56 protein-coding genes, 1 tRNA gene and 4 pseudogenes (2 of these 61 running past the window's edge) are annotated in these 56,065 nt (G+C 60.3%); 33 read left to right on the top strand and 28 right to left on the bottom strand.

Translation table 11 applies throughout. From position 1 onward, the window contains the following. Positions 1-18, top strand: partial view of a hypothetical protein gene (locus CP556_RS25345; protein ID WP_141551677.1) — the 3' portion only. Its footprint begins 1,401 nt before the window's first position; only the last 18 of its 1,419 coding nucleotides appear in the window; its start codon lies off the left edge, out of view; it ends in the stop codon at positions 16-18. A gap of 52 nt (positions 19-70) precedes the next feature. Here the strand turns inward: CP556_RS25345 and CP556_RS26675 are convergent. Beyond that, positions 71-314: pseudogene (locus tag CP556_RS26675) on the bottom strand (hypothetical protein); the annotation flags it as partial. Positions 315-362: 48 nt separating this feature from the next. Here CP556_RS26675 and CP556_RS14225 point away from each other — a divergent pair. From CP556_RS14225 to CP556_RS14215, 3 genes and pseudogenes are all read left to right on the top strand, one after another. After that, positions 363-1,328 (top strand): glycosyltransferase, encoded by a 966-nt coding sequence (locus tag CP556_RS14225; RefSeq protein WP_176548197.1) that lies wholly within the window; start codon positions 363-365, stop codon positions 1,326-1,328. Position 1,329: 1 nt separating this feature from the next. Continuing rightward, a pseudogene (locus tag CP556_RS14220) lies at positions 1,330-1,578 on the top strand (transposase); the annotation flags it as partial. Beyond that, positions 1,503-2,285 (top strand): GDP-mannose 4,6-dehydratase, encoded by a 783-nt coding sequence (locus tag CP556_RS14215; RefSeq protein WP_255291463.1) that lies wholly within the window; start codon positions 1,503-1,505, stop codon positions 2,283-2,285. The pseudogene CP556_RS14220 and the gene CP556_RS14215, both read left to right, overlap by 76 nt. Here the strand turns inward: CP556_RS14215 and CP556_RS14210 are convergent. Together CP556_RS14210 and CP556_RS26670 are read right to left on the bottom strand one after the other, a co-directional pair. Continuing rightward, the gene (locus CP556_RS14210) at positions 2,186-2,791 is read right to left on the bottom strand and encodes a sugar phosphate nucleotidyltransferase (RefSeq protein WP_255291462.1); all 606 of its coding nucleotides are present in this window, start codon (positions 2,789-2,791) and stop codon (positions 2,186-2,188) included. The two genes, CP556_RS14215 and CP556_RS14210, sit on opposite strands and share 100 nt — an antisense overlap. Beyond that, the gene (locus tag CP556_RS26670; RefSeq protein ID WP_255291528.1) at positions 2,695-2,928 is read right to left on the bottom strand and encodes a glycosyltransferase family protein; all 234 of its coding nucleotides are present in this window, start codon (positions 2,926-2,928) and stop codon (positions 2,695-2,697) included. Before CP556_RS26670 ends, CP556_RS14210 begins: the two co-directional genes overlap by 97 nt. 536 nt (positions 2,929-3,464) lie before the next feature. On the opposite strand from CP556_RS26670, the gene CP556_RS14205 reads away from it, so the two are divergent. Continuing rightward, entirely contained in the window at positions 3,465-4,142 is a 678-nt protein-coding gene (locus tag CP556_RS14205) for an IS6 family transposase (protein WP_098726223.1), read from the top strand. 131 nt (positions 4,143-4,273) lie between these two features. Here the strand turns inward: CP556_RS14205 and CP556_RS14200 are convergent, their stop codons facing one another. Further along, positions 4,274-7,405, bottom strand: a complete 3,132-nt coding sequence (locus tag CP556_RS14200) for a LamG-like jellyroll fold domain-containing protein (protein ID WP_098726222.1) — start codon at positions 7,403-7,405, stop codon at positions 4,274-4,276. Positions 7,406-7,627: 222 nt separating this feature from the next. On the opposite strand from CP556_RS14200, the gene CP556_RS14195 reads away from it, so the two are divergent. From CP556_RS14195 to CP556_RS14190, 3 genes are all read left to right on the top strand, one after another. Further along, a protein-coding gene (locus CP556_RS14195; protein ID WP_098726221.1) for an IS630 family transposase occupies positions 7,628-8,628 on the top strand; the annotation gives its coding sequence in 2 pieces (ribosomal slippage) (positions 7,628-8,120 and positions 8,120-8,628; 1,002 coding nt in all). A gap of 772 nt (positions 8,629-9,400) precedes the next feature. Next, entirely contained in the window at positions 9,401-9,559 is a 159-nt protein-coding gene (locus CP556_RS27245; RefSeq protein ID WP_394340735.1) for a hypothetical protein, read from the top strand. Beyond that, positions 9,556-9,957, top strand: coding sequence for a glycosyltransferase (locus CP556_RS14190; RefSeq protein ID WP_176548195.1), 402 nt, complete (start codon positions 9,556-9,558; stop codon positions 9,955-9,957). The genes CP556_RS27245 and CP556_RS14190 overlap by 4 nt, the downstream gene beginning before the upstream one ends. A 451-nt stretch (positions 9,958-10,408) precedes the next feature. Here the strand turns inward: CP556_RS14190 and CP556_RS14185 are convergent, their stop codons facing one another. After that, on the bottom strand, positions 10,409-11,236 hold the full coding sequence (locus tag CP556_RS14185) for an IS5 family transposase (RefSeq protein WP_098726219.1): 828 nt from the start codon (positions 11,234-11,236) through the stop codon (positions 10,409-10,411). A 101-nt stretch (positions 11,237-11,337) separates the two neighbouring features. Here CP556_RS14185 and CP556_RS14180 point away from each other — a divergent pair. The 4 genes and pseudogenes from CP556_RS14180 to tnpC form a co-directional block, all read left to right on the top strand. Beyond that, a pseudogene (locus CP556_RS14180) lies at positions 11,338-11,849 on the top strand (transposase domain-containing protein); the annotation flags it as partial. Between the two features lie 276 nt (positions 11,850-12,125). Beyond that, positions 12,126-13,583, top strand: coding sequence for a glycosyltransferase domain-containing protein (locus tag CP556_RS14175; protein WP_176548194.1), 1,458 nt, complete (start codon positions 12,126-12,128; stop codon positions 13,581-13,583). A gap of 12 nt (positions 13,584-13,595) precedes the next feature. After that, positions 13,596-15,077: a lipopolysaccharide biosynthesis protein gene (locus CP556_RS14170; RefSeq protein WP_098726217.1), complete on the top strand. Its 1,482-nt coding sequence runs from the start codon at positions 13,596-13,598 to the stop codon at positions 15,075-15,077. Positions 15,078-15,326: 249 nt separating this feature from the next. Next, entirely contained in the window at positions 15,327-16,742 is a 1,416-nt protein-coding gene (gene tnpC / locus CP556_RS14165; protein WP_098727245.1) for an IS66 family transposase, read from the top strand. Positions 16,743-16,788: 46 nt separating this feature from the next. On the opposite strand, the gene CP556_RS14160 is transcribed toward tnpC, so the two are convergent. Together CP556_RS14160 and CP556_RS14155 are read right to left on the bottom strand one after the other, a co-directional pair. After that, complete coding sequence (locus CP556_RS14160) at positions 16,789-17,775, bottom strand: NAD-dependent epimerase/dehydratase family protein (RefSeq protein WP_098726216.1); 987 nt, start codon at positions 17,773-17,775, stop codon at positions 16,789-16,791. A 73-nt stretch (positions 17,776-17,848) separates the two neighbouring features. Beyond that, positions 17,849-18,295, bottom strand: a pseudogene (locus CP556_RS14155) (transposase domain-containing protein); the annotation flags it as partial. An 84-nt stretch (positions 18,296-18,379) separates the two neighbouring features. Here CP556_RS14155 and CP556_RS14150 point away from each other — a divergent pair. Genes CP556_RS14150 through CP556_RS14140 form a run of 3 tightly spaced genes read left to right on the top strand, consistent with a single transcriptional unit; the run spans position 18,380 to position 20,103 of the window. Beyond that, on the top strand, positions 18,380-18,844 hold the full coding sequence (locus CP556_RS14150; protein ID WP_098726215.1) for a dTDP-4-dehydrorhamnose 3,5-epimerase family protein: 465 nt from the start codon (positions 18,380-18,382) through the stop codon (positions 18,842-18,844). A 3-nt stretch (positions 18,845-18,847) separates the two neighbouring features. Then, a complete protein-coding gene (locus CP556_RS14145; RefSeq protein WP_098726214.1) occupies positions 18,848-19,921 on the top strand; it encodes a glucose-1-phosphate thymidylyltransferase in 1,074 nt (357 codons plus the stop codon). Between the two features lie 2 nt (positions 19,922-19,923). After that, positions 19,924-20,103, top strand: a complete 180-nt coding sequence (locus CP556_RS14140) for a hypothetical protein (protein ID WP_098726213.1) — start codon at positions 19,924-19,926, stop codon at positions 20,101-20,103. Here the strand turns inward: CP556_RS14140 and rfbD are convergent. Next, positions 20,100-20,993, bottom strand: a complete 894-nt coding sequence (gene rfbD / locus CP556_RS14135) for a dTDP-4-dehydrorhamnose reductase (protein WP_098726212.1) — start codon at positions 20,991-20,993, stop codon at positions 20,100-20,102. The genes CP556_RS14140 and rfbD overlap by 4 nt on opposite strands. 53 nt (positions 20,994-21,046) lie before the next feature. Here rfbD and rfbB point away from each other — a divergent pair, with 53 nt between their 5' ends. After that, the gene (gene rfbB, locus CP556_RS14130; RefSeq protein ID WP_098726211.1) at positions 21,047-21,970 is read left to right on the top strand and encodes a dTDP-glucose 4,6-dehydratase; all 924 of its coding nucleotides are present in this window, start codon (positions 21,047-21,049) and stop codon (positions 21,968-21,970) included. 128 nt (positions 21,971-22,098) lie between these two features. Here the strand turns inward: rfbB and aglF are convergent, their stop codons facing one another. Beyond that, positions 22,099-22,842, bottom strand: coding sequence for a UTP--glucose-1-phosphate uridylyltransferase AglF (gene aglF, locus CP556_RS14125; protein WP_098726210.1), 744 nt, complete (start codon positions 22,840-22,842; stop codon positions 22,099-22,101). Positions 22,843-23,198: 356 nt separating this feature from the next. On the opposite strand from aglF, the gene CP556_RS26010 reads away from it, so the two are divergent. The 4 genes from CP556_RS26010 (at position 23,199) to CP556_RS14110 (ending at position 25,536) form a co-directional block, all read left to right on the top strand. Then, the gene (locus CP556_RS26010; RefSeq protein ID WP_176548070.1) at positions 23,199-23,366 is read left to right on the top strand and encodes a hypothetical protein; all 168 of its coding nucleotides are present in this window, start codon (positions 23,199-23,201) and stop codon (positions 23,364-23,366) included. A gap of 333 nt (positions 23,367-23,699) precedes the next feature. Beyond that, the gene (locus CP556_RS14120; protein ID WP_098726209.1) at positions 23,700-23,993 is read left to right on the top strand and encodes a hypothetical protein; all 294 of its coding nucleotides are present in this window, start codon (positions 23,700-23,702) and stop codon (positions 23,991-23,993) included. 3 nt (positions 23,994-23,996) lie between these two features. Next, positions 23,997-25,124, top strand: a complete 1,128-nt coding sequence (locus CP556_RS14115; protein ID WP_098726208.1) for a hypothetical protein — start codon at positions 23,997-23,999, stop codon at positions 25,122-25,124. Between the two features lie 232 nt (positions 25,125-25,356). Further along, positions 25,357-25,536: a hypothetical protein gene (locus CP556_RS14110; RefSeq protein ID WP_098726207.1), complete on the top strand. Its 180-nt coding sequence runs from the start codon at positions 25,357-25,359 to the stop codon at positions 25,534-25,536. Positions 25,537-25,625: 89 nt separating this feature from the next. Here the strand turns inward: CP556_RS14110 and CP556_RS25340 are convergent, their stop codons facing one another. From CP556_RS25340 to CP556_RS14095, 3 genes are all read right to left on the bottom strand, one after another. Then, complete coding sequence (locus CP556_RS25340) at positions 25,626-26,300, bottom strand: class I SAM-dependent methyltransferase (RefSeq protein WP_141551676.1); 675 nt, start codon at positions 26,298-26,300, stop codon at positions 25,626-25,628. Between the two features lie 1,036 nt (positions 26,301-27,336). Next, complete coding sequence (locus tag CP556_RS14100; protein WP_394340743.1) at positions 27,337-28,431, bottom strand: glycosyltransferase family 2 protein; 1,095 nt, start codon at positions 28,429-28,431, stop codon at positions 27,337-27,339. Positions 28,432-28,907: 476 nt separating this feature from the next. Next, on the bottom strand, positions 28,908-30,029 hold the full coding sequence (locus CP556_RS14095; RefSeq protein ID WP_098726204.1) for a DUF1616 domain-containing protein: 1,122 nt from the start codon (positions 30,027-30,029) through the stop codon (positions 28,908-28,910). Between the two features lie 167 nt (positions 30,030-30,196). Between CP556_RS14095 and CP556_RS14090 the strand changes: the two genes are divergently transcribed. Continuing rightward, a complete protein-coding gene (locus CP556_RS14090) occupies positions 30,197-30,445 on the top strand; it encodes an antitoxin VapB family protein (RefSeq protein ID WP_098726203.1) in 249 nt (82 codons plus the stop codon). 45 nt (positions 30,446-30,490) lie between these two features. Here CP556_RS14090 and CP556_RS14085 read toward each other — a convergent pair whose 3' ends face one another. Then, the gene (locus tag CP556_RS14085; protein WP_098726202.1) at positions 30,491-31,786 is read right to left on the bottom strand and encodes a winged helix-turn-helix transcriptional regulator; all 1,296 of its coding nucleotides are present in this window, start codon (positions 31,784-31,786) and stop codon (positions 30,491-30,493) included. 198 nt (positions 31,787-31,984) lie between these two features. Next, positions 31,985-34,081, bottom strand: a complete 2,097-nt coding sequence (locus tag CP556_RS14080; protein WP_343124875.1) for a DUF4129 domain-containing protein — start codon at positions 34,079-34,081, stop codon at positions 31,985-31,987. Positions 34,082-34,246: 165 nt separating this feature from the next. Here CP556_RS14080 and CP556_RS14075 point away from each other — a divergent pair, with 165 nt between their 5' ends. From CP556_RS14075 to CP556_RS14065, 3 genes are read left to right on the top strand one after another with little or no spacing between them, the layout of a single operon-like run. Continuing rightward, positions 34,247-35,833: a DUF58 domain-containing protein gene (locus tag CP556_RS14075; RefSeq protein WP_098726201.1), complete on the top strand. Its 1,587-nt coding sequence runs from the start codon at positions 34,247-34,249 to the stop codon at positions 35,831-35,833. Next, entirely contained in the window at positions 35,830-36,411 is a 582-nt protein-coding gene (locus CP556_RS14070; protein WP_098726200.1) for a DUF8163 family membrane protein, read from the top strand. Before CP556_RS14075 ends, CP556_RS14070 begins: the two co-directional genes overlap by 4 nt. Continuing rightward, a complete protein-coding gene (locus CP556_RS14065; protein WP_098726199.1) occupies positions 36,408-37,358 on the top strand; it encodes a DUF7982 domain-containing protein in 951 nt (316 codons plus the stop codon). Before CP556_RS14070 ends, CP556_RS14065 begins: the two co-directional genes overlap by 4 nt. 490 nt (positions 37,359-37,848) lie before the next feature. On the opposite strand, the gene CP556_RS14060 is transcribed toward CP556_RS14065, so the two are convergent. The 3 genes from CP556_RS14060 to CP556_RS14050 are packed head-to-tail and all read right to left on the bottom strand — an operon-like array spanning position 37,849 to position 40,347. Then, on the bottom strand, positions 37,849-38,886 hold the full coding sequence (locus CP556_RS14060) for an AAA family ATPase (RefSeq protein ID WP_098726198.1): 1,038 nt from the start codon (positions 38,884-38,886) through the stop codon (positions 37,849-37,851). Then, positions 38,883-40,007 carry a DUF4350 domain-containing protein gene (locus tag CP556_RS14055; RefSeq protein WP_098726197.1) on the bottom strand — a complete coding sequence of 375 codons (1,125 nt, stop codon included), beginning with the start codon at positions 40,005-40,007 and terminating at the stop codon, positions 38,883-38,885. Before CP556_RS14055 ends, CP556_RS14060 begins: the two co-directional genes overlap by 4 nt. Positions 40,008-40,065: 58 nt before the next feature. After that, positions 40,066-40,347, bottom strand: coding sequence for a DUF8044 family membrane protein (locus CP556_RS14050; protein WP_098726196.1), 282 nt, complete (start codon positions 40,345-40,347; stop codon positions 40,066-40,068). Positions 40,348-40,615: 268 nt separating this feature from the next. Here CP556_RS14050 and CP556_RS14045 point away from each other — a divergent pair, with 268 nt between their 5' ends. The 3 genes from CP556_RS14045 (at position 40,616) to CP556_RS14035 (ending at position 43,949) form a co-directional block, all read left to right on the top strand. Next, positions 40,616-41,401: an ABC transporter ATP-binding protein gene (locus CP556_RS14045; RefSeq protein WP_098726195.1), complete on the top strand. Its 786-nt coding sequence runs from the start codon at positions 40,616-40,618 to the stop codon at positions 41,399-41,401. A gap of 146 nt (positions 41,402-41,547) precedes the next feature. Continuing rightward, positions 41,548-42,720, top strand: coding sequence for an FtsX-like permease family protein (locus tag CP556_RS14040; protein WP_098726194.1), 1,173 nt, complete (start codon positions 41,548-41,550; stop codon positions 42,718-42,720). Further along, entirely contained in the window at positions 42,717-43,949 is a 1,233-nt protein-coding gene (locus CP556_RS14035; protein WP_098726193.1) for an ABC transporter permease, read from the top strand. The genes CP556_RS14040 and CP556_RS14035 overlap by 4 nt, the downstream gene beginning before the upstream one ends. A 58-nt stretch (positions 43,950-44,007) precedes the next feature. Here CP556_RS14035 and CP556_RS14030 read toward each other — a convergent pair whose 3' ends face one another. The 5 genes from CP556_RS14030 to CP556_RS14010 all read right to left on the bottom strand — a co-directional run bounded on the left by CP556_RS14030 (position 44,008) and on the right by CP556_RS14010 (position 47,944). Next, positions 44,008-44,751, bottom strand: coding sequence for a beta-ketoacyl-ACP reductase (locus CP556_RS14030; protein WP_098726192.1), 744 nt, complete (start codon positions 44,749-44,751; stop codon positions 44,008-44,010). Between the two features lie 305 nt (positions 44,752-45,056). Further along, entirely contained in the window at positions 45,057-46,544 is a 1,488-nt protein-coding gene (gene phaC / locus CP556_RS14025) for a class III poly(R)-hydroxyalkanoic acid synthase subunit PhaC (RefSeq protein WP_098726191.1), read from the bottom strand. After that, positions 46,541-47,089 carry a poly(R)-hydroxyalkanoic acid synthase subunit gene (locus CP556_RS14020; RefSeq protein WP_098726190.1) on the bottom strand — a complete coding sequence of 183 codons (549 nt, stop codon included), beginning with the start codon at positions 47,087-47,089 and terminating at the stop codon, positions 46,541-46,543. The genes phaC and CP556_RS14020 overlap by 4 nt, the downstream gene beginning before the upstream one ends. A 43-nt stretch (positions 47,090-47,132) precedes the next feature. After that, positions 47,133-47,618, bottom strand: coding sequence for a hypothetical protein (locus tag CP556_RS14015; protein ID WP_098726189.1), 486 nt, complete (start codon positions 47,616-47,618; stop codon positions 47,133-47,135). Further along, positions 47,615-47,944 (bottom strand): AbrB/MazE/SpoVT family DNA-binding domain-containing protein, encoded by a 330-nt coding sequence (locus CP556_RS14010; protein ID WP_098726188.1) that lies wholly within the window; start codon positions 47,942-47,944, stop codon positions 47,615-47,617. Before CP556_RS14010 ends, CP556_RS14015 begins: the two co-directional genes overlap by 4 nt. Positions 47,945-48,210: 266 nt before the next feature. On the opposite strand from CP556_RS14010, the gene CP556_RS14005 reads away from it, so the two are divergent. The 5 genes from CP556_RS14005 to cdd all read left to right on the top strand — a co-directional run bounded on the left by CP556_RS14005 (position 48,211) and on the right by cdd (position 51,718). Then, positions 48,211-48,849 (top strand): MaoC family dehydratase, encoded by a 639-nt coding sequence (locus CP556_RS14005; RefSeq protein ID WP_098726187.1) that lies wholly within the window; start codon positions 48,211-48,213, stop codon positions 48,847-48,849. 105 nt (positions 48,850-48,954) lie between these two features. Continuing rightward, positions 48,955-49,257 carry a UPF0175 family protein gene (locus CP556_RS14000; RefSeq protein ID WP_098726186.1) on the top strand — a complete coding sequence of 101 codons (303 nt, stop codon included), beginning with the start codon at positions 48,955-48,957 and terminating at the stop codon, positions 49,255-49,257. Beyond that, a complete protein-coding gene (locus tag CP556_RS13995) occupies positions 49,254-49,772 on the top strand; it encodes a PIN domain-containing protein (RefSeq protein ID WP_098726185.1) in 519 nt (172 codons plus the stop codon). The genes CP556_RS14000 and CP556_RS13995 overlap by 4 nt, the downstream gene beginning before the upstream one ends. Before the next feature lie 116 nt (positions 49,773-49,888). Continuing rightward, complete coding sequence (locus CP556_RS13990; RefSeq protein WP_098726184.1) at positions 49,889-51,286, top strand: phosphohexomutase domain-containing protein; 1,398 nt, start codon at positions 49,889-49,891, stop codon at positions 51,284-51,286. A gap of 42 nt (positions 51,287-51,328) precedes the next feature. Next, entirely contained in the window at positions 51,329-51,718 is a 390-nt protein-coding gene (gene cdd / locus CP556_RS13985; RefSeq protein WP_098726183.1) for a cytidine deaminase, read from the top strand. A gap of 44 nt (positions 51,719-51,762) precedes the next feature. On the opposite strand, the gene CP556_RS13980 is transcribed toward cdd, so the two are convergent. Then, positions 51,763-52,356 (bottom strand): flavin reductase family protein, encoded by a 594-nt coding sequence (locus tag CP556_RS13980; protein ID WP_098726182.1) that lies wholly within the window; start codon positions 52,354-52,356, stop codon positions 51,763-51,765. 27 nt (positions 52,357-52,383) lie between these two features. Further along, positions 52,384-52,815 carry a DUF488 family protein, N3 subclade gene (locus CP556_RS13975; protein WP_098726181.1) on the bottom strand — a complete coding sequence of 144 codons (432 nt, stop codon included), beginning with the start codon at positions 52,813-52,815 and terminating at the stop codon, positions 52,384-52,386. Between the two features lie 61 nt (positions 52,816-52,876). On the opposite strand from CP556_RS13975, the gene CP556_RS13970 reads away from it, so the two are divergent. Then, positions 52,877-53,698: a nucleoside phosphorylase gene (locus tag CP556_RS13970; RefSeq protein ID WP_098726180.1), complete on the top strand. Its 822-nt coding sequence runs from the start codon at positions 52,877-52,879 to the stop codon at positions 53,696-53,698. Positions 53,699-53,743: 45 nt separating this feature from the next. On the opposite strand, the gene CP556_RS13965 is transcribed toward CP556_RS13970, so the two are convergent. From CP556_RS13965 to CP556_RS26005, 4 genes are all read right to left on the bottom strand, one after another. Then, positions 53,744-54,511, bottom strand: a complete 768-nt coding sequence (locus CP556_RS13965) for a mechanosensitive ion channel family protein (protein WP_098726179.1) — start codon at positions 54,509-54,511, stop codon at positions 53,744-53,746. Between the two features lies 1 nt (position 54,512). Next, positions 54,513-55,325 (bottom strand): diadenylate cyclase DacZ, encoded by an 813-nt coding sequence (dacZ, locus tag CP556_RS13960; protein WP_098726178.1) that lies wholly within the window; start codon positions 55,323-55,325, stop codon positions 54,513-54,515. 462 nt (positions 55,326-55,787) lie between these two features. Beyond that, positions 55,788-55,872: transfer RNA gene (locus CP556_RS13955), tRNA-Leu, on the bottom strand. A 46-nt stretch (positions 55,873-55,918) separates the two neighbouring features. After that, positions 55,919-56,065 carry the 3' portion of a hypothetical protein gene (locus tag CP556_RS26005; RefSeq protein WP_176548193.1) on the bottom strand. It continues 27 nt past the right edge of the window, so only the last 147 of its 174 coding nucleotides appear in the window; the start codon falls outside the window, past its right edge — the gene reads right to left on this strand; it ends in the stop codon at positions 55,919-55,921.

Genomic DNA, 56,065 nt, shown 5'->3' with positions numbered 1-56,065 from the left:
TGGGTTTGCCAGTCTTAAGAATCTAAGTGCTTGTCGAGACACAGTGTAGTTCGGACGAATCGGTCGCTATCTAAAGAACAAAATCAAATAGATAGCTCTGGTGAATCGCCAGATGGGTAGTAATTACATGTTTCACTGATCGCTCAGTATTGTAGACCACACATTTTAAGACGACTTTGCAAAATTCACGGTACTTCGCTTGGGAACACACCGCGTGGCCAAGTCTGTTTGATCGCCGAGAAAACGGTTTCAGACAGTGCTTTCTAGCCATACAGAGACCCACCGACACGCACATTCCGTCCGCAGTTGATGGGATCGGAACTCGACGAAAATTATATATGGATGTTTTGGTAATGTCATATATGGGCAAATCTCTAAAATTCTCAGTCATTCTGCCAACCTATAATGGGGAACTATATGTCGAAGAAGCTATCCGATCCATTCTAAAACAGACACATAGTAATTTTGAATTGATTATTGTGGATGATGCGAGTGAAGATAATACACCCGATATAATTGACAAATATTGTGATTTAGAGTGTATAAAGATATTTAAGAACGACTCAAACCATGGATTAGCAACGACAACAAACAAAGCAGTTGATAAATCTACGGGGGATGTTCTCGCGTTTATTGATCAGGATGATAGATGGCATGATAATAAGTTAGAAAAGCACAAATATTATCATAATCGTGAGGACAGGATGGTTGTTTTTTCTGATTATAAAACAATAGATGCCGATGGGGATACAATAAAAAATGAATCAGGTCCAATTCCAGCTAGTACCAGATCAAAGTTAATCCAACAATTTTGTGAATTTGGGAACATAATTGGTACGATGAGTTGTGCTACAGTACCGAAATCAGCTTGGGATTCAATAGGAGGATTTGATAAAGATTTTGTTGTATCAGCTGACATTGATTTGTGGATAAGACTTTCTAATTTATATGATTTCAGAAAGATCAATGAAAATCTCACCGATCGAAGGATCCATGATAACAATACCATAAATAACTACCGCCAGATGTATATAGACAATGTCAAAATATCTGATAAACTTAGTGGACATAGGTATATTAGTGGCAAAAATATTGATCAATTCAAATATCGAATAACAAAGAGAAGAGCGTATAACGAATTTCGTGATCATAACCACTTATATTCTTTATATTATTGCATGATGTGTTATAAGTATATGTGGAAACCGATCCCATTAGCAATAATTTTGTGTGTTGTTCTTAATATAATTACTTTTCACTATAGATTTGGAGATATTATCGAAAATAAATATAGATCCCTGAATTATAGTTACAATACAATTATCTGAGGGTGTCATAGAACTCTTCTCACACCGTGGTGATCGTACTTCCCGAATTGTCTCCACGCTCGATCGAGCGCATAACGCCCGAATGAGTAGTCGCTAGTACAACCGCCGCTAGGTGGTTGAGACTGTCTTCTCGTCGATCAAACGCACGTTCGACTCTGCCGTGCGTGCGCGAAGTTGGCAGCTCGAATTCCGAGAAATGGTACTGAAGTGTGCCGTCTACAATCTTCGTCGAACGGTAAGGAATCCATAGAAACGACCGCTATGTATCAGTTTTCACCGAGTTATGTAGTGATTGAAAACGCCGAAATCAAGCCTCGTCTAGCGGTCCTACGAAGCAGAACGAAACGCGGACTGAAGCGGTCCACCGGGTGGCCGAGGCAGAGTTTAGAGAAAGAGAGAGAAGACCACCCGAACGAGCCCGTCTCGCCGTACGGCGTCTCCAAACTCTCTGGCGAACACTACACTCGCGTGTACAACGAGGTGTACGGCCTCTCCACGGTCGCCCTGCGCTACTTCACCGTATATGGACCACGTATGCGCCCGAACATGGCAATTTCGAATTTCGTCTCGCGCTGTATGCGCGGTAAGCTCCCACAGGTGTACGGCGACGGCGAGCAAACTCGCGATTTCACCTACATCGCAGATGTCGTCGACGCTAATCGCACACTCATTTCTGACGACAGCGCTGACGGCGAAGTGATGAACATCGGCTCGACAGACAACATCGACATCGCGACGCTGGCCAAAGTCGTGCGTGACGAAATCGACCCTAGCCTCAATATCGAGTACACGACGGCACGCGAGGGCGACGCCGAACACACCCATGCCGACATCTCGAAGGCGAATAGCCTGATCAGCTACGAACCCTCGCGCGATATCCGCGAAGATGTCCGCGAGTTCATCGAGTGGTACGAAGACAACCGTGACTGGTACGAACCTCTCGTCGTCAACTCGTAAACTTGCTCGTCCCCTGATGCTACGAGCTCGCGAGCCCGATCGATATCGTCCGGTTGATTGAAGTTTACCCGCTCATCGATCTGCACCGTCTCGATCGCATAGCCCGCGCTCACGAGCAATCCAACGGCCTCGCTCAGCTGGTACTCGCCCTCCGCAGACAGCTGAACGAGCTTACACGCCTCAAAGACGTCTTCGGGGAGCACGTAACACCCGGTCTTCACCAGCGTGGATGGGGGATCGGTGGGCTTCTCGACGATATCCGTCACCGAGCCGTCTACGGTCTCGATCACGCCCGTCTTCGTGGCGGCCTCTCGGGAGACCGTTGTGACCGCGAGCGCTCCGTCCGTGTCCTCCCGATCGGCCGCCTCGACGACCGGCCGGAGCGATGTCCCGAAGATGTTGTCACCATTCACCACCACGAAGCTTCCGTCGACGTGTGGTTCCGCCTGGAGAACGGCGGGGTCAAGCCCAAGCCGGTCGCGCTGGTGAACGTAGTTGATCGGCACCCTTCGTACGAATCGCTATAGTGGTCGATGATCTTCTCTTTGAAGTAGCCGACGACAGTGATCAGGTCGTCTGCCCCGAGCGCGGCCAGCTGATCGAAACAGTGCATAAGGATTGGCTCCCAGTCGACCTTGACCATCCCTTTCGGTTTGTCCTCGATCAACGGTTCAGGTGGGTCCCCTCCCCGACAACGATTACATTGGCTTTTTTGCCGAATATTACCCTTCTCTACCATATGGTGTTCATGACCAGAGTAATCGAGCCTAGTACCGATATAACTAGTATATCCAGCAACTGAAAGCAGATCAATTCGAACCGACGGAGTAAATTCCTCGATTAACGACATACAAATAGACGGTAACTGGCTCTACAGCACATGAATTATGGGACGGAGATGGAATCGAGTCGCAAACAGCCAGCAGTTGACGAGATGTCATCACTGCAGGCCGCTACCGCCTCCACGTATTGTTATAATCATCTAGAACACATACCCAAGTAAGCGGCTTTGGTGAATCGCCATGCAGCGGTAGGTTGAGTGATTTTAGAGAGCCTGTGACAGCGTCCAATCGCTCCGCTATCATGGATTCTTTCAGGATTGTGGCTAAATTGTCCTAGAGGGCACTGTCTAGTTGAGCCAGTTTGAGAAGTGAGCAGGTCGTACTGTTGAGTTGGTTGATGCTCACAGACCTGCTCAGTGAGAGCTATGAGGCGGATTTAGAAGAATCTTGGGAGAACGGGCGAACGGCGACGCCCGTCAGGGCGTTCGCCGTTCGCCTCCATCAGACCGGTTGTTCGCTTCGGGAGACAACAACGATTCTCACTGAATTAGGCGTTGAACGCTCTCACGGAGCGGTTTGGAACTGGGTACATCGGTTGGCTGACAGCGGACGCGACCCGCCGACGGCATCGCCGTCGCGGGTCGCTGTTGACGAGACTGCTGTCAAGATTAACGGCGAGTGGTCTTGGCTGTACGCTGCAATAGACACCGAGACAAAGTTGATTCTCGATGTCGCGTTATTTGGTCGGCACGGTACCGATCCGGCAGCTGCGTTTCTGCATGGACTCCGCGAGAAACACGATCTCTCAGATGCTGAGTTTCTCGTCGATCAATTCGGCTATCGGACTGCCCTCTCTCGATTAGGATTAAGCGGTCGGATCAACTACACCGAGCGAAACCTGATCGAAAAGTGGTTTCACACCCTCAAAATGCGAATCGACCGCTTCCATAATTCATGGGTGGGCAGTCGGACGAGCGTCCGAGAGTGGCTTGAACAATTCGTTCATTATTACAACCACCAGAGACCGCATCAATCTCTCGGTGGAAAAACGCCGGTTGAGAAGGTGCAGAACTAGACAGTGACTCCTAGAGTAGCGCCTCAAGCCACAAAATCTCACCCGAGATGTCGACGCCGTCTAACGATTCACCAGGGCCAAGTAAGCAAAAGCAGTGAAACATCATCACCAAGAGTGAGGCGTTGATCAGCTTAAACAAGGGCATTGACATAGTTTTCCTCATACAGTTGCTGAACAGTCTCTCCGTTGAGCGCCTCTGAATAAATTCGCATGCTATCAACGGACGCAGTCGCAAAGTTCCCGCTTGGTCGTCCCCCGATAGATAACGCCCCTTGTCCTCCGATTGGCCCGAGGCTGCTTGCATCGCGAGTCGTCACGAGTTCCCCGTTTCGATAGAGACGGACCTCATCTCGTTCCCGATCGATAACCGCCGTAATCAGTGTCCAGTCTTTGAAGGTCGTGGTCCCAATTCCGAAGGCACGGACACCGATCCCCTCGACATCGTCAACTCGAATGCCGAAATCTCCGGAACCAGATCGCGCCCAAAATCCGTATCCTCCTTCACCACCTTGCCGAAGAACCGTGGGATAGTCCGCACCGCTTGCCGCGAGATCGCCTTTCACCCAGAACGACACAGAGAACGAGCCGTTAGCGACTCCTTGCGCCCGATCGTCCTGGACAACAGTCGATCCGTTCCCGTCGAACCGTAATGCGGTACCGTTGACACCGCCAACCCATTCGGCACCGTCGACCGTCGCTTCATCGCCCCCAATTGGATCGCGGACGGTGTCACCGCTGCCCTCGTCGAACGTCCAGTGGGCTCGAGATGATCCGAGGGTCGCACCCTCCTCAACATCGTCGGCCGTGACGGTTCGCGTCTCGCCTGCGGTCTCGTAGTCTGCAGCGTAGGGCACCGTCACGCCGTAGTCGCCGTAGCGATTGGTCTCGACCTGCCGCTCGTAGGTAAACTCCTCACCGTCGATTTCGACTGGGGTTTCGATCGTAATCGTCCCGTTCACCGGTCCGCTACCGGTCATCCGGGCTCCGGGGACGAGTTCGAATGCCGCGCGATCTCGGTCGTCCGAGACGTGCAATGCTCGATACTGACCAGCCCCGGGTGCGTCGTCCCCGCGGCTGCCGAGTCTGTCGTGGAGCGTCGCCTGCGTACTCGAGTCAGAATAGTTCCCGTCTATCCCGTGGGTGACGACGAACCGCCCCTCTGATCGCAACTCATCGTACCAGCCGTCGGGATCGCTCGAGGTGATGAAATCCTCGTAGTTCGACTGTGCATACCAATACGACGCCGACTCCCCGTTGACGAAGTAGTTGTACTGGAGGTTCTCGCTCCACGGGCTGAAGACGTAGTTCTCGGGATACTCGTATCCTTGCTCGGCACTGTACCCCTCGAGCCACATCGCCGTCTCGTGCGTCGACTCATCAGAAACCACGTCCCCCATGTAACTCGGGACGTAGATCAGGCTAAAACTCGATATCAAGAGGAAGCCGAGAACAATAAACGCCGCTCTGGATGGGGCGGGAAGGTTCGATCGGCTAATGACGCCGTTCGACAAAGACTCGTCTCCCTTCCCACCGTCGGACAGCGACTGTCCCGTACTCCGGGCGCCAGACGGCGATTGTCCGCCGCTTTCACCGGCAAAAAGGGTTGTCGGTTCCGCCAGATCGACCCATGACAGGAGAGCGACGAAACCGATCCCGGCGAACAGCGCAACGAAGGGGGCGAACTCGGCCGCGAACCGCAACTGAATCACAGTCCAGACGAGCAGGTACCAGCTGAGCGTCGCGACGACGCCCCACCCGCGTTGATCCGATCGAAAAGCGGTCCACGTCGCCCACCCGATGACCGGCAGCGCGAGGACGAAGGCTCCACCGAGATACATCAGCGGCCCGAAGATCACGTTGAAATCAGCCGAGAACAGCGATGCCGTTTCGGTAATTCCCGAAGATCCAGTCTCCTCAAAATACCATATTGCGCGTGTCACGCTCTCAGTAACTACCGGCACTATCAACCAAGCGGTCACTGCAGCAATACTAGCCAGAGTCACTGCTCCGGCACCCATGGCTCGAGTCGATACGTCCACCCGCCGAGCACCTTCACCACCGGCGAGCACGACCCCGCTACCGACGAATAGCAACACGGGCGCAACCGCACGGGACTCCTCGAGCCAGCCGAACCAGCCCCAGAAGACGAGCGTCACCGCAGCCGTGATCCCGATCGCCGAGAGCACTGGAATCCCGAACTCGAGAGGGGACCGATCGTTCGTAACGTCCACGATCGTTTGGACGAAAACATAGAGACCGATGCCGGCCAGCCAGAGCGGCCCGCCGCGCCAGGCGGCGTTCTGCGCGGCCAATACGAGTCCGAATCCGATCACGCCGACCCAGCGGGCCGAAAGTACGGCCCCGCCGATCCGAACCTCGGGATCGCGATCCACGACCAGGACGAGGCTCCCGGCAACGAGGGTCAACAGGAGGTAATCCAGCGCGTGATGATCGGCAAAGCCGAGCGCAGTGTACGTCGTGTGGATCGGGATCAGCGCGAGCATGAGTATCGACGCGATCCCCATCCGGAAGTCGCCGGTCAACCGCATCGTGAGCGCGTACACCGCGAGCGCCGTCCCCATCGCCGCGACGACCGGATACCACGTGAGGACCGTCGACACCGCCTCGACGGAGTTCCCCAGCAGCGCCGAGGCGAGCCAGGCGAGCCAATAGTAGAACACGTCGTTGCCCGCGACCTCGCTCGGCATCGCGCTGAGATCCCCCGGGTTCCACGGCTGCAGGTCGCTCGTGACGAGCTGCTCGACCCAGTACCGGTACCGATAGGGGTCGTTGCCAGGCAGGACGACGACACCGTCCCGGTGGACGTCGCCGTAGATAAGCACGGTCCGCACGGCCCCGACGAACGCGAGCGCGAGGCCGATCACGATCGCGCGAAGTGAAACCAGTCCGACCAGCGCGGCGCGGACGGCGTCGACTCCCTGTCCCGCACCGGGAACGTCAACTCCCGCCAATACTCCCTCCTCGTCTTGAGTCGACTCCGCCGAAACCGGATCGTCGCCCTCGAGCGCGCGCCGCACGGCGTCCCGATCCGCGAGCCGGTACTCGCCGTCGACCTTGGCGACGATCCCCCGGGAAACCAGCTCGCCGAACGTGCCCGAATCGAGCGCGACATCGTCGAACGACCAGGGCTCGCCGTCGGCGTCGGCCGCAAGAGCGGCCTCGAGCGCGGCCGCCCCGTTCTCGCGGTCGGCCGCGAACTCTCGAGCCCGTTCGTAGACGTCCGCGCCGTCGTTCGCTTCCATCGCTCCGAGGTATTCCCGCCGCGGATAATGGTCCTTTCGCACGGCCGACGGCGTGAGATGCCTAGGCGATCGTCTCGGTTCACTACTGCAGTCCTCTGAGATACTGAAATGATGGATACACTCTTGACGACGGTCAATGCTGCGCCTGACCTATTAGCCAGTGGCTGACTCCAACTATAGTAACCGTTAGAACTTTCCACCCAAGGAATGTTGCGTAGACTAATGGACCATCTCGACGAGATCTCCGTCGAAGAACTCCAAGAGGCTCTCAACAACGTTGAGGGAAACAAGCCGACACAGCGGTTATTAGCAGCAATTGCGTACAAAAACGGTGTTACGCAGACCGAACTAGCAGAGTGGCACAATATCGGCCGACGAACAATCTACAGTTGGCTCAAGCGACTCGACACCGACGAGTCGCTTGAGCAGGCTGTAACTGATACTCATCGGTCTGGGAGAAAACGAAAACTCTCAGAAGAAGAGCAAATAAAATTCAAAGAAACTGTCCACGAACCACCAGAGAATGTTGGAGTTGACGCGCCGGCGTGGACGCCGGCGCTCGTCCAGCAGTATCTTGACGAGACCTACAATGTTGAATACTCACTTCCGAGCTGTCGGCGGTTACTCAAAGAAGCAGGATTGAGCTATCAAAAACCACGCCGCACAGCCGCCGGATCAGAGGCTGACGAGCAAGAAACGTTCCGCGAGGAACTCAAAAAAAGCGGCGGGAGATGGACGCCACAGTAGTCTGTATCGACCAGACCAAGAAATCCGTGCAAGTTGAGCCGCGTGCCGCGTGGTTTCCTCGCGGCACGCGGCCGGCAGTTGAACTCTCTGGACAACGCGATTGGACATGTTTACTCGGCGCAATCACCGAAGACGGTGATCGCTTTTTCTCTCGATTCGAGGAGTACGTGACCGCCGAACACGCGAAACATTTCATTCTCGCATTATGCAAAGAGTTCGAAGATGATTTGATCATTGTGTTAGATGGAGCACCGTACTTTCAGGCTTCGGCCGTCACGGACCTAGCGGCCCGTGACGACCTCGCCTTCGTCACGTTACCGGCATACTCTCCTGAGTTCAATCCAGTCGAAGAGTGCTGGCGACAGCTACAAACGGCTCTCAGCAATCGGTTTTTCGACTCACTTGGTGAGTTAACAACGGCGATCGATACCGCACTTGACCAGCTCTCTGTACCACAAGTGAGCAATTATTTCTAACTTCTACTATAGTCTACCAGTCGAATTGCGAGTGTGAGCATTGTCCCGCCGAGCACACGGAATGAGATAAGAGCCACGGAAAATTACCGATGGAAGCGTATAGAAGTTGGTCATCATAAGTGTTCACAACGATCCATCATTTTCTCGACGCCAACGAATCCCTATGGCTTATGAGGTGCCAAGTGGCTGAATGAGTAAATGTGTGTTTCAATCATCACACCGGATCTCTCACATAACTGTCTCAGACGAGCATACATACTGGCGCAATTACTGGAGCGAAACCACGAGGTTGAAATTATAGGTCTGCAATTTGACGGCGAAGTTTGGAAGCCCCTGAGAGATGCGTATGAATATAAAGAGGTGAAAACAAGCAAGAGGATTTATCGATTTTTACCCTTGGTTCCAGAAATACTAGGGGAAATAACCGGGGATGTAGTCTATGCCTCGAAGACAAAAATGAATGGTTACATAATTAGTTTATTATAAAATCTCAAAGGGGATTATCCGCTTATTATAGATATAGATGATTGGGAATCCGGGCTGGCATATGGCGAATCGAGGACATTCACGTATCTAAAAGGGATACCGTTTCTAGCTCATGTGGACTCGTTCTATTACACAGGGCTATTTGAGTTAATTACGGATGTCGCCGATGCTAGGGCGGTATCAAATGGATTTCTTCGGGAGAAATTCGGTGGCACGGTAATCCACACGTTCGAGACACGAGGTCTTTCGATCCCGATCGATTTGATAAGCAGAGGCTATAAGGAAATTGGGACTTCCCACCGACAAATTCTTGATCATGTTTTCTGGGACGCCTAGGTCGCACAAAGGTGTGGATGACCTTGCAAGAGCACTAACGCAGATCAACCGTCCAGAGATCAAAGGTGTTGTAATCGGAGCACACGATTCTAAATATATAAAAAAGTGAAACGAATTGCTGGTAACTCACTAACCATCAAAGGTCAACAGCCGTTCGACGAGATTCCGAAGTGGATCGCGGCTGTAGACGCTATCGCTATTCCCCAGCGTAATACCCTGGCGACGAGGGGACAGTTGCCTGCAAAGGTGTTCGACGCGATGGCGATGGCAAAGCCGATCATAGCCACCAACGTCTCTGACCTGCCGACGATCTTGGATGGCTGTGGCTTGATAGTTGAACCTGAAGAGCCGACACAGCTCCAGGATGCGATTCTCAGGTTATTCTTCGACGAGACACTGCGAGAAGAGATCGGACAAGCGGCTCGAAAACGGTGCGTCAAGCAGTACAGTTACGACGCATTAGCGCCGGTAATAGACGAAATCGTTACCACTGTCGCAGACGACTAGTTTAGTCACCGGAATTGATATGGCCGTGTTAGTTAGCAGAGGATATCCAAGACGGTCGTCAACCTGACCGACGAGCGAATAAATTACCCTTGCAAGGAGTAGTGGCAGGGAATACGATAAGAGATTTCGATTGGAGATAGAAGATGATGTTGAGGAACGAATCTGATCGGTACTATACAGAAACAGAACAAACCCAGCGAGGACTACGTGGTAGCACCGGGGAGATAACCGGTCGTATTTAGTTAAGGGTAAAGAGTGAGGCGAGGCGATTTTCTGAGTATCTCTGGCAGAAATGCTTGCCTCAGTGGTTATAGCGACTGAATAGACTTGGAATTTGTGGAGCGAGAATAGACATCGGAGTCGCTAATGCAACTCGGCATTCTCCACCATCTCGCTTTCCATGATTTTTGGATTACATTGGCCGTGGTGAATCGCCAGACGTAGCTTGATTTCACTGTTTTAGAGATCGCTTGGTGTTGTGAACCACACACATCAAAACGAGTTCACGAAATTCACCGTACCAAGTTCGCGCACGCACGGCGTCGCCGAGCGTGCGCTTGATCGTTGAAAAGACGGTCTCACACATCGCTCGTTGGCGGTATCGAGGCCCATCGATCCGCGCGTTATGCGCGTGATCGATGGGCCGAAACTCACGATGTTTGATCAGCGGTCTCACGCCGTCTTCGCGGAGTTTTTCGCGTAAATCCATCCAGTCGTAGCCTTTGTCGGCAGCGAGGCTGGCGAGGTCGTCCGCGTTGCGGCGGGCGACCTGCCAGCCGAGCTGTGTGTCGTGGCGTTTCTCGGTCGTACAGTGAACGTCCAGAATTGCTTGGCTTTCTGTGTCGACAAGAGCTGTCGCTTTGAGCGTCTGAACCCGGTAATTCGTCCGACGGCAGTAGTGTTTGCTAGCGTTTTCGCGGTCGAAAAACGTCGCGTCAATGGCGGCGTGACCGCTCTGGCTGTGCAGCTGCGCCGAGAGGCGCAGCAGCACTCGCCAGAGTGCGGTCTTAATCCTATCAAACCACTTGACTAGCGTCGAGTGATCGGGGAGATCGGTCGGTTCAAGGCCGATCTCCCCGAGTATTTGTGGCATCTCGCTCAGCAAATCGAGTGCTTCTCGGTAGGATTTTTCCAGGTAAACCCGCAGACAGTGCAGCGACACCACCGCATACTCGGCGAAGCCGCCACCCCCTTCGGGGGCGGCGACTTCGCCTCGCTCACCAACAGCATTTTTAGCTAACTGAACGACTTTGCTCGTGAAGCGGGAGATCTTCGACATAGAGCATCGGCGGTTTCCCGCTTCATACTCCTAGTTCTGACGGTCGAAACCGACGCCGTCCAACGATTCACCAGAGCCATTACATTAGAATTATTTTCAATTCCGGTGTCAAACAGTCACGAAAAGTTGTCCACGACTGGGTACAGAAGGCTGAGTTACAGTCAGCCAGCGATGCGAGCCCGGATACATCGCGCTCGACAAGACCATGATCCGAATCAATGGTCAGCAGTATTAGCTGTACGCTACCGCCGATCCAGGAACCAACGAAGTCCTGCACTTACGGTTCTATACAACGACTACAACGGCATTGACGCAGCGGTTTTTGCACGAGCCTCAGGAGAAACACGAGGTCGAAAATGCGGTGTTTCTCATTGATCTCGCCCAGCATCTCGCTGTCGGCTTGCATCGAGGAGGACTCCGATTCAAGACGGTTCGTCATGGAAATCGGAATGCTGTCGATCGTGTATTCCAAGAGATAAAATGACGAATCTCCTCGTTTAGTAATAGTTTCAGTCACGTCGAACCGGAGACCGCCGAAACGTGGTTGCAAGCCTTCTCCGTTTGGTGGAACTTGCTAAATACGAGACCGCCCATTCTTCCAAGGTTCTTCTAAGTCCGCGTCCAACTTTCGCTGAGCAGGCCTGTGAGCATTAGTCCAAATCAACTCAACGACCTGCTCTCTTCTCAAACCGGCTCAACTAACAGTGTCCCGTCGAAATGGGTTTCGCAAACCAAACGAGTAATCAAACCTTCTATAAATCCACGACTGGAAATAGGACGTCTTTCCGAACGAAACGAGCCGATCTGTGTGGGTCAAACGGGACATTCGACGCGTTGAGCGGTTGAGCTCATTCGCATGCTTTTTACCTGCCGGTATGTACCTACGGATATGTCCTTGGACTCCGCGGACTCTAATATCGTCGTGTATACCGCCATCTTCGGCGATTACGATGTACTCATTGATCCGGAAGTCATCGAGTCCGGCGTCGATTACGTCTGTTTTACCGACGATGAAACGCTCACGTCCGACATCTGGAAGATCAGAAATGTGACGCCGATGACCAATCCGGCACTCTCCAATCGCCGCATCAAGATTCTCAGTCACGAATATCTGGAGGAGTACGATATCAGTGTCTATATCGACGGAAACATCCAGATATTGGAGCCGATCGAACCACTCGTCGAGGATTATCTATCGACCGCGGACTTCGCTCTCTACAAGCATCCGAAGCGAACCAGTGTCCTCGAGGAGGCGGAAGCATGTATCGAGAAAAACAAAGCGGAAGAGGGTCCCGTTCGTGAACAGTTGAAACACTATCGCGACGCGGGATTCCCCGATGATCGCGACCTCTCAGAGAATCGCATTCTCTTCCGTCGTCATCAAAAACCCAAGATCAAAGACTTAATGTGGTCCTGGTGGCGTGAAGTTTCTGAGCGTGTGAGTCGAGACCAATTGAGTCTGATGTTCGTGTTATGGAAGCATGATATTGAATACAACCTGATCCCTCATCCGGTGCGGGATGCACCTCAGTTTGACATTCACCCACATCGTCCCAACGGGTATCTCGAATCAATCTGGCCGTACTGGATGTCGATAAGAACGGATCCCGATCCGGGGGTCTTAAAGAAGGCAGGTCTTTATTCCGTGAAATCACAATATGTTTTAAAGAACCAGGGATTCCTGGCGTTGCTGTCAAAATCAATCTCGTTGATCGTAAGAACTATCGATATTCAGGTGAAAGAAATGGGCGATCAACTCGGGGTGATTGGGCCCGACCAGATCTACTCCGAGAAGTACTACGCGAAACGAAGACAGGATCCGTTTCGAAGTGAATCACATGAGATCGCGGATGCGCTCGTGGAACAGTTCCAGCCCGATAGTGTCATCGACTTCGGATGTGCGATCGGCACGTACCTAGAACGGTTCGAGGAACTCGATGTGACGATCCACGGCGTCGAAGGAAACTCTGCGGCCTTCCGTCACGCCGTAGTCCCGAAGGATCGTCTAGAACAACACGACCTTCGACAACCGTACGAGCCCGACGACTACTACGATCTCGTATTGAGCGTTGAGGTCGCGGAACACATTCCCGAGAGATATGCCCGAACCTTCGTGAACACGCTCGCCAAATCCGGTGAGGTCGTCGTATTAACCGCTGCTCCTCCCGGACAGGGCGGGACACATCACGTCAACGAGAAACCGCCGGAATACTGGATCCGACTCTTCGATGACCACGGAATGGAGTACGACCGTGAAACTACGGATAAACTGAAAGAAGAGATCGTTGTTGACTCCCTGTACCACGTTCCTAAGAATATAATGGTCTTTAAAAAGATGGGACCGTGATTCGTCTACCGTATGGATCTTCTACGATCGCTGGTACCAGCGCCCAAAGATGAAGACGGGCTCACCAGTAAAGTCCTCAGTGGAGGGGCTTGGGTTGGCTCTCTAAACGTCCTCAGTCGACTTCTAGAGACGTTCAAACTGATCGTCCTCGCACGGCTGCTTTCTCCCTCGGATTTCGGTCTAATGGGCATCGCACTCCTCGCGTTGGCGGCACTGGAACAACTCTCTCAGCTCGGCGTTGACCAAGCGTTGATCCAGGAGGAGAAGGAGGACATCGACCGATACCTCTCGACTGCCTGGTGCCTGAAGATCGTCCGTGCCGTTCTGATTATCTCTGTCCTGTATGTGACATCATCTGCTATTTCGGACTTCTTAGGGGAACCGCAGGCTGGACCCATCCTCCAAGTGATTGGGATCACGTATCTGTTACGAGCATTCATGAATCCAGCCACAATTTACTTCGAAAAGAACTTAAATTTCCGCAAGTACTTCTCGCTAAAGTTCTCTTCGGTTTTCGTCGATGTAATTGTCGCCATCGCGTTCGGCTTCGTCTTTCAGAACGTCTGGGCGTTAGTGGCCGGAATACTTGCCAGGCACCTCACACAACTCCTTGTATCGTACCGTATCGATCCGTTTCGGCCGTCGCTCGAATTGGATACGGAGAAAGCAAAGGAGCTAATGGGATTCGGAAAGTGGATCTGGGCGTCCGGAATAACGACGTTCGTTTCGACACAGGGCGACGACGGATTCGTCGTCTGGCTGCTCGGTGCGGACGCCCTCGGTTTCTACCAGATGGCGTTCCGCCTCTCCAACGCGCCCGCTACAGAGATCTCTAAAGTCATTTCGAAAGTCGCGTTTCCGACCTACTCTGTCCTCCAGAACCAGAAAAAACGACTCAGGAGAGCATACCTCAACACGCTCGAGATTACGTTTTACCTTACTGTACCGATGGCTGTCGGCATACTGGTTGTCGCCCCCGAATTCACCGTCGTTGTACTAGGCGAGGAATGGGTGCCGATCGTCCCGGCACTACAGGTGATGGCGATAGCTGGTTTTGTCCGCGGGATTGCGGCTACCGGTGGAGCAATCTTTAGAGGCACGGGGGCTCCCGAGTGGGACTTCAGAATGAACCTACTTCGAGCGATAACGATCCTCTTGACGATCTGGCCGCTCACGAACTACATGGGGATAACAGGTGCGGCGATCAGTATCACACTCGGTATTGGAATCACCATCCCGGTCTGGCTCGTCGTGAGTCGACGTATCATCTCGGCTCGTTACAGTCAGTACGCGAATAGAGCCGTGATTCCAGGTATCAGTTCTGGTGTGATGGCGATCGCTGTTCAAGCCATACTCTCTGAGGACATCGTTGGATTACTAGCAGGCATTTTGACCGGAGTTCTCTTCTATTTCCTCTTCAGTACGTTACTGTATCGATACATCCGCCCGCATCCGGTATCCGTACTTAAAAACTTCACAGGAACGTCCGAATGAGAAACGGCCGACACTGACCCACCTCCACCTCTCTCAGTACTCCAACTGCCTTGTCGATGAATCGATCTCGTTCGGAGAATCAATATATCGTACGTGTTTAGCCCGAGCTAATTTCGGTACTGTCTCGTAGGAAGCGTTCAACGGACACGATATGAACAGGCAGCAGACATCGGATACGACTCTCAGGGATGGGCTCCACTGCGGAGCCCATCCCGTTGCCTCTGCTGTCATAACTCGTTGGTGGAGTCTGTGAACGCAGACGATTTCACCAAAGAAGAGCTCCTTTCTCGACTTCTTCAACTTGAACAACAAGTCGAAGAACTTCAACAGGAAGTCGATCAGAAGGACGAGCGGATAGAAGAACTCGAAACACGTCTTCGCAAGTACGAAAATCCGCACACGCCACCCAGTAAGCGACGGTCGGGGACTGACGAGTCCCCGACCTCGCAGGACGACGAAGACGAGAATGTTCGAACCGACGGCGGCACTCCTGGACGGAAGGACGGTCATGATCCAGAGTGGCGTGTAACAGCTGGTCCCGACAAAGAGATCGAAGTCACCCGTGACTGTTGTCCCGAATGTGGCAAACACTTCGACGAGTCGGTGGGCGTCAGCCCCCGACTCGTTGAGGAGGTTCCTGATCCGCAGCCTCCTGAAGTCACCCAGTACAACCGCCACTGCTACCAGTGCGACTCTTGTGGAACAGAAACTGTTGCTACACACCCCGACTGCCCCAATGAGGGGCAGTTCGGGGTGAACGTCATCTCTCAAGCAGCACTTTCTCGGTACGATCACCGCCTTCCCTACCGGAAAATCGCTGATCGCTTCGAGCAACTGCACGGGCTAGAACTCTCAGGCGCGTCCGCGTGGCACGCGACCGAGCGCGCTGCGCGCGCCGGTCGCTACGAATATGAACAGATTCGAAGACAGATTCAGCAAGCAGAGATCGTTCACGTCGACGAAACTGGTATCAAACGCGAGGGTGAGCAAGCGTGGATCTGGACGTTTCGGACGAGAGAGCACACACTGTACGCCGTAAGAGAAAGTCGTGGGAGCGATGTCCCCGCGGAAGTCCTCGGAGAGGACTTCGCGGGAACGGTCATCTGCGATGGGTGGACGGCGTATCCAGCGTTCACCAGTAATCTTCAGCGGTGCTGGGCACATCTTCTCCGGGAAGCCGAGGACATTGCTAGTGACCACGAGGAGGCAGAGCCGGTTCACCGGTATCTCAAACAGATGTTCGTCGGTCTCCAGTCGTGGCTGGAGACCGACCCGAGTCCTCGTGAGAGAGCACAGATGCACCGATCATGCCAGAACGGGCTTAGATCGCTCGTTGAGCGGTCAGTAACCGACGAAACAGTGGCAACACTACTCGGGAAGATCGAAGGAGGGATCGACCACTGGCTCACCTTCGTCGGTGAGCCAGCGGTCTCCCAGACGAACAACGCAGCTGAGAACGCACTGCGTGAACCAGTCGTTCTCCGGAAAATCATCGGCACACTCCGTAACGACCGAGGTATGTTCGTTCACGAGACGCTCTTGTCCCTGCTGGCGACATGGCGCCAGCAGGGACGCAATCCCTACGAAGAACTTCGTCGAGTCGTCAGCAACAATGAGATGATCTTACGGGCTCACGCTGTGCCGGCTGTCGAGACTTCGGGGTAAACACATACAATATATCTAAATACTATCTTCACCGGCGCCCTCACTTCTATGATGCCCGAACCAATGGTTCGTACCACTCTCGGTTTGCCTGGTACCACTCAATGAACTCGCCGACGCCCTCCGCGATCGTCCGCGAGGGCTCGTACCCGATCAACTCTCCAGCCTTCTCCACGGATGCGTGGGTGTGCTCGGCGTCAGCCTCCCGCGCAGATTCATACACGATCTCAAGTTCGGGTGCGAGCTGGTCGCGCACCGTCTCAGCCAACATCTGGATCGAGATATTATCCGAACTCCCGATGTTCAACACGTCGCCGTCGACTGCGTCCGACTCCAACAGCGTCCGATTGGCGTCCACCACGTCATCTACATACGTGAAATCGCGCGTTTGTTGTCCGTCTCCGTAGATCACCGGTGACTCCCCGTTAACACACCGCGAGACGAAGTTGGAGATCGCCATGTTGGGGCGCATCCGCGGACCGTACACTGTGAAGTACCGCAGGCAGACGGTCGGCAGGCCGTGTAGCTCTGTGTACACCCGCGCCATGTGTTCTTGGGTGAGTTTCGTCACCCCGTAAGGGCTCACGGGCTCGGTCGGATGGTCCTCCTCGTAGGGCAACGAGCGTGGCTTGCCGTACACTGACGAGGAGCTCGCGAGGATCACCCGCATTACGTCCGCCTCTTTCGACGCCTCAAGGAGGTTCACGGTTCCGTCGACGTTGATGTCGGTTACCTTTCGAGGATGCTTCACGCTCTCACGTACGCCCGCCTGAGCGGCCTGGTGAACCACAACGCCCGCGTCGGCGACGGCCTTCTGGACGGTCTCGATGTCCCGAACGTCTCCCTCGACGAACCGGTACTCGGCGTCGACCTCGTTAGCCACCTCGCGGTGGACCGAGAGCGTGTGGCGTTTGATCCCCTCCGCGTAGAAGGGTTCAAAGTTGTCGAGGATCGTCACGTCGTGGCCGTCAGCGAGGAACGACTCGGCGAGGTGGCCGCCGATAAACCCGGCCCCTCCCGTCACGAGGATTCGCATGCTCTCCCTTCCGACAGCCGACATAAAACACGTGCGGTTCGCCGAAATCGGAGTCTCATCTGGGACTGACTTCGACGGTTCCCGAGAGATCGTGTTTCTCCCGGAGTCTATGCAGAAATACAGCCGCCGGGTCAGTACCGTGCCGACCGAACGACGCGATATTGAGGATCACTTTATCTCGATGTATATTACAGCGTACAACCAAGACCACTCGCCGTTGATCTTGACAGCGGTTTTGTCGACAGCAATCCGCTTCGGCTTCGCCTCAGGCGGGCCGTGTCCGCTGTCAGCTAGCTGAGGCACCCCCGTTCCAGACTCTCTATGAAAGCATTTAACGCCTAATTCAGAGAGAATCATTGTTGTCTCAAAGCGAACAGCCGGTCTGATGGAGGCGGACGGTGAACGGCCTAACGGGCGTCGCCGTCCGCTCGGTCTCCCAAGGTTCTTCTAAACCCGTGTCATATCTCTCGATGGGCAAATCTATAAGTGTTCTAACTAATTTACTTAACGACCTGCTCATTTCTCAAAACTGGCTCCACTAGACGGTGCCTCGTATTTGATTAGTTCAACAAAATTATAACCATCGACAGTAGATACCACGAATATGATCCATGGTGTGGAGGTCAAAGACCTCCAAATAAACGCCGACGAACGCGGTCATCTCGTGGAAGTCTTCCGCGAGGACTGGGAACTCTACGACCCGGATCCTGAGATGTCCTACTATTCGATGACCTACCCCGGCATCACCAGAGCCTGGCATCGCCACCTCGAGGGCCAGATCGACCATTTCATCTGCCCGAAAGGGCGTATCAAGGTCGGCATCTACGACGATCGCGAGGACTCCCCCACGGAAGGAGAACTAAACACCTTCATCATCGGAGAACATAACCAGAAGGCGATCCGCATTCCGGGGGACTGCTGGCACGGCTTCAAGGCCATCAGCGACGAGCCGGCGTTCCTGCTCAACTTCCCGTCGAAGCTCTACGACTACGAGGATCCCGACGAGGAACGAATCCCCTACGACACGGACAAAATACCTTTAGACTGGGACGAAGAACCGAGCGGATAACCAATGAAAGGTGTTCTTCTATTAGGCGGGACGGGATCGAGACTCCGACCGATCACCCACACCGGTCCGAAGCAGCTCGTCCCGGTCGCGAACAAACCGGTCCTCGAGTACGCGATCGAGGACCTGAAGGAAGCGGGCGTTACGGAAATCGGCGTCGTCCTCGGCCACAAGGGCCGTGAGGAGATACAGGAACTGCTCGGTGACGGCAGCGACTACGGCGTCGGGATTACGTACATCGTCCAGGGGAACCCGCTCGGACTGGCCCACGCAGCCGGCTGCGCCCGAGACTTCGTCGGTGACGACGACTTCGTGATGTACCTCGGGGACAACATCCTCAAGCAGGGAATCGAAGAGCTCGTCGAAAGCTTCGAGCGCGGCAACTACGGGGCGGGGATCGCGCTACAGGAGGTCGACACCCCCCAGCAGTTCGGGATTGCCGACATCGACGACGATGGCAGCGTCACGCAGCTCATCGAAAAGCCCGACGACCCGCCGACGAACCTCGCGCTCATCGGGATCTACGTCTTCTCGAACGCGGTCTTCGACGTGATCGAGCGCCTCGAGCCCTCCTGGCGGGGCGAACTCGAGATCACGGACGCGATCCAGACGCTGCTCGAGGACGGCCACGCGATCGACTCCCACGTTGTTCAAGGTTGGTGGAAGGACACGGGTAAACCCGAGGATATCCTCGAGGCCAATCGCCTAGTACTAGAGGACGACCACCTAGAGCGAAACGGCCGTGTCGAACCCAACGCTACTGTCGAGGGTCGGGTCAATCTCCACGAAACGGCGACGATCGAAGACGGCGCGGTCGTCCGCGGCCCGGTTTCCATTGCCGAGAACACAGCGATCAAGTCCGGCACGTATGTTGGTCCGTATACGTCCATCGGACCGGACTCGACGCTCGAGGGCGTTCACATCGAGAACAGCGTCGTCATCGGAGAGTCCACGATCGAGACGAGCGGCAAGATCATGGACAGTCTTCTCGGTCGCGGCGCAAATATCGGCCGGGCGGAGGACGAACTTCCGGAGGGTCGCCGACTCGTCGTCGGTGAGAACTCACAACTCAAACTCTAACCATGCGCATCATCACGCACATCTGTACAGAATGCGGGACCGTCGTCTCGGCGAACGAACTCGAGTCGAACCGCGTCATGAAGTGTCCGGGACTCGAGTGCGAGAACGTGCTCCGGTTCGCAGACCTCCCGTCGGAGGAACGCCAGTTCTTTCTTGAGCACACCGAGCAGTACGAACTCTAGACATCGAACTGACCTTCGATCGCACGGAGATCCTCTTCGAGTGTCGGCTGTGAACGCCCGAGTTCCTCCTCGACTGCAGTAACGTCGAGACACGTGTACGCCGGTCGGTCCGCTGCTCGCGATACATCAGACTGCTCGCTCTCCGTGATCAGTGCGTCGTCGGCGTCCTGTAGACGGGCTATTTCGCTCCCGAATTCGTACGGCGTTACACACGATCGGCTCGCAATATGGTACACGCCTTCCGTTCCGCTCTTGAGAAGGCCGAGTATCGCCTCAGATGCCTGACCGGCTCGAGTCGGTGTGAGGTGTTGATCGACGAACAGCGGTACCTCGTCGCCCGCTCGGAGCGTATCGCGAACCCAGGACGGAAATCCGATTAGTTCGTCCGTATCGCCGCGAACGCCATACACGAACGAGAGTCGCGTCACTAGCGTTTTCCCGTCGACGTTTCGAACGGCTTCCTCGCCTGCGAGTTTCGATTCGCCATACACCTGAATTGGGGCCGTCGACGCTGATTCATCATACAGCTCCCTCCCGTTGCCGTCGAAGACGTAGTCCGTCGAGACATGAACGAACGGAATATCGTGCGTCGCACAGCTGGTCGCGAGTTCGCCGGGTGCAGTTCCATTGATTGCGAACGCAGCTTCTCGATTAGACTCGCAGCCATCGACGTCCGTCAGTGCAGCACAATTCACTACGGCATCGGGCTGATACCTGTCCAGTAACGGTTGGAATTCTTCCGTATGACGGATATCGTGTTGCTCGAGCGGGATATCGAACGACGGGGCCTCCGAATGATACGTCCCGACCACGTCGACCGATCGGTCGAGACCTCGGTTCACGAGCGCACTTCCGAGTAGCCCGCCTGCACCGAGGACGAGCACCGTCATGATCGATATGCGTTCCCGAAAGTGTAAATATGTGCTGGGATGCACATGCTCCTATGCGAATACTCGTTACTGGGGGCGCGGGCTTCATCGGATCTAACTACGTCCACTATTTGCTCGAGAACCGCGACGACGATGTCATTACGCTGGACGCACTGACGTACGCCGGCTCACTGGACAATCTCGACGGGGTTCTCGATCATCCGCAACACGAATTTGTCGAAGGGAGTATCTGTGACCGAGAACTCGTCACTGATCTCGTTTCGGACGCGGATGCGGTCGTTAACTTCGCAGCTGAGTCGCACGTCGATCGCTCTATCGAGGGCGCAGGCTCGTTCGTCACGACAAACGTTGAGGGAACACAAACGCTCCTCGACGCCGCGGTCAAGACGGATATCGATCGGTTCCTCCAGATTTCGACCGACGAGGTGTACGGACAGATTCTAGACGGCACATTCAGCGAAGACGATGAACTGAATCCACGGAATCCGTACGCTGCGACGAAAGCTAGTGCCGACTTGCTCGCCAAGAGTTACGAAACGACCCACGACCTCCCCGTTCTCATCACCCGTACATGCAACAACTTCGGCCCGCGACAGCACGCGGAGAAACTGATCCCGAAGTTCATTCGGAATGCTGCTGCGGGCGATGAGCTACCAGTCTACGGCGACGGTTCGAACGTTCGCGAGTGGATTTACGTCGAGGACAACTGCCGAGCACTGGATCGAGTGCTCCGCGACGGAGAGATCGGCGAGGTGTACAATATCGGATCCAGCGAGGAGCGAACGAATCTCGAGGTGACCGAAGCGATTCTTGATTCCGTCGGCGGGTCAAAAGAACAGATTTCGTTCGTAGAGGACCGTGCTGGTCACGATCAGCGTTATGCCCTCGAAACGGACAAGATCGAACGTCTCGGCTGGGAACCGTCCTGGTCGTTCGAAGAGGGACTCGAACAAACCGTCGAATATTATCTCTCATAGGTCGAAACAGTACCACTGTCAGAAGATGACCGCTGGGTGCCGGCGGACATGGATAGAGCCATCGTAGCGAACGTCCCGATCAGCGGTAGTTCGAGGAGACGGTGATCGGACTCGTAGCTGAGTACCCTTCAGTCGGAGACGGACTCTGTCTCGGATTGAGAACGTGTCTCCAACCGTTCCTCGGCCTCGTCTCGATCTTCCGGATAGCCGACGTCGATCCGCCAGCCCTCGAGTCCGATCGCGTCGATCGTCCGGCCACTCTGAATCAGCAGGTCGATCGCCTCACTAATCTCGTACTCGCCGCGATTCGACGGCTGCACGAGGTGACAGGCATGGAAGATCGCCGGCGTGAATGTGTAGAACCCGGTCATCACCAGATTCGACGGCGGATCGTCGGGCTTCTCGACGACGTCGGTGATCTCCCCGAACTTGTTTGTATCGCAGACGCCGTAGCGATCCGCTTCGTCCCACGGCACCTCCTCGACGAGGAACGCCGCGTCCGCCCGATCCTCTCGTTGTCGACGGACGACGTCCTCGAGGTTCGCCTCGAAGACGTTGTCTCCGAGCATCAGCATGAAGTCGTCGTCGATGTGCTCCTCGACGGACAGCAACGCGTGGGCGAGTCCCTGCTGCTCGCGCTGGTGGCAGTACGTGATCGGAATGCCTCGGTACTCGTCGCCGTAGTGATCGATAATCCGCTCTTTGAGATAGCCGACGACGACGATCAGCTCGTCGGCACCGAGCGATGCCAGCCGGTCGAAACAGTGCGTGAGAATCGGATCACCGTCGATCTCGACCATCCCTTTCGGCTTGTCCTCGGTGAGCGGTCGGAGCCGCGTTCCTTCTCCCGCAGCGAGTACGACGGCTTTCATAGCGTCTACTTGGTCGACTCCGTCATATGGGTTTTCCGGTCGAAAACGGACGAGAACGAGACTAGTACGAGTGTGAGAGAGTGAAAGCATGCGGGTACGCTCCCCGGTTCGGTTGGGTGACATGCAGAGTGCAGTCCTCGAGAGCGGGTAAGTCGGGACGACGGCCACTCCGTCCCGCAGCGGTTATCCGTCCCGCAGACGTGAAAACGAAGTAACGCAGTCAGCGTCCACGAAGAGTTCGGTCCGGGAATCAACACTGCTGACTACGATCGATGCGACTGCGCTCGAGGCGACGGGATCGGTCGTGCTATCCTTGCCAGAAGGTATATGTGACCCTCAGATGTCATACCAGACAGATGGCACTCGAAACGACGCACGAAGGGGACCGGGAGACCGCGCTGGCCTCGATCCAGCAGGGGACGTGTTCGTACTGTGGGGGAGACGCACTGACGCGCGAGCGCTACAAGGGGAATGACGCCGTCGTCTGCGGCGATTGCGACACGCCGGCCGCCCAGTTCTGGTAGCCGTCGCCGAACCCGCTCACGGCCGTCCGCATCGAGCCACAGACGCATAGCGACCCTGCCGTCGACCTGTTCGGAACGCTCTGTCTTCGGACGGGGGGTATGGGACGACGAAGCGCTCGAGATCGTCACCAACACGACTGGCAGTGCGCCGTCGGAGCCGTCGCTGAAGATCGGGATCGTAGACACGGCTGCGGAGACGGCCGACGAGCTGAACCGGGCACCCTCAGCACAGTTCTCGGAAGCTACGGTCGACGAGATTGTACTCGAAGATACATCTACAGTGAATTGATCTACAGATGGTTTATCAATGATTAGTTATAACCCCCCTCGTAGATGGATCTCGGAACCACCCGGCGGGATGTTCTCGGTCTCGTTGGGGTAGGCTCTATAGCGACAATCGCGGGTTGTAGTACTAATTCTGATACCGGCCCTGAAGAACCAGAAACGGAAGAGGCCGCTACGACTGACCATAAGTCGCCAGAACCAATCGATGAGTTGGTGATCAAGTCGGGCAAGCAGTACACAGTTGCAGATGAAGAATCGTACGACGCTGTTCGCTGGGAACAGACCGGCAGTCTCGCCTTAGAAACCGACGCAGAACTTGAACTCGAAGAAATTAGCACCTGAACCATGGCAGACATCAAACTCGTTAACAAGGACAGAACGATCGTTGGGGTTGACCCGGAGACGGGAGACGAGGTCCCAATTGAATTCGATCAGACAAGTATCGGGCAGGCAAGTGTAGATCGTCTATCAATCAACCAATCCGGACAGTATGTTTATCCTTCGGGCCGCGATAAGATCACAACTGGACCGGTCGACCGGACTGCGGACCCTAGCGGAGACTCCGTCACTGTTAGCGTTGGCGGGACGGATCATGAATTTTGGATCCCCGACATCCCTGAGGTAATCGCACACGAATTTGTGATCAATATCCCAGACGGGAATTATTCTAATGTGAATATCTTCATCCCCCCATTCAAGACTGCCGACATTGTTGGCCATGATGACGCCGGTAACAGCAGTATTGAGGAGGGCGCAGCACTCGTCCCTTGGATTCGTGGGAACCCCACAACTCCGACAAACGTAAAGTTCAACTCTGCCACATTGGTCGGGTCGCAGGGCGCGATCGCCCCTGTCATAGAGGGCGTGAATTTCCTCGGGGAGGCCCCGGGAAGCGATGAGCCAGTGTCTGTGCCGGTGTATGGCTGTCAAAACGTCTCGTTTCGGCAGGTGAGTTTCGAGGGGTGTGCTGCTGATCGCGGGTTCTTGATCTATTCCTCTACCGCCACCATTCGCGACGGGTGCGACTTCGGATCCAGTGACCTCACCCTCGGCATCGAGACAAAGCACAACTCGATGGTCTCTATTGACACATTTGGCGATCTGACTACCGGCACCGTCAACGACTATCTGATCTGGACCGATGACGGGAGTTTTGCGGTGATCGAGGACACCAACGTTAGTGCAGGTAAAGGCTTATTCAATCATGTTCTGGGGTTGTCAGTCTACCAAAAAGAAAACCGAATTTACCCACGGCCCTCTGGGGCACGGTTTAACGGATCCACGTCCGACCAAACCATCAGCACGAACACATTGGGCAACAATGCTGAGGTGCTTGAATTTGACACAGTGGATTACGACTATGGAGGCGGCGCACAGCCCGGGAGTTTCCAGTATGAAACTCCGGTAAAGGGACGGTATGAAATCAAGGCCCAGGTTCAGTGGATCAGTCCGCCAGCAGGAACTCGGCTGTAGTTACAAATAGCGGATACAACAGGAGTCCAACGGGTCATAAATGAGTATGAGGCCGGCGGGTCGGTCAACGAGACGATCACGATCCAAGATACGCAAGACCTCAACGCCGGACGGGCAATAAAATTCGAGGCTGGTCATTCTGACAGCTCATCGATTGATGTGAACATGGATAACCCAGAGTTCACTTACCCGACTGTCAACCGGATAGATAGGTAATGAGAACAAGAACACAATGACATACGACATCAAAGTCTACGACGGCTACGAAGAGAAGGAGACTATCCGCGGTCTGGAATACTCGCAGATGAACGCGATACTACGTGCGTTTGAGCGAGAAGGAGTTACCGCGGCAGCAATTGATACGGAGAGTCGGACGAAGTACGAGGTCGTGAACTCGACCGTTCACTGCTGAGGCAAGTTGATCACTACGGCGCTTGAGAAACAAGATGATTCGACACACCCCACGCAGGAATTGGAGAAAGATGAATGAGGACGGTTTCCTCAGAGACCCAAGCAATTGTTTTCCCTATAATACACTGACGTCTTTGCTGGCATCCGGTTTATTGGCTTGAGCCCCTCGAATTCAATATGGCTGAAACCCTCGTCGCGAAGCTTCTGTTTACCCGTTTTGTATTTCTGACGTTGGGCATCGTCTAAGATAATAATACCCGAATCGGATAGTTCAGGGACAGCGGCCTCAATACACTGATTACGGTCAAGACCATCAATGATTATCACATCGAAGGGGCCTCGGGATTGAATCGAATTAGCATAGGTTTCTGCAGAGATGTGGTGAAGTGATGCATTCTCCGGCATTAGTGGCTTTATTTTACGATACCACTTCTCATCATCCTCAACTGAGACGACTTTGGATGCTCGGTCTGCGTACCAGACCGTCGAATTTCCGCCTCCATATTCGAAGAGACGAGTGCCGGCTAACCGTTCGTCAAGGAAATTAATTGAGCTATAAGTCATCCAGGGGATCTCTTCACCGTTCTTATTTACTGGAGCTCCCCTTGCACGGGATTTAAACCACCCATACTTTGTCAGAATGCTTTGCGAGTACAAGAGTACTAAATTGAGGGGGTGGAATCGGTTCAAAGCGCCTACGAACTTCCGTCGAGGGCCTTCTGGAATATACTGCAGAATACGCCCAGCGAAAGTTGGTGCAGACATAATCAAACACGGGTTTCCAAAATACAAATATCTAATCAATATCGGAAGCCAGGTTAAAAATGAGCCTTATCACTTAGTCCTGATGAGTAGTTACTGGACCGCCACATAACAACCCGTGAAATCTGATAGGAACCCATAAGTATGACACAGAAATGCCATTCCGTCGGAAAATTCTATGATTTGTGTCGATTCCCCTCCAGATTGTGAATACTTAACCTATATCCATTAGAGTATCTTTAATTTGTACATTTGTGAGAGAACTATTACAGAGGATGGTAGTACTGGAGCGACATACGAAGAATCAGTAGGCAGACGTATAGCGACTCGATAGGCTTCACCTATGGTTGTATCTCGACCGGACAAGAATGAAACAAGTAGCCAAAGGCACGCCAGAGGACCCGCCACAAATCCAAAAGGAAACGTCAAAGAATGCTTCCAGTTCTATTGGCCCGAACACCCATCCTTGCGTGGGACAGGTACCATTGTTCTGGCAGAAATAGGGGGCCAACAAGTGCATCGTCCGTTATTAGTGCGGATGTGGATAACTAGCCTGTCTCGACTACAGTTGTCTCCTCGTTTGAGACTAACGTCGATGCTAAATAGAATGACTTGTCAAACGTTGGGGCGGCAAGTGTAGAGGACACATGTATCATCCGGCCTGACCCACCGAAGTGCGGTGGCGCGCGCTGGCGGCCGACCGAGCGTCTCGGAAAGCGAGCGGTGACCGCAGGGAACCGTGAGCACAGTGAGGGCGGCTGGCGATACTCCGCAAGGGTGAATGAGCGCCGTAAGGTGCGAGCGAATCGGCTGGGGAGGGCGCGTGGCGATTCCCTGTTGCCACGATAGCAGGACGCTTCGCCTCGCTCGAGCCCATCGGAATCCACTGCTCCGTTCGCAGTCACCGTTCCGACGACAGCTACCCACACCGGGTGACGATCCCAGTCGGCTCGCATTCTCGGCAATTAATCAATTGCAAGACTGACCGTCTGGTTCGACACCGCGAAAACGACCCGAAAAAGCCCCGACCGACCCGCAGTTACCGGTTCACGGCGCTCAGGAAGAACGACGAGAACACCGTCTGGAGGCCGATGACGATCGCCGTGAACGCGATGAGCGATCCCATCGTGAACTCGAGCGTGGCGAACCCGTTGTTCATCCACTGATAGAGTAACGACAGCGCGTACGCGCTGCCGACGCCGAACACCGCCAGTCCGACCGTCGCGCCGTGCTCGAGCGACAGCGACTCCGTTAGGCGCTCGGTGATCGGATCCTCGGGTTTCCGGATGGGGTCGCTTGCCACCGAGGCGAACACGCCGAGCGTGCCGATCTGATAGCCGACGATCGTCAACAGGCTCCCGGCGATCATCGAGTGGATCCCGAAGTTCACGCCGCCCACGGAAACACCGCTGAACGTGGCCCCCATGACGACCAGGCCGACGACACCCAACAGGAGCCCCGGGGCCGAGAACAGGTAGCCCGGCGCGTTCACGAGCATGAACCGGACGTGTCGCCACCCGTCTCTGAAGCTCTCGAGGGTCTCCTCGCCCTCCCGCTCGTGGTAGACGATCGGGGTTTCGACGATGTGGAGGTCCTTCGCGCCGGCCTCCATGATCATCTCGCTGGCGAACTCCATCCCGGTCGTCTCGAGTTCCATCGTCTCGTAGGCTTCCTTCGTGAAGATCCGAAAGCCGCTGTGGGCGTCGCTCACCCCGGCCCCGTAGAAGGCGTTCAGGAACTTCGTCAGGAGCGGATTGCCGACGTGTTGATGCAGAGACGGCATCGCCCCGGGTTTGATCTCTCCCTCGAGGCGGCTTCCCATCACCATATCGGCGTCCTCGTCGCGGAGGTGGGCGAGCAGGCGCGGGATCTGTTCGAAGTCGTAGGTCGTATCGGCGTCGCCCATGACGATGTAGTCGCCGCGGGCGCGGTCGAACGCGTACCGATAGGCGTAGCCGTACCCTGGCTGATCGGGTTCGTAGATGATCGCACCCATCTCCCGACCGATTTCGGGCGTCCGGTCGGTCGAGCTATCGCTCAGGATGATTTCGGCGGGCAACCCGAGCGTGGTGATCGCCGTCTTCGCCCGCCGGATGCATTCGGCGACGCCGTCCTCCTCGTTGAGCGTCGGCATGACGACGCTGATCGTCGGCTGCTGCTCGCTGTCCCGACCCAGGAGCAACTCGTCGCCCTCCAGGTCGCGGACGGCCGGTTCGTCCTCCCCCTCCCGCTGGTCGAGTTCGTCCGCTCGCGGTCGTGGTGTCGATTCGGCTGGCTTCGGCTGGCCTCGGTCTCCCCCGTCTGACGTGCTCATAGTGGTCGGTTTGTCCAAGTCCCGGGTCACCGGGTTCAGTACGGCCCGATCGGTCCGGTCCGTGATCGCCTATATCAGTTGCCCGATAGCTGTATCGGGATTACTCAGTATTGACTGATCACACCTACTGCAAACCGTTCCATAAACGTTCGGTCTTAGGATAGTATAACACCTTTTACTAGTGGAGATGGGGCGATCTCTTCTAGTATTCAAACCTTGTGGCCGAAAACGCTAATCTATCCGAAACAATATAATATAAGAAACTATATTGTTCTCGAACGGACCAAAAACGTACCTCAGTCGTTCGACTCGGAGACGTCTACCCAGAGGTGGACGGAGTATTCCGTGTCCGCCATCGAGGGCTCGGCCGGCACGTCGCCGCCGGGGAAGAGGAGCCAGACGATGCGCTGATTCTCGCCGGTCATCGTCGGCTCGAGGTCGTACGTCTGGTGCCAGCTCTCGTTGTTCGCGACCGTGGTCTCGAACCGGTCGAGTTCGCGTTGCTCCTGGACGACCGTTTCGTTGACCGTCGCGTTCGGGTCGCCGGACTCGGGGGCCGTCTCGTTCTCGACCACCTCGACGTCCTGCTCGAGGACCACCACCGTGTACTCCGTCCGCTCCCCTTCGTGATTGTCGATCCCGACGACCAGCTCCTGGCTCTCGCCCTGAACGAGTTCGGTCGGATAGTCGTCGGCGATCAACTCGCCCTCGTCGTCCTCGGTCAACAGATAGATCGCCGAGAACTGCTCGCCGTCGGGCGGGACCATCACCGCGTAGCCGACGCTCCCGACCGCGAGGATGACCGACACGACTAACAATACGTTCAGCGCGGCGTCCGCGCGCGTATCCGGCTCGAGCAACTCCGTCCGGCCGGCGGCGTACCACGCCCGATAGGGGACCTGAAACCGCTCCTCGACCGGGAGGTCCCGCCGACGTTCGGCCGCAACGGCGGCCGACACGAGGGTGAACCCGCTGACGGAAACCGCGATCGGGACGAGTCGAATGCCCCAGGGCGTGAAGTTCAATACGAGCCCAATGAGCGGGACGATGGCGATGCTGAGTCCGAAGGAGAGCGCGACGCGCTCGAGGCCGTCGATCCCGGACCGCGAGGAGACGGCGTCGTACCAGCCGTCCGAATCGGCACCCTCGGCCGTCTCGCTCTCAGTCGGTGTGTCCGGCTCGTCGGAGCGGTCCGGCGACTCGCCGGCCTCGGGAAACAGCGCCGCGATGAACGCGTAGCCGGGCACGAACAACACGAACGCGAGGCCGAGCGGGACCCGGAGAGGCGTCTCCCGAATCACGGGTGCCAGTGCGGCGACGTTCGTCGCGACGACGAGCACGACCACCGCGGCGAGATCGGCCGGTAACTGTCTGAGTGGCCGTGGCAGCAGGAGCCACAACGACCGGAACGCGACCATTCGATCGCTAGTACTGCCAACGGAGGTAAAAACGAATCGATGAACTGCCACGGGGGTAAGATCGAATGTTCAGTTGATTCCCTCTCTGGAAAACCCGCCGAGATATCCCCACTTCTCGACGAGCCCGACCAAAGACCAAGTAGCGTCAACACGATTGTCGACGTAAGATGGGCACGGTCGATGAGCAGATCCGAGTGAGCAACACGGTGAGACGCGAACTGGAGAAACGGAAGCGCGAAGGCGAGAGTTACAACGATGTCCTCGAGCGTGTACTTGGCGAGAAGACCGCGGGCGACTTCTCCGATGGGTTTGGTCGCTGGTCCGGTGAGGAAGCACAGAGCGTCCGTGAGGGTCGCCGGAAAGCCAGGGAAAAGCGCAAGGAGCGAATGCGCCAACGGGCCGAGAACAGCGCGTGAAGGTCCTCGATGCGTCGTTTCTGATCGACTATTAGAGGACGACCGCTAGCGGGTCGTGAGTAACTGCTTCAGAATCCGCAATTCCTCGGCGTCCGAGATCTGTTCGGAGTCGAGACAGGCGTGTGCGACCTTGTGCACGAGTTCGGGATCTCCGAAGACCGACTGGTCGCTCGCGAGTTGGCGTTCGAGCGCTTCGACCCGTGCGGCGAGTTCATCGATTTCGTCGTCCTCGTTCGTCGCCGTCCCCGCGCTCGCACGCTCGTCCGCGAGGGGACTTCCGGTCGAGGGACGACCGTCTCGAGCGCCGGGACCCGTCGCGTGCGTCGTGGCCACTGAGTCGGACGCGCGACCCTCGCGATCCGCGGACTCGCCGGCCTCGAGCGCGTCGGCTTCGGGTGAGTCGCCCTCGAGGGAGTCTGCCCCCGGTGAGTCGGACTCCTCGGTTCCGCGCGCCGTACCTGAACGATCCGTGTCTGATCCACTCGCACTGACCGCGGTGTCCTCGTCGGGCCCACCCGCACGGACTGCGGGTTCCGTATCATCGGGTCCCGTCCCGTCAGTATACGCGCTCTCGGCCGACTCTTGGTCGAGATCGTCAGCGGCACTCGCGGTTTCGTTCGTCGCCGCGTCGATCCCGGCTTCCCCGTCGGCGTTCGCGTCGTCCGTCTCGAAGGAGGGGTCCGACCGGTCGAACAGTCGCGCGACGAACGTCTGGCGCTCGGACCAGTCGAAGCCGTCGATCCCGTTGACCCGCTGACTGATGGTCGCGCTGGTCACGCCGAGTCGCTCCGCGAGCTCCGCCTGCGTCGCGTTCGGACGGTTCTCGATCTCGCGCAGCGTCTCCAGTTGTTTCTCGGTGATATCGGCCGTCTCGAGGGGTCGACTCTCGTCGGGACTGTCGTGGGTGCTCATAGCTGAATGGGTCACTCCGGAATCGCGGTCGTCGTCCGCTGTCGAACGCTGTTCCCCCCCGGTCGTCGAATCATCGTCCGCCCCGACCGATTCCCGATCATCGTCGCTGCTCGGACCGCGGTCCCCGTTCGGGTCGGCATCCTCGCTTGAATCGACATCCCCGCTCGGATCCGCCTCACCGCTTCGGTCGTCGTCGTCCAGTTCCGACACGGGTTCGTCGGCCGCGACGTGTCCCGGGTCGCCGTACTCCTCGAGTACCTGCTCGACGAGCGACGTGGTCGCACCGGTGACGTCGTCGGCGATAGCTTCCATCGACGCGTCCGGTCGCGCTTCCGCGACGGATAGGATCCGCTTGTGGACGACCGCTCGCGGAAAGGCCGTTTTGTGCTCGATACCACCCGCTGAATCGGTTGATCGTGTGTCACTCATACTCCCCTCGAACGGTAATTCGAGCTACGTTTCCCGTCCTCCATCCGCTCGCTTATATCTTTTTCACACGGATGACACCATCAATATTCTTGATAAATATGTACTGAAATAAGATCTGGCGGTCGGGGACGAATGATCTCCGCGAACGAGGAACGGAGCGTCACAAACGGGGAAACGGCGTCTCCCGCGAACGGGCCGTCAGTCGTCCGCGGGAACGCCACCGTCCGAGGACTCGTCGAGATCGCACAGCTGCCGCGCTCGCTCGAGGACGCTCGCCGCCTCGTCCGGAGACACGCCGCCGGGATCGAACGCGGCGCGTTCGTACTCCCGCGTCACGTCGCGGAGTAACGCGGCGTCCGCCGCGTCGGCGGTTCGAAGCCGCCGATAGAACTCCCAGTGAGTCAGCGCGTCGGGCCCGTCGATCTGCGACGCCAGCGCCCGCCGAACGGCGGCGTACCCCGTTCGCGCCGCATCGTCCGGCCGGCCGTTCGACAGCTGTTCGCTCGCTCGCTCGAGGAGCGGTTCGACGGTGTCGGACGCCGGGTCCGGCGAACGGTCCGCGACGGTCGTCCCGCCCGCGGTGGAGTCATCGCCGCCCACCGGCACGGTCGGGACGGAATCGACCCGGCGAGAGCGGCGGTACCACCAGACGCCGAGCCCGACTCCGAGCAGGGCGAGGAGCCCGCCGCCGAGCCAGACCGACAGCGGCAGTTGGAGCCCCGTACCGCCGACAGAGACGACCGATTCGGCCGTCGCCGACGCGACGTTGGAGCGGCGTTCGTCGTAGGCGGCAGTGACCGACACGTCACCCCCAGAGACCGAATCCGGAACGGACACGGTCCCGCTGAACGTCCCGTCGGCGGCGGTCGTGACGGTTCCGGCGCTCAGCCCGTCGATCCGGATCTGGACCGTCTCACCCTCGACCCCGTCGCCGCCCGCCGTCTCGAGCGTGCCGTTGACCGAGACCGTCCGATCGCCGCTCGACGCAGCCTCGATCGAGAGCGCGCTCTCGGTCTCCTCCACCGTCACGGTCGTCGCGTCGGCCGTCGCGGCGAGGGCCCGTTCCTCGAACGGCAGGCGGACGCCCAGTTCGCTCTCCCCGTCGGGGACGGACGCCGGAACCGTGGCCGTCCCGTTGAACTCGCCGTCCGTGACGTTGGCCGTCCCGATTCGCTCGCCCCCGAGGACGACGTCGAGCGCGACGCCGTCGACGGGGATGCCGTCGACCGCCAGCTCGCCGGTGACGGCCACCTCGTCGCCGTACGACACGGAGCCGGTACTATCGTCCAGCGACACGGTCGGCTCCGCCTGGCGCTCGATCGAGACGTTGACGGTGGCCTCGTCGTCCAGATACACCGACTGGGTCCGCGGCACGTACTCGACCGTCAGATTCTCCGCCGACAGCGACTGGTTGGTCGGACGGTACTCGAACGTAAACCCGCCCGTCGAGTCCGTCGTCACCCGCTGTGTGTGGTTCCTTACGGCGAGGGTAATCTCCCGATCCGCGATCGCCGTCCCCTCCGCGTCCCGCAGTTCGCCCGTCGCGACGAGCGGCTCCGTGAACGAGATCGCCTCGCGCTCCGGCGACAGCGTCAGCGACGTTTCCTCGAATTGCTGGTCGCGAACCGTCGCCTGTTGGGTCCGAACGTCTTCGGTGACGGTCTCGACCGCCGCGATCGACTCCGAGAGATCGGTGCCCGTCTCCGACTGGATCCGCTCGTAGCTCTCGCGAACCGAGCCGCCGAGAGCGTCGATCTCCTCCGCGAGCGCCTCGAGTTCGCGGGCCAGTTCGCGTGCGCGTTCGTCCTCGCCGGCCTCGTAGGCGGTATCGTACTCGTCTTTCGTTTCCCGGTACTCCCGGACGGATTCGGACAGGTTGGCCTGCGTCTCGCCGGCCGCCTCGAACTCGTCGCCGATCCCCTCGTTCTCGGTCTCGCCCGAGACCTCGACGTACTGTCCCAACTGCTCGCGGTACTCGTCATCGACGTACTCGCTGGCTGCATCGTACTCGCCCTCGCTCAACTGGATCGCCCCCTGTCCGAGCTGGCTGCCCAGCTGACTCGCCAGTTGCGATTGAACGCCCCCGAGGTCGCCGTCCTCGGAGTACTCGTCCGGGTTCCGATGGGAGGGCGTCTCGTTGGATTCCCCGTCGGCTCCGTTCTGCTGGACGGCGAGCTGGGGGCCGGCGTCGCCGTCGGCCGCGATAGACGTGCCCGTGAAAGCGATCCCGCCGATAACGGTCATCGAGACGACGAGGAGGGCGACCACTAGGACGCGGCCGACGGCGGTAGTCACAGCGGAGCGGTTCGCAGCGCACACGGATAAGGTATTCTCTCGAGAGCGGGTCTAGCACGTCTCGTCCACCGCGGGTACCGCCTGTCCCTCTTCGTCTTCCCGCCCCGACTCGAATCGCGACGTGTAACCAGTACTTTGAACACGGTCACCGGGATCTGTTCAGACATGTATCCCACGCGCCAGGGATGGACGGTCGCCGCGCTCGCCGCGGTGCTCGCCGTCCTCGCCGTGGTGTTCGCACGTCCGTTCGTGCTCGCCGGCGCGGCCCTCGTCGGCGCGTGGCTGCTGGCCCACCAGTATCGCTTCGGCCGGGACCTCGAGCGAACGGTCGACTCGCTGTCGATCGACCAGTCTCCCGCCCGGACCAGCGTTCGAACGGGAGACGAGGTCCCGGTGACGCTCGCTGCGACGCGCGGGGCCGAAACGGCGCTCACGCTCGAGATCGCCGCCGGAGTGCCGGTCGCGGCCGACGCGACCAATCGGCTCGTGCTCACGCTCGAGCCCGAGAGCGAGCGCGCGGATCGAACGCGGACGATCGGGTGGCCCGTCGCCGGCCACCACTCCTTCGACGGGGCGACCGTGACGGCGACGGACGGGCTGTTCCGCGAAACGCTCACCGCGGGTCCGCGACCGACGGTGACGGTGGAGCCGCCCACCCCGCGGACGATCCACGTCGGCGAGGGCGGCGACCGGACCGCCGCCTCCTACGGGACCCACGAGGCCGGCCGAGCGGGATCGGGGATCGAGCTCGCCGAGCTGCGCGAGTACGTCCCGGGCGATACGGGGGCGGAGATCGACTGGAAGGCGACGGCGCGACACACGACGCCGTACGTCCGCGAGTACGAGACCGAAACCGCCCGCCAGACGCTGTTGGTCGTCGATCACCGCGCCGCGCTGTCGGTCGGGCCGCGGACCGAAACGAAACTCGAGGCGCTCCGCGAGATCGCGCTCGTCATCGCGGGGAACGCGCGCCGACTCAACGACCCGATCGGCCTGGTGACGGTCGGCGACGACGGCATCACCGGCAGCCTCGATCTGGCCTCGCCGGCCGCCAATTATAGCTCGATCCGGCGTCGGCTCCTGGCGCTCGAGCCGACGGCCGACGGGGACGCGACTCCCGCGACGGCCATCTCCGGTCGGGCCGACGCGACGTCGGCGAGCGGTTCGAGAGACGAAACGTCCCCGTCGGCCGGTCCGTCCGATGCGGGCGCGTCGTCGGCCGAAGCCGTTGCGACGAGCCCGTCCGCTGGGATCAGCGGCGGTGCCGGGAGTGCCTCTGTCGCGCGACGGCGCACTACCCCCGCGGAGGTTCACCGCTCGCTCGCAGATCTCGAAGGGGCCGATGACGCGTTCGCGAGCACGCTGCGTCCCTTCTACGCCGACCGCCGGGTGTATCGAGAGCGCATCGTCGAGGACCCGCTGTACGCAGCGGTCCGCAAGGGGATAGCGAACGCGGAGGGCGCGGTCTGGAGCGTGATCTGCACTGACGACTCGCGGCCGGCGGAGCTCCGCGAGACGGTCGCGCTCGCGCGGCGGGGCGGAAACGAGATCATGGTCCTGCTCGCTCCATCGGTGCTCTACGAGCCCGGCGGTCTGGCGGACGTCGAGCGCGCCTACGATCGGTACGTCGAGTTCGAGGAGTTCCGTCGGGAACTCGCTCGAATGGACGGTGTGACGGCGCTCGAGGTCGGTCCGGCCGACCGGCTGTCGGCCGTCCTCGAAGCGGGCCGAACGAGCGGTGGTCGCGCATGAGTACCCGAATCGACGCGGTTCCGGCCGCGACGAGCCGCGACTGGCTGACGATCGCCTCGCTCGCAGCCCTCGTCGCCGCGTTCGGTGTCGTCGCCGGTCCGCTCGGCCTGCTCGCGGGGATCGCTACTGCTGCGGTGGGCTACCTGCTCGGCCCGCCGTACGCCCTGGCGTTCGGCCACGTCGCGCTCGTCGCGGTCGTCCCGAACGGGATCGAGCCGCTCTCCGTCCTCCCCGTCGAAGCCGCGTTCGTGGCCGTCCTGCTCGCGCCCCTCCGTCGGACCGACAGCCCCGGTCGGATCGCGCTCGCCGCGGTCGCGAGTGCGATCGCGCTGGCGGGAACGGCATGGTTCGTGGTCGACTCGCAGTCGGTCGGACTGGCCGCCGCAACGGTACTCGCGCTCGGCGTGTTCATCGCGTACGGGCTCCACCGGTACGAGCTCGTTCGGCTCGGACTGGTACCGGCCGACGGCGACGGCCCGTCACCGCCGACCGGCCGTAACGCGACCGCCGATTCACCGCCCGAATCATCGACAGAGCCGCCCGCGGAACCGACCGCCGACCCCCCGACAGACACATGAGTACGAGTGATATCGATCTGGACGAGCCGACGACCGACCCGGAGACCGACGGAACGGACGAACGAGACGACCGGCTCGAGCTCGCGGCGAGAGCGGAGCTCTTGGAGCGGGAAAACAGGCGACTGCGGGCGGAGTACGCGCGCGCTCGCCAGTCGCAGTATCGCCGCACTGCGGCGGGGCTCGGCCTCATTGGCATCTGTACCGCCGTCGCCGCGATCCTCTTTCCCGCAAACCGGGACGTGCTCTTCGCGCTCGCCGCGGTGGGGCTGTTCGGCGGGGTGCTCACCTACTACCTGACGCCGGGCTCTTTCGTCACCGCGGCCGTCGGCGAACGCATCTACGCCGCGATGGCGACCAACGAGGCCGTAATCGCCGACGAACTCGGGCTGAGCGACGACCACGTCTATCTCCCGACCGACGATACCGCCGGTGTGCGCCTGCACGTCCCCCAGCGGACGACCGATACCGTGCCCGACGAACTCGACGGCCCGATTCTGACCGATCCCGACCACCGCGGGCTCGTCCTCGAGCCGACCGGCGCGGCGCTGTTCGCGGAGTTCGAACGCACGCTGACCGACGAACTCGCGACCGCGCCGGCCCCGCTCGCCACCCAGCTCGCGGACGGCCTCGTCGAGCAGTTCGAACTCGCGGGCAGCGCCGAACCCGACGTCGACCCCGCCGCGAGTCGCATCACCGTCGCCGTCACCGACAGCACGTTCGGCGATATCGACCGCTTCGATCATCCGATCGCCTCGTTTCTCGCGGTCGGGTTCGCCGCCGGACTCGAGCGACCGATCCGACTCGAGATAGCCCCCGGCGACGAGCGGAGCGACTGGCTGGTGACGTGTCGCTGGGACGCCGATGGAGATGTTCGCGAGGACGAAACAGACGTGAGAGACGACCGCAAGGAGTCAGACGTGCAGGAGCAGTCGGACGACAGGCGCTAGCCGCCACGGGTCGCCGTCGAAACCGACGCGGATCTATTCTCGGGACCGGACCGGGATTCGGTCACTACGGGAGTTCGCGCGTGAACCGCCGGTGTAGACGGTCGTACGAGGAGACGATCGAAACACCACTCGAAAGCGATCACTCCGGACGACTAGTGGCGATCGTTACTCCTACCGTCGAACTCGGACGACGCCCGCGAGTACACTAGCTGATGTCCGACCCGCAGTTCGTACAGAGATCCGATTGCCATGGCACCGTTTCCCTGATTTCCTGTTCCGAATCACAGTTCGGACAGTATCCGATCGTTTTAGTTCTGTTTGACATCTTTGCTGAACACTCTTCGAATCTGACCTCCACGAAATGGTATTTAGTTTGTCATCCCTTAATTCCGGACGGAAGACTGATCGCGGTGAGAACGAAAGGACCGAATACCGATGGAAAGAACTGCTAAACTGCAGTTAATAACTTATTACCAGGGGTCGAACAGTGCTATTCGCCGGCGTCGTTACCGCCGTCGCTCGCCGCGAGCGAGTCGACTTCGTGACCCGCATCGGTGCTCGGTGGCTCGATCGTGTCGACGATCTCCCGGACGACATCCGCGGAATCGACATCGCTCAGATCCGCATCGGTGCTCAGTACGAGCCGGTGGCGCAACACCGGTTCGACCATCGACTTCACGTCGTCGGGGATCGCGTAGTCGCGGCCGTTGATCGCGGCTCGCGCCTTGGCCCCGTTGAGAAACGCGAGCGTCGCACGCGGTGACGCGCCGTGGGCGGTATCCGCGTGCTCCCGGGTCGCGGCGACGAGATCGAGAATGTACTCCTTGACCGGCGGTGCGACGTGAACCGCTCGAACGGTCTCCTGTGCATCGATGAGCGTCTCGGGCTCGACGACCTGCTCGACGTCGTCGGGGCCCAGTTCCGGCTCCTCGTCGAACCGGTCGATCAGCTCCCGTTCGTCCGGCCGATCCGGGAGATCCAGCGTCAGCTTGAACTGGAAGCGATCGCGCTGGGCTTCCGGCAGGCGAAACACGCCCTCCGATTCGATCGGGTTCTGCGTCGCAACGACCATGAACGGGTCGGGCAGCGAGAGCGTCTCCCCTTCGATGGTCACGCGTCGCTCCTGCATCGCCTCGAGCAACGCGCTCTGTGTCTTCGGCGTCGCGCGGTTGATCTCGTCGGCGACCACGAGGTTCGCGAAGACGGGACCGCGCTGGAGTTCGAACGTCCCCGGACCCTGCCGGTAGATATGCGTTCCCGTGATGTCGGCCGGGAGGGTGTCAGGCGTCATCTGGATCCGATTGTAGTCGAGGCCGGTCGTCCGCGCGAAGAGGTTCGCCAGCGTCGTCTTGGCGATGCCGGGGACCCCCTCGAGCAGGAGGTGGCCGCGAGTCAACAGCGCGATCGTCAGGTACTCGACCGCCTCCTCGTTGCCGATGAGAACGCGGTCGATTTCCGCCTGCAACAGATCGTACACGGCTTCGGGATCGCTACTCGTCCCGTCGGCCGGATCGGTGGTCCCGCTCATTCGTCGGTCACTTCTTCCGAACGGGGATGGTTAAGCGCTGCTATCACTCGCTGGATCTGGTCTTCGTCCCACTCCGGGTATCGTCTCCGGAGGTACTCCGCGCGCTCGGCGTCGGAGAGACCGGGAGTCGCCGGTCCGCCGACGCGACTGTCGGCCGGACGGAAGCGCGCTGGCAGCCGCGACCGCGCGGCTTCGAGGACGGAGCGAACCCGCACTCGAGAGAGCATCGCGACGAGCCCGATTCCGACGCCCCCGATGAACAACTGTGCCAGCGGCGAGTCGCGGATCGTCAGTATCGCACCGATCAGCGGGGGCACGCTGGGGCCGTGCGAACGGTCGAAGACGACGTGATCCGCGTCGGCGTACAGCCCGCGCACGAACGCGGCGTTATCCGGCTCGTCGTACATTGCGTTGATCGTGATACTGGGGTCTCCGACGACGACGACGCGGCCGTCACTGACGTTCTCGACCGTGGCGACCGGGTACGATCGAAGCTCGGTTTGTTCCGTCAGTTCGTCGCCCTCGGGACCGAGATACGCGAAGTCGCTGCTCGAGACGAGTACCGTCGCGTTCCCGGGATCTACTGCGGTTCCGTAGTTAAACGTCAACTGGTCGACGTCGGCCGTCATCGTGTGGTTCCCGACGCCCGTCGCGACCGGCATCGTCGGCCCGCGGAAGTGGTGGCGTTCGTCGCGAAGAAGCTGTCCGTTGACCCGCGCTTCGGTGCCGATATCGGCCAGCAGCGCGTTCCCTGGCTCGCCGAAGTTCTCGAGGACGACCAGCGTCCCGCCGTCGGCGACGAACTTCCGAATTCGGTCGGCGTCCGCGCCCTCGTACGGCCGCTCCGGTGCGATCACGAACGCGACCGTCTCATCGGCCGGCAGCTCCCCGTACTCGGCGGTGTCGCGGACGAGGTGGCTCTCGACGCCTTCGTCGTTCGCGGCGTCCTGCCGGAGTGCGGACGAGCCGTCCCACGAGGGATTGTACGGACCGAACGCGGCCGACGACGTCGCGGACACGGCGCCGAGCGAGACGAGCAACGCGACGGCGAGTGCGACCAACAACACCCGTGGCCAGTCGATTCCGGGGCCGTCGCCGAGCACTCCCCTGTGCCAGCTCATCGGGTCACCCCCGCGGCTCGAGCGAGCGGTCGGTCTCGCGAGCGGCTCACGCCCCCGCTCACAGCGGGAGCACCCCCGGCGGCAAGATTCCGATGATCCGGCGGACGACGACGACCGCGAAGCCGACGAGGCCGAGCAGGATGAGCCATCGGAGCCGGCGACGCCACGTCGGCGTGACGTTGAACGGGGCCGTCAGCTCCGTGATGATCAGGAAGCCGATCAGCGAACACACGAAAAACAGCTCGTAGGAGAGCGCGTTCAGCAACGCGAGCGCGAGGACCGTCGCAACCATCCACGCGACGTGCACGCGGACGAATCGCATCCGTCGCTGTGTTGGCATCTACTCCAATACGTGACACAGGGCTACCTAAACGTAGCGCACTTTCGCCGCGTCCGATCGGCGGCGCGTCGCCGCTCGACGGGCCCGGAGTCACGGTAACGAGCGCTTTCGAGACGGAGCCCGCGTTCCGAGGGGCTACTCGGCCGCTGGTGAGCGAGCCGGTGTCCCGTCGATGGTCACGGCCCGCGGCACGCAATCGCATGCAGGCCGCAGTAGGGAACTCGAAACAATGATCGACTGCCGACTCTCTCTCGGACGAGGCAGTTGTATGGTACACGATTCCCACCCGAACGCGGATAACGGTGCTCGAGCGCGGGCGATCGGCGAGGAACTCCCTCGAGCGACCGCCGAGTTGCCGGTCACCGTCCGGTGTGAGGATGTCACCCACCGGTACGGCGGCGACTCGTCCAGATTTCGAGCCGCGTCGTCGCGAACGGTCACCGCGCTTCGAGACGCGTCCTTCAAGGCACACGCCGGCGAGGTCGTGGGCCTCGTCGGACCGAGCGGCAGCGGCAAGTCGACGGTGCTTCACGTCGTCGGCGGGCTGCTCGAGCCGAGCGAGGGGACCGTCACCGTCCTCGAGACGGATCTGACGGCGCTTTCCCCGGCCGAGCGGACGCGACTGCGCCGCGATCACGTCGGCTTCGTCTTCCAGCAGTTCCACCTGCTGCCGTCGCTGTCGGCGCGGGACAACGTCGCGCTACCGCTGATCGAACGCGGCATCGGACGACGCGAGCGCCAGCGGCGGGCGGCCGCGGTACTCGAGCGGGTCGGGCTCGGCGATCGCACGACGCACAAGCCGGGCGAACTCAGCGGCGGGGAGCAACAGCGCGTCGCGATCGCGCGGGCGCTGGTGACCGATCCCGAGATCGTCCTCGCCGACGAGCCGACCGGCGAGCTCGACACCGAAACCGGCGCGCGCGTCCTCGAACTGCTCGTCGATGTCGCGGACGATCGGACGGTGCTCGTGGCGACCCACGACGAGCGGGCGATCGAGGTGACGGACCGCGTGCTCCGGCTACTCGATGGGGTGGTAACGACCGATGCGCGATAAGCGGGTGAGACGCGGTGGCTGACAGGGCGGCGGATCGGGACGGCGGAGGCCCTCGAGGCCGCCGGCTTCGGCGGTGGCTTGGGCTGGGCCGGCTCTCGCTCGGCCGACTTGTGTCGCAGCTGCGGCGATTACCGAGACAGACCGCCGTGACGGTCTCCCTCGTCGCGCTCACGATCGCCCTGCTGGTGGTCGTGACCGGGATCGCCACCGGCCTCGCGGCCGATTCGACGGCCGACGACGAGGCCGACATCCGCGTCGTTCCCGAGGGGGGCGGTACGCTCTCGTCCGTTGTCGATGTCGAGAGCGCGCGGCTCGGCGACGCCCACGAGAGCGCGGCGGCGATCGAGCGCCGCGACGACGTCGCGTACGCGACGCCGGTCCTCACGGAGGCCGTCAGAATTCGAACGGCGGGGAGCGACGAACCCGAAACCGTGCTCGCGATGGGCGTCGTTCCGCCGGCCAAACCGACCGAGATCGAGGGCGTCTCGACTGCCTCGCTCGAGTCGGGTGACCCCCACTACGCGAACGGGAGCTACGACGGGCCGCGGACGGGCGAAATCGTGCTGACGGACGCCGCGGCGGACGGGATCGACGCGTCGGCGGGAGACGATCTCGCAGTGCGGGGTTCGATGCTCCAAGCGGCGAACCGGTCCGGAGCGGGCGATCGGTCTCCGACACACACCGTGACGGCCGTCGAGGACGTGTCGGCCACCGATTTGAGCGGTGAGCTTCCGCTCGTCGTGCTCCACCTGAGCGAACTCCAGTCGATGACCGGTGCCGAGGACGCCGATCTCGCCGATCAGGTACTCGTCGAAACCGAGTCGGGGACATCGACGGCGGCCGCCGAAGACGCGTATCCGAACGCGACGATTCAGTCCGGAGACGACGGCGGGTTCGCGTCGATTCGAAGCGATGACTTCGCGCTCGCGACGAGCCTCGTCGCGCTTGTCGTCGCGGTCGTGATCTGCTCGCTGTTCGTGGCGACCTCGTCGGCGCTGACGATCGACCGGGACCGACAGGCCATCGCAGTGCTCGCGGCGGTCGGATTCTCGGTTCGCTCGCGCCTGGCGATCGTCGCGCTGACGACGCTGAGTCTGACGCTGGCCGGAGCGGTTGCCGGCGTCATCCTCGGGATCGTCGGCATCTCGCTCACGAACTACGTGGCGACGGCGACCGTCGCACCGGGCCCGATCGCGACGTCCCGGCCGGCGTTCGCCCCGTACGCCATCGGGGTCGCGCTGATCGCCGGCATCCTCGCGCTCCCGTACCCGCTGTATCTCGTCGCTCAAACGAACGTCGTCGCCGAACTGGGTCGATAACCGTGGGTCGACGACTCACCAAAGGGCGCGCGGTCGCGGGGCTCGCGGTCAGTCAGGTGCGCCACGAGCGCGGCCGGACTATTCTCGTCGTCCTCGCGATCGCGCTGGCCGTCCTCGCCGTCACGCTGCTGGCGAGTCTCGGGCTCGGGGTCCTGCAGACCGGCGAAGAACGGTTCGACCGGGCCGGACAGGACGTCTGGATTTCGGGCGAGGCCGTCGAACTGACGGCGACCGGCGGTCTCGAGAACCCGATCACGGACTCCCATCGGATCGCCGGCGACCTCGAGCGCCGCGACGACGTCGAGAGCGCCTCGCCGCTCGCGTTCCACGCGATCTACGTCGGGACGGAGCCGGACGACCTTGAGCTCGTGACGGGGGTCGGTGTCCCGGGAACACAGGACGCCCGCACCGACACCGGTGACGGCTTCTCGGCCGGCGACGCCCACTACGCCGACGGGAGCTACGACGGGCCGATGAGTCGGGAAATCGTCATCGATCCGCAGACGGCCGAGACGTTCGATGTCGCCGTCGGAGACGAGATCCACGTCGGGACGAGTCGGGAGACCGCCGCGGAACGGGAGTTCGAGGTCGTTGGAATCTCCTCGACGTACTCGTCGTTTCTCGGCACGTCGACGGTGACGATGCCGCTCAGCGAGTTACAGGAGCTCACCGGGACGACGGGATCGGATCGGGCGACGTTCGTGACCGTCACCACGGCGGACGACGCCGATCGAGGCGCCGTTAGCGACGACATCCAGCGGTCGTATCCGGAGTACGATGTCCGGACGAGCGACGAGCAGTTCGAGTCGATGCTGAGCGAGTACCTGCTGGTGCTCGCCAGCGGAGCGACGCTCGTCGTGCTGGCGCTGGTCGCCGGGATCGCACTGACGACGAACACCCTGGTTCTCGTGGCCGTCCAGCAGCGCGAGGAGCTCGCGGCCCTGCGAGCGCTCGGCCTCTCGCGCGGATTGATCGCGGGCGTGGTCGGCGGCCAGGGGTTCGCACTCGGTGCGCTCGGCGGGCTCCTCGGTCTCCTCGCGACGCCGGTCTGTGCGTTCGGTCTGAATCAGGTGGCAGTCCGGTTCGTCGGCTTCGAAACCCTGCTCCGAACGCCGCCGAGTATCTACGCGGCCGGGCTCGCGATCGCGATCGGAATCGGGACCCTCGGTGCCCTGGTCGCTGGCTGGCGGGCGGCGCGGTACGCTCGCGTCGACGCGCTTCACGCCTGACAGCGGCCGAGCGCATCCGCGTCCGGACGGGGACCGCCTATCGGCGTGCGGCCCGCTGCTACAGATCCATCCCGCCGTTGACGTCGATCACTTCCCCCGTCACGTACGAGGAGTCCTCGCTGGCGAGAAACCGAACGACGGCCGCGATGTCCTCGACATCGGCCAACCGCGCGAGCGGGATCCCGGCGATGATCCGGTCGAGCACCTCGTCCGGGACGCTCTCGAGCATGTCGGTCGCAGTGAAGCCGGGCGCGACGCAGTTGGCCGTCGAGCCGCCCTGGGCGAGTTCGAGGGCGATCGTTCGGGTGAAGCCGAACATGCCGCTTTTCGCGGCGGCGTAGTTGGCCTGGCCGAAGTTCCCCTGTTTGCCGACGACGCTCGAGATGTTGATCAGTCGGCCCTCCTCGGCGTTCCAGATATCGTCGTAGAACAGTTGGGTACAGTTGAACATGCCGCCGAGGTTAACGTCCATGACGCGGTCCCACTCCTCGCGGGACATCTCCGTGAACTGCTTGTCGGCCGTGATCCCGGCGTTGTTCACGAGCACGTCGGCCGGGCCGAACGCCTCGTGGCAGATTTCGACCATGTGTTCGACCTCGGCGCGGTTGGAGACGTCGGCCTTGGCCGCAACGGCAGACCCGCCCGCCGATTCGATCGCATCGACGGCGTCGTGTGCCGCCCCTTCCGATGATCGGTAGTTAATGACGACGTTCGCACCTTCCTGACCGAGATACTCCGCGATACCCCGACCGATTCCCTTCGCCGAGCCCGTGATCACACAGGTACGACCATCCATGGACATGAGTCGCACATTCAACGTCCGATGGTAAATAACGACCCGTTAGTTATCAAGATATCGAGCCTGAGACAAACCCGACTCGAAGCTGGTGGCAACGCTGTATGGCCCCGTCGAGCAGTGCCAAATCGGGCGCAGTTCACCGCCGATCCAGTTGTGCTGCACCACCGATCCAGTTGTGCTGCACCACCGATCCAGTTGTGCTGTCGAGTGAGTCGCGGACGCGAGCGACCGCTACGGAGTTCGATCTCTGGGGACTCTACGGGCAGGAAAATCGAAACGGGAACCCGTGGAGAGGGAAACGGGGTGAGCTACTCGTCTCGAGCCTGGTCCTTCCAGTCCTCGATCCGGCTGGGCGAGATCCCCGTTTCGGCGGCGAGTTCAGCGACGTCGGCGGCCGCGAGCTGCTCGAACGTCTCGATCTCGGCCGCGGCGAGGTCCTCCGCGTACGCTTGCCCGACGCCCGTGAGATCGGTGAGATCGTCGGTTTCGGACTCGATCTCGGAAGCGGCCTCCTCGCCGGCGACTTCCTCGACGACATCCTCATCGACAGTCATCTCGCCCGGCTCCGCGGGCTCGTCCTGAACGTCTTCTTCGGCGCGCTCGACGATCTCGTCGTCCGAGCGGTCGCTCGTCTCGGACTCGAGAGCAGTGTCGGCAGCGGCGTCAGTGTCCTCGGATTCCAGCGTCTCGGGTTCGGACTCAACGTCGGCGTCGGTCGACCGGGCTTCGAACCAGTCACAGACCTCCGGCCAGAGTTCCTCGTGGCTCCGCGAGGAAACGGACATCCCGATGTGACCCGTCGCGAACTCGAGGATCTCGGTGTCGGTCGAGGAGACCGCGTCGTTGAACGGCTTGGACGCCTCCGGCGGGATGAGATGGTCGTACTCCGCGACGATCTGGAGGACGGGCATGTCGATATTCGTGATATCGACGTGTTCGCCGCCCAGCTCGAGTTCGTTCTCGTAGAGCTTGTTCTCCTGGTAGATATCCCGGATGAACTCCTCGTAGGCGACGCCGGCCATGTCGATACCCTCGTCGAGCCAGCGCTCCATGCGAGCGAAGTTCTCGACGAAGTCCTCGTCGTCCATGTTGTCGTAGAACCGGACGTACTTCGTCACGTTGTTCGCGACGGGATCCATCAGTGCGAACCCGATATCGAGGAACTCCGCGGGAACGTTGTCGAAGGTATCGGTGACCCGTTCGGGGTCGTAGTAGTCCTCGCCACCCCAGAGCTCGAGGACGCCGCCGTCGCCGGCGAAACAGAGGCCGGCGGCCATCAGCGCGAGGTTCTCGACTTTCTCGGGGTACAGCGAGGCGTACATGGCCGACTTCGTGCCGCCCATGCAGTAGCCGAGGATGTTGATCGAATCCCGCCCGGAGCGCTCGCGGACGACGTCGACGCAGTTGTCGATGTAGCGGTTGACGTAGTCGTCGATAGACAGCGAGCGATCCAGCTTGGAGGGCTCGCCCCAGTCGATCAGGTAGACATCGAAGCCGGCCTCGAGCAGCGTCTGGACCACGGAGCGGTCGGGCTGGAGATCGAGGATGTACGGCTTGTTGATCAGCGCGTAGACGATGAGGATCGGAACGTCGTGTTGCTCCTCCGTCATCGGCTCGTAGTGGAGGAGCTCGAGTTTGTTCTCCTCGTAGACGACCTCGCTGGGCGTCTGCCCGACGTCGATGTTCTCGACGGTTTCGGTGCGCTCGGGCGCGACCTTCGTCTTCTCGGCCAGATCGGCGGTCGCCTCCCAGGCCTGCCGTTGCACGTTCAGTGCGGTTGCGAAGGGGTTGTTCATTGCTCGTCTTCGACGTGCTCGAGCACGCGGTCGAGTTTCTGCTCGACGGCGTGCTGGCGGCGCTCGAGTTCGACGAGGCGGTCACCGATTTCGACGACGTCGCCCTCGGTCGCGAAGCCCAGCGAGGTGAGCGTCTCCTGGGCGGCTTCGTCGGCCTGTTCCTGCAGTTCGAGGACGTCGCCGACGGTCTCGCCGGTCATCTTGGCGAAGGCGGTCGTCGACATGACCTCCTTGAACGCCTCGTTCGCCGTGTTGAGCCAGATGTCGCGGAACTCCTCGATGTCGACGTCCTCGCCCTCGAGCTGGTCGTTCGCCCGCTCGACCATCTGCTGAGAGGCGTTCATCCACGTCTCGTAGGCGCGAGCGTAGCCCTCGACGCCGTCGGAGATCTCGGTGTCGTCGCTGGCCTCGCCGACGGTCTCCGACCAGCTCTCGACGAACTGCGCCTGCGCTTCCATATTGTCCTCGAGGGCCTCGAGGAACTGCTCGTTCCACTGTTCCGCGAACGCGTTCCAGTCTTGCATCGGGGGTTGTGAGTCTGACATGGGTGAAAATTGACGGTTGTACGGTAAAAAACTGCGCCCGGATCTACGCCGAGACGTCGAACTCGTCGGCGGCCTCTTCGACGTTTTCGGCGACGGCACCGACGTTCTCCTCGACCTGCTCGTGGGCCTCGAGGTAGGCGTCGAACGACGTGTCGACGACCTCGGTGTAGCTCGCGGCGAACTCCTCGTAGGCGACCTCGGACTCCTCGAGCGCTTCGAGGTAGGCGTCGATCGACTGCGACTGGGCCTCGGTGGCCGAGTCGAAGCCGTCGTCGACGAGTTCGCGGAGTTCGCCGAAGTCGGCGGCCTCCTCGGGCAGCGACGCCTCGAGGGCGTCGAAGTAGGCGTGAATTGCGCCCTTGGTCAGTTCGGCGTTTGACTCGGCGAGCGAACTCGATGTCTCGACGGCGTCGGCGAAGGCGCTGATCGAGGTCTTCTGGGCCTCGAGAGCGTCGTGGGTGAGGGACTGGCTCTGTTCGATTGCGGTGCGCTGTGCGTCGAAGACTGCGGTGAATGGGTTCTGTGTCATGATTGATCCTCTCGGTTGCGTTTGACGGGAACGACGATCGTCTGGACGATATCGCCCTCTTCGATGTCGAGGGCTTCCCGTTCGGGGCCGGGAATGCTGATCCGACCGCCGCTCTGGACGCGGGCCTTGAACGTCGCCGTGCCCATGTTCATGGGACCGAACGCCGAGGCGTTCTCGAGCGGGTTCGCTGACGTGGCCTGCAACAACTGTTTCATCATCTCCTGCTGGGATTCGGCGACCTGCTCGCCGGCTTCCTGCATCTCCTGCATTCCCTCCGTAAACATCGCGGGTGGGAACCAGGGCGATCGGTCGGAGTCGTCCGTCATCAACAGTATAGTGGATCGCAGACACCATAAGGCTTTCCACTAGATACCATCTAATGGTAGAGAGTGGTTTTGGCTGGATTGGTACACCGGTCACTGACTCGGACGAGCGACGGCCGCGATCAGAACCTGACCGTATCGATCCAACTCAAACACCGAAATCGGGCGGAAGTGCGCCACCAAGAAGGAGTTACTGCAGATTCAAGTCGGTAAAACGGTGTTGAAACAGCCAAAGAAGTCATATATGCGCCACGCCTAGCCGCCCGTAGATGTCACACCAGAACGCTGGCGAAGACAACCTCGCTGCCATGACGAACGCGTGGTCGGCGATGACGCGAGGATTTCTTCGAACTGCGACTGCGGCGAATCGTGCCGCCGTCTCCGCGATGCTGCCAACCATCGACGGGGAGAACGGCTCGGAAACGAACAGGACCGCCCCGCCGATCCCGTCGGTCGAGTACTCCGACCTCGACTGGCAGTTCGATCGCACCGTCGACGATCCCGATCACATCAGCGTCAGCGACACCGTCACGTTCGAGAAGGCGCTCACCGACGCGGACGTCCGCGCGTTCGCCGCGGTCAGCGGCGACACGAACCGCCTCCACCTCGACGACGAGTTCGCCGCCGATACCCGCTTCGGCGAGCGCATCGTCCACGGCACGCTCGTCTCCGGGCTCATCAGCGCCGCCCTCGCTCGGCTCCCCGGACTCACCATCTACCTCTCACAGGACCTCGAGTTCAGCGGCCCCGTCGGCGTCGGCGACCGGGTATCGGCCCGTGTCGAGATCGTCGAAGACCTGGGGAACGAGCAGTACCGCCTCGAGACGGTCGTCCGCGACGAGGACGACGACGCGACCGTGATCGACGGCGAGGCCGTCGTGCTGATCGACGACCTGCCCGCGGAGTAACGTTTTCCGTCGGCCCGAAGCCAGCGTTTTCGCGTGTATAGCAGTTCGACGAGGAGAGACGGTGGGCGAAACGCACTTGTGTTACGATGTACTACACTGTATACAATGTCGTCGATCAGCGCTCGTATCCCGGACGAGGACGAAGCCGCTCTCGAGGAAGTGTCGGAGTTGCTCGGCGAAGACAAGAGTACAGTAATTCGAAAGGCGCTCCGTGAAGGGCTGTCCGATCTCCGCACCCGACTCGCCGTCCAGCAGTACCAATCCGGTGAAATCTCGACGAATCAGGCCGCGCGGGTCGCCGGCGTGAGCGTCGCCGACTGGCTCGAGATCGCCCGCGAACATAATCTGACGACGCAGCTTTCCCCCGACGATCTCGCCGCCGACGCTGAGACCGCTCGGGAGTTATGACGCGAATCTACGTGGACGCGACGACACTCATCGCGCTCGGAACGATCGGGGAACTGGCGTTACTGGAGTCGTTCGACGGGACGCTCGTCGTCTTGCCGTCGATCCGAGACGAAGTGACGACCGAACCGGCCGAGACGAACCTCGAGCGGCTGTGCGAACGGGATTCGATCGAGACGACGGTCCCGGACATCGAGCTAGACGACGAGAGAGCGAAAGACGTCCTCGGCGAGCCCGATGTGAACGGGGATGTCCGCATTATTGCGGCAGTGCTCGCCCATCTCGAGGCCGACGATCACGTGGCGATCGTCTCTGATGATCGTCGACTGCGAACGGTCGCGGACGGGCTCGGAGCGACGGTCACCGGAACGATCGGCGTGGTCGTCAGTGCGGTCGAGGCGGGGCTCTCCGAAGACGACGCGAAAGCGGTCGTGCGTCGCGTCGACGAGCACGGGCTTCACATGACCGCCGAACTTCAGGCCAAAGCGGATGAGCTAATCGAAGCAGCTGCCGACTGAGCGATCGTCCGTATCGCGAGTCGCGAACGCCGAAGTGACGCCCGACTCGCCGACTGTTCTTGCGCCGAGTCGGAGAACCAAAACAACCTAAGTAGCTCCTCGCGGAACGGCCGGGCATGAGCCTCTTCGGAACTGCGGGAATTCGCGGCCCGGTCGAGGACGTTTCGCCCTCGCTCGCGCTCGCCGTCGGTCAGGCTGCCGGTGACCCCGGCGAAACGTTCGTCGTCGGTCGCGACGGCCGGGAGACGGGGCCGGCGCTCGCGGCGGCGATGGAGGCCGGTCTCGAGAGCGCCGGGGCCGACGTTCGCCGGCTCGGACAGGTACCGACCCCGACGCTCGCCTTCGCCTCGCGCGGGCGACGCGGCGTGATGCTCACGGCGAGTCACAACCCGCCCACCGACAACGGCATCAAACTCTTCGCCGACGGTGTCGAGTACGACGGCGACGCGGAGCGGACAGTCGACGACCGCGTCGCGAGCGAGGGCACACGACTCGCTCGCTGGGACGAGTGGGGCGAATCCGAACGCCTCACCGTGCTCGATCGGTATCTCGATGCCGTCGAGGGCTACATCCGCGAGCGCTTCGGTGACCGGACTCCGAACCCCGAAGACGCACCGCCGGACGAACCGCTCGCGGGGCTTCGAATCGCCGTCGACTGCGGCAACGGCGTGGGCGCGCTCGCGACGCCGCAGGTCCTCGAGCAACTCGGCGCGAATATCGTCGCGATCAACGCGTCCGTCGACGGCCACTTTCCTGGTCGGGAGAGCAAACCCACGCCGGAGACGCTCTCGGAGTTTACCGCGTTTCTCGACGATGGCAGCTTCGATCTCGGACTTGCTCACGACGGCGACGCCGACCGCCTCGTCGTCCTCGGTCCCGACGGGTCGGTGATTCACGAGGACACCGTCCTCGCCGTCGTCGCGGCCCGCTACACGGCCGACAGCGACGCCGATGATCCCGTCGTCGTCACCACGCCCAACGCCTCCGCGCGCATCGATGAACTGGTTCGCGCGGCCGGCGGCAGGGTCGAACGCGTCCGACTGGGGTCGCTCCACGAGGGAATCGCGCGCGAACGCGCTCGAGGAGGCGAGGACACCGAACTCGTCTTCGCCGCCGAACCCTGGAAACACATCCACACCGCCTTCGGCGGCTGGATCGACGGCGTGGTCAGTGCCGCGGTCGTCGCCGCGCTCGTCGCCGACACCGGCGATACCGATCGACTCCGGGACCCCGTTACCGAACGCCCCTACCGAAAGGTCAGCATCGAATGTCCGGACGCGGCCAAAGCCGACGTGATGACCGCCCTCGAGACCGAACTCCCCGCGGCGTTTCCGGAGGCGACGGTCGACACGGACTACGGCGTCCGCCTCGAGTTCGCGGACGCGTCGTGGCTGCTCGTTCGACCGAGCGGAACGGAGCCGTACGTCCGCCTCTACGCGGAGAGCGATTCCGTCGACGCCCTCGTCGACGACGCGCGTTCGGTCATCGAAACGGCGGTCGAAAAGAGCCGGTAATCGGTCGACATCCTTTGGTAGCCGCCCGCCGAACCCGTCGGCATGGACGAGTTGATCGCTGCCGCTCGCGACATCCAGGAACGCGCTCACGTCCCTTACTCCGAGTACCGGGTCGGTGCCGCCCTCGAGACGACCGACGGCGAGGTCTTCGTGGGCTGCAACCTCGAGAACGCGAACTTCAGCAACAGTCTCCACGCGGAGGAGGTCGCGATCGCGGAGGCGGTCAAGAACGGCCACCGGGAGTTCGCCCGGCTGGCCGTGAGTTCGGACCGCCGCGACGGCGTCACGCCCTGCGGGATGTGTCGGCAGACGCTCACGGAGTTCTGCGACGACGACCTCGTCGTGATCTGTGACGAGGGCGGCGACGACATGACCGAGTACACGCTGGGCGAACTGCTGCCGAACACGATCACCGAGGAGACGCTCGAGTAGGCCTCGAGCCGAGGGACGCCCGAACCGTCAGCTACCGGCCGATCTCAGAACTGCCGCTCGAACGACACCGGCTCCGAGACGGTGTAGTAGGGGCCGCCGAGCCGCCCGACCGTATCCAGATTACGCCCGTCGAGTTTCCCGTCGGTCAGCCGCGCCTCGTCGACGTGGACGTACTCGACGTCGCCGAGTATCATCAGCTTGTCGTGGACCTCGATCGAGTCGTGGAGCGTACACTCCATCGAGATCGCCGCGTCGGCGACCCGGGAGGCGTCCACCGTCCGACATTCACCGCGCTCGACGTCGGCGAGGTCGAACTCGCTCTCGTCCGGCGGGAGCGACGCCGAGGTGTGGTCCATCCGCTCGATGTCGGCCTCGGTGACGACGTTGACGACGAACTCGCCGGTATCGAGGGCGTTTCGCGCCGTGTCCTTCAGATCGTCCCGGTCACCGTTGGGCGTGTTGAAGAGAACCGTCGGCTCCTGCAGGGAGACGTAGTTGTACGAGCTAAAGGGCGCGAGGTTGTCGACGCCGTCCTCGCTTCGCGTGCTGATCCAGGCGATCGGTCGCGGCGTGACGACGGTTTTGACGAGCCGTGCGATCTCGTCGTCCGTTCGGTCCGCGGGAGCGAATTCGTGCATCGCCTCGTCGATACGCGGCCCGGCTACTCAACTCTGCGTCTCGAGGTACTCCCTGAGAATCGTCCGGTGACACCGCTTCTTCTCGGTGTTCTCGTAGCAGACCAGCGCCAGCGACTCGCCGGCTGACAGCCGATCGTCCAGCGCAGCGACCGCCGCCTGCGCCTCGTCAGCGTTCTCGAGGTACTCGCGATACGCCTCGCCGAACCCGACCTGGTCCCACGCGGCGTTGTGAGCCCCTTCCTCACAGAGGCCCTGCATTTTCATGTCCTCCTCGGCGTCGCGCATGGACTCGAGCAGGTCGGCCGGCGGGCCGAGTTCGGGTCGGTTCTCGTCGACGGTCGCGTGAAACCACGACGTCGGCCGTCGAACGACGCCCACGCGCGTCGCGTCCGGCGGCAGCTCGACCAGTTCGTGCTGGATCGCGGCGACGTAGGTGTCCGTCAGCGTCCCTCGGACCATGCCGGACCGGTACGCGCGCCCCGCATTTATATACAGCGTCGGATCGAATCGACGCTGTTCAATGTCTCACGACAGTGAAGATCCGAACGCCGACGTGCAGTACCACCTCGAGGTCGGTCCCGACGACGTGGCCGAGACCGTGCTCCTCCCGGGAAACCCCGAGCGCCTCGAGAAGATCGTCGCGTTCTGGGACGACTACGAGATGCGGGCCCACCACCGCGAGTACCGAACGGCGACGGGCGAGGCCGACGGAACGCCCATCTCGGTCACCTCGACCGGCATCGGCAGCCCCTCCGCTGCGATCGCCGTCGAGGAACTGGCTCGAGTCGGCGTCGAGACGTTCATCCGGGTCGGCTCCTGCGGTGCGATCCAGCCCGAGATGGCCGTCGGCGACCTGGTGATCACGACCGGCGCGGTCCGTCAGGAGGGGACCAGCGACGAGTACGTCCGCGAGGACTACCCGGCCGCCGCGGACTACGAGGTGGTCTCCGCGCTCGTCGCCGCCGCCGAACGGCTGGGCTACGAGTATCACACCGGCGTGACGATGAGCGCGGACTCGTTCTACGCCGGTCAGGGCCGGCCGGGATTCGACGGCTTCGAAGCTGCCGGCGCCGACGACTTGGTCGACGAACTCAAAGCGGCGAACGTCACCAACATCGAAATGGAGGCAAGCGCCATCCTCACGCTCGCGAGTCTGTACGGGCTCCGGGCCGGCGCGGTCTGTACCGTCTACGCCAACCGCGAAACCGGCGAGTTCCGGACCGAAGGAGAGTCCCGCGCCGCCGAAACCGCGACGCTCGCGACCCATCTGCTGGCGAAAATGGACGCCGTCAAACGGGAGGAAGGCGTCGACCGCTGGCACGCCGGCCTCTCGCTCGAGTAGCACTTCAGAATCGAATAGCCGTCCGGAATCGACGAGTTCACCGTGTCAATCTCGCATCCGGATGATGCCGTTCTCGAAGATCTTGCGGTTCGGAACGATGTACTCCTCCGAGTCGTCCTCGATCTTGGTGACGAACAGGTCGACCTCTTGGACGATCCCCGTCTGGTCGCCGATTCGGACCTCGTCGCCGATCCCGTAGGGCTGGTTGAGAAGGAGATAGATACCGGCGGCGCTCGAGACGAGGAAGTCCTTGAAGGCGACGGTGCCGACGATGACGATCCCGATGGCGTACACCGTCAGCAGGATCAACAGCGCCAGTACGTGGACGCCGATCTGGCCGAGAGCGATGATGAACGTGACGTACAGCACGGAGTACTTGACCAGTTTCGGGATGACCGAGACCTCGGGGAGCTTGACGCCCCGCAGATACTCGCTGACGATCAGTTCCGACTTGTCCGCGACGATGAATCCCAGAATGAGCACGAGCACGGCGATGAACAGCTGCGGGATGAACTCGGTGACGCGGAGCCAGAACGCATCGGTGTCCAGCAACTGCGCGATGTGGATCGCGGTGAGCACCGCGATACCGTAGATGAACCAGGAGCTCAGCCGGGCGACGATCTCGACCGTCGAGGTCCCGATCGACTGGGCCGTCCGCTCGAACGGCGTTCCCTCGACGGCTTCCGGGACGCCCGAGGCCGAGAGCAATTCCTCGTTGAGCCTGCCGACGAGATAGCCGACGACGAGCCCGAGCGCGAGCACCGCCGCGGCGATGACGGCCGGCTCGTTGACGAACGTCTGCCAGTCAACCATATCAGTACGCCTCCGGATCGACCTCCAAAATGAGTTCACCGCCCTTGAACGCCCGGACAAGCCCGTCGCTTTCGGACAGCACGATCGCGATCGCGTTTGTGTCCCGCGTGATCGCGCCGCCGGCCATGTGCCGTGCGCCCAGTCCCTTCGGAATGTCGACCCCCTCCGCCGACGGCTCGAGGTAGCGATACGCCGAAACGATCTTGCCCGCATCCGAGATGATAAACGCCCCGTCGAGCCGCGAGAACTCCTTCAGCATGACGTTCACGATCGGGTCGCCGACGTGGACGTGGGATTTCTCGAAGGGATTGTATGAAAGCGGGCGAGACTTGTTCATCACCTTCCCCGCGTCGCCGACGACGAACAGCGCGCCGACGGGTTTGCCCTTCTGGCCCTTCTGTCCCAGTTCAATCGCCAGCTCGAGGACCGCCTTGACCACTTCGGGGTCCGCGCGGGACTTGGCGAAGATGTCGTAGATCCCGGTGTGGTTTTCCGCGTCAGCGCGGACGCGAGACACCGTATCGATTCCGTCCCCGAAGACGCTCGTCGCACAGGCGAGTTCGTCACCGTCTTCGATTACGCCCTGTTCGAGCGCACCCTCGAGTCCGAATCGGATCCGCTCGGAGATGTCCTCGAACTCGAGGGGGAGTTCGACGAACGTCTCCGCACCAACGGCGTTTTCGGTGCCGACGACGACCACGTCGAGGTCTTCGACGGCCACGAACCGCTCGTAGTACGAACCGCTCGGTGAAAAGAGTACGACGGCATCGACACTCGCGAAGAGATCCCCGAACACGTCGTCTATCCCGGCCATTGATACTACAACTCGGTTCTGCTCGAATAAGCGTTATGGGGTGTCTGACGCTCGTCTGCCGATTCTATCCGAATTCTGCCGCGTTCAAAATAACTGTCATTACTTCGCCATTCGATTCGGGACAGCCCACGGGAGGCGACTGATCGCTACACGTTGCCGTCATCGGCCCGGTTCTCGGTTCGCGGGAAGAGTTTCGATCGATATCAGCGTTGGCTCACCTCGCCGAATTCGTCCTCGAGCAACGGTATCAATCGTCACGGCCTCCGTGTTCCCACTCTGCTCCACGATCCGTTCAGTGCGCACGGCTCGCTTCGGTCACTGGTCGCGAACTCGAGGCCTCACTGTGCTCGTGTCTCGCAGTGCGCGGGACCGGATTCGAACCGCGAGGACTTCGCTTCGCTCGTCCTCTGGGCCACGAATCCGCTGGCTGCATTCTACACTCACGAAGTTGTCCGCGGAGAATGCGCGGGACCGGATTCGAACCGGCGGACCCCTACGGGACAGCGTCCTAAGCGCTGCGCCGTTGGCCTAGCTTGGCTACCCGCGCCCGGTCCCGACTTTTCTCGAGTCGAGTAAGTAGCTGTCGGTCCACGTCAAGGGCGCTTCACCGGCTCTTCCGGCGACCAGTCCGGCGGGACGATAAACGTCACGTGCTCCGGATCCCGAAGCTGGTGGAGCTCCGCGGCCTGCTCGGCCAGCGACCGCTCCCGATACGGCATCTCGAGTCCGCAGCCGGTACA

The organism is Natrinema sp. CBA1119 (genome assembly GCF_002572525.1).
Lineage (GTDB): Archaea > Halobacteriota > Halobacteria > Halobacteriales > Natrialbaceae > Natrinema.
This window is presented reverse-complemented; position numbering and strand designations above follow the sequence as displayed.

Bases quoted from the DNA above. Each gene is read 5' to 3' on its own strand.
- CP556_RS14225 (WP_176548197.1), top strand. From the start codon at position 363: ATGGGCAAATCTCTAAAATTCTCAGTCATTCTGCCAACCTATAATGGG.
- rfbD (WP_098726212.1), bottom strand. From the start codon at position 20,993: ATGACGGTGCTCGTCCTCGGTGCAGGCGGGCTACTCGGAAGTGCGCTC.
- phaC (WP_098726191.1), bottom strand. From the start codon at position 46,544: ATGAACAACCCCTTCGCAACCGCACTGAACGTGCAACGGCAGGCCTGG.
- CP556_RS14175 (WP_176548194.1), top strand. From the start codon at position 12,126: ATGTCCTTGGACTCCGCGGACTCTAATATCGTCGTGTATACCGCCATC.
- aglF (WP_098726210.1), bottom strand. From the start codon at position 22,842: ATGAAAGCCGTCGTACTCGCTGCGGGAGAAGGAACGCGGCTCCGACCG.
- CP556_RS14095 (WP_098726204.1), bottom strand. From the start codon at position 30,029: ATGGTCGCGTTCCGGTCGTTGTGGCTCCTGCTGCCACGGCCACTCAGA.
- CP556_RS14075 (WP_098726201.1), top strand. From the start codon at position 34,247: ATGTATCCCACGCGCCAGGGATGGACGGTCGCCGCGCTCGCCGCGGTG.
- CP556_RS14145 (WP_098726214.1), top strand. From the start codon at position 18,848: ATGAAAGGTGTTCTTCTATTAGGCGGGACGGGATCGAGACTCCGACCG.
- CP556_RS14050 (WP_098726196.1), bottom strand. From the start codon at position 40,347: ATGCCAACACAGCGACGGATGCGATTCGTCCGCGTGCACGTCGCGTGG.
- CP556_RS25340 (WP_141551676.1), bottom strand. From the start codon at position 26,300: ATGTCTGCACCAACTTTCGCTGGGCGTATTCTGCAGTATATTCCAGAA.
- CP556_RS13995 (WP_098726185.1), top strand. From the start codon at position 49,254: ATGACGCGAATCTACGTGGACGCGACGACACTCATCGCGCTCGGAACG.
- CP556_RS14065 (WP_098726199.1), top strand. From the start codon at position 36,408: ATGAGTACGAGTGATATCGATCTGGACGAGCCGACGACCGACCCGGAG.
- CP556_RS14060 (WP_098726198.1), bottom strand. From the start codon at position 38,886: ATGAGCGGGACCACCGATCCGGCCGACGGGACGAGTAGCGATCCCGAA.
- CP556_RS14150 (WP_098726215.1), top strand. From the start codon at position 18,380: ATGATCCATGGTGTGGAGGTCAAAGACCTCCAAATAAACGCCGACGAA.
- CP556_RS14100 (WP_394340743.1), bottom strand. From the start codon at position 28,431: ATGCCGACGCTCAACGAGGAGGACGGCGTCGCCGAATGCATCCGGCGG.
- CP556_RS14005 (WP_098726187.1), top strand. From the start codon at position 48,211: ATGTCACACCAGAACGCTGGCGAAGACAACCTCGCTGCCATGACGAAC.
- CP556_RS13970 (WP_098726180.1), top strand. From the start codon at position 52,877: ATGTCTCACGACAGTGAAGATCCGAACGCCGACGTGCAGTACCACCTC.
- CP556_RS14200 (WP_098726222.1), bottom strand. From the start codon at position 7,405: ATGGAAGCGAACGACGGCGCGGACGTCTACGAACGGGCTCGAGAGTTC.
- CP556_RS14120 (WP_098726209.1), top strand. From the start codon at position 23,700: ATGGATCTCGGAACCACCCGGCGGGATGTTCTCGGTCTCGTTGGGGTA.
- CP556_RS13980 (WP_098726182.1), bottom strand. From the start codon at position 52,356: ATGCACGAATTCGCTCCCGCGGACCGAACGGACGACGAGATCGCACGG.
- CP556_RS14170 (WP_098726217.1), top strand. From the start codon at position 13,596: ATGGATCTTCTACGATCGCTGGTACCAGCGCCCAAAGATGAAGACGGG.
- CP556_RS14085 (WP_098726202.1), bottom strand. From the start codon at position 31,786: ATGAGTGACACACGATCAACCGATTCAGCGGGTGGTATCGAGCACAAA.
- rfbB (WP_098726211.1), top strand. From the start codon at position 21,047: ATGCGAATACTCGTTACTGGGGGCGCGGGCTTCATCGGATCTAACTAC.
- CP556_RS14115 (WP_098726208.1), top strand. From the start codon at position 23,997: ATGGCAGACATCAAACTCGTTAACAAGGACAGAACGATCGTTGGGGTT.
- CP556_RS14090 (WP_098726203.1), top strand. From the start codon at position 30,197: ATGGGCACGGTCGATGAGCAGATCCGAGTGAGCAACACGGTGAGACGC.
- CP556_RS14055 (WP_098726197.1), bottom strand. From the start codon at position 40,007: ATGAGCTGGCACAGGGGAGTGCTCGGCGACGGCCCCGGAATCGACTGG.
- CP556_RS26670 (WP_255291528.1), bottom strand. From the start codon at position 2,928: ATGGTCAAGGTCGACTGGGAGCCAATCCTTATGCACTGTTTCGATCAG.
- CP556_RS13975 (WP_098726181.1), bottom strand. From the start codon at position 52,815: ATGGTCCGAGGGACGCTGACGGACACCTACGTCGCCGCGATCCAGCAC.
- CP556_RS14160 (WP_098726216.1), bottom strand. From the start codon at position 17,775: ATGCGAATCCTCGTGACGGGAGGGGCCGGGTTTATCGGCGGCCACCTC.
- CP556_RS13990 (WP_098726184.1), top strand. From the start codon at position 49,889: ATGAGCCTCTTCGGAACTGCGGGAATTCGCGGCCCGGTCGAGGACGTT.
- CP556_RS14140 (WP_098726213.1), top strand. From the start codon at position 19,924: ATGCGCATCATCACGCACATCTGTACAGAATGCGGGACCGTCGTCTCG.
- CP556_RS14070 (WP_098726200.1), top strand. From the start codon at position 35,830: ATGAGTACCCGAATCGACGCGGTTCCGGCCGCGACGAGCCGCGACTGG.
- CP556_RS26010 (WP_176548070.1), top strand. From the start codon at position 23,199: ATGGCACTCGAAACGACGCACGAAGGGGACCGGGAGACCGCGCTGGCC.
- CP556_RS13965 (WP_098726179.1), bottom strand. From the start codon at position 54,511: ATGGTTGACTGGCAGACGTTCGTCAACGAGCCGGCCGTCATCGCCGCG.
- CP556_RS14010 (WP_098726188.1), bottom strand. From the start codon at position 47,944: ATGACGGACGACTCCGACCGATCGCCCTGGTTCCCACCCGCGATGTTT.
- CP556_RS14205 (WP_098726223.1), top strand. From the start codon at position 3,465: ATGCTCACAGACCTGCTCAGTGAGAGCTATGAGGCGGATTTAGAAGAA.
- CP556_RS14110 (WP_098726207.1), top strand. From the start codon at position 25,357: ATGACATACGACATCAAAGTCTACGACGGCTACGAAGAGAAGGAGACT.
- CP556_RS14000 (WP_098726186.1), top strand. From the start codon at position 48,955: ATGTCGTCGATCAGCGCTCGTATCCCGGACGAGGACGAAGCCGCTCTC.
- CP556_RS14015 (WP_098726189.1), bottom strand. From the start codon at position 47,618: ATGACACAGAACCCATTCACCGCAGTCTTCGACGCACAGCGCACCGCA.
- dacZ (WP_098726178.1), bottom strand. From the start codon at position 55,325: ATGGCCGGGATAGACGACGTGTTCGGGGATCTCTTCGCGAGTGTCGAT.
- CP556_RS14045 (WP_098726195.1), top strand. From the start codon at position 40,616: ATGGTACACGATTCCCACCCGAACGCGGATAACGGTGCTCGAGCGCGG.
- cdd (WP_098726183.1), top strand. From the start codon at position 51,329: ATGGACGAGTTGATCGCTGCCGCTCGCGACATCCAGGAACGCGCTCAC.
- CP556_RS14020 (WP_098726190.1), bottom strand. From the start codon at position 47,089: ATGTCAGACTCACAACCCCCGATGCAAGACTGGAACGCGTTCGCGGAA.
- CP556_RS14185 (WP_098726219.1), bottom strand. From the start codon at position 11,236: ATGTCGAAGATCTCCCGCTTCACGAGCAAAGTCGTTCAGTTAGCTAAA.
- CP556_RS14030 (WP_098726192.1), bottom strand. From the start codon at position 44,751: ATGTCCATGGATGGTCGTACCTGTGTGATCACGGGCTCGGCGAAGGGA.